Consider the following 57,671-nt stretch of genomic DNA (forward strand, 5'->3'; position numbering starts at 1 on the left):
GGGTTCGTTGGACAAGCTCGCCACGGGCTCCAGCGGAAACGGCTCCAAGGCCGGTGACTCGGTCACGAACATCGCTGGCTCCGAAGCCGGTGCCATCCTGGCCGTGGGCTCGCTCGCCGCGGGCAGCATCGGCCTCGGCCTGGCCATCTCCGGTGGCGTCAACCTGCCGCCGCTCCCGGCGATCAACGTCGGGGCGGTCTGCAACCTGCCGCAGGAGGCGATCGACTTCCTCAAGGACAACGGCTCCATGGAGCGGCACGAGTGCGAACCCGAGCAGCAGCTGCCTTCCTGATTCGGGTTCGCATTTCGGTCTGACCGACCGATGAACTGATCCGACTCCACGCGATCCCCCGCTGACCATATGGTCCGCGGGGGATCGCCGCATCTCGGGGCCGTCGCCCGTGTCGTAGGGGCCGATACCCTCGGGGCATGTCCATCCCCGACTTCGTCCTGAAGCTCCGTGAGCACGTGGGCACCGCCCCCCTGTGGCTCGCCGGGGCCACCGCCGTCATCCGCCATCCCGACCGTGAGCGGATCCTGCTCGTCCGACGCAGCGACAACGGATGGTGGACCCCCGTCACCGGCATCATCGACCCCGGTGAGCACCCGGCCCACACCGCAGTGCGCGAAGCGCGCGAAGAAGCTGCCGTGGACATCCGCGTCGACCGACTCGCCTCCCTCGGCGTCTCCCGAATGGTCACGTATGCCAACGGGGACCGGGCGCAGTACATCGACCACACCTTCGCCTGCACCTACCTCGGCGGCGAGCCGCACCCCGCGGACGGTGAGAACACCGACGCCCGCTGGTTCGCGATCGACGACCTGCCCGACATGAGCCCGCATATGCTCGCGCGCATAGAGGCGGGCCTGGCCGACGAGGAACGCACCCGCCTCGCGACCACCACCGAGGGCACGCGCGCAGAGGGCGCCCCCGTGGAGGACACCACCGCAGAAGGCGCAGCCGCCGGATAGGGGCCCTGTCGTAGGCCCAGCCTAGAATCGGGTCATGTCCGCCGACCGCCTGCGCGCCGAGGTCCCACCCGTGGTGACCGCGGTCGTGGGAATCGTGGTCGCACTGGTCAGCGGCGTGTTCGGCATCAGCGCCCACGGTCTGGCCGCCGGTGCAGCGGCGGGTCCGCCCACTCCGGGGCAGATCTTCATGGTCGCCGCCGCCAGCGCCGGTGTCGGCGTGGTCACCGCGGCCCTCGCCCGGCAGCGGTCACCGATCCTCACCTCGGCGGCCGGACTCGTCGCCGGTCAGGGGGTCGTCCACCTGGTGCTGGCCTCCGGGCACTCGCACGGCGCGGCCGGCCCGCTCGGCCACCATGCGACGAACCCGGCGGCCGTTCGTGCCGCGATGGACGGCGTCAGCCTCGACCCGGCGGCCTCGGCATCGACGTTGCTCACGCCGGCGATGCTCGGCGCCCACCTGGCCGCGATCGTCCTCACGCTCGCGCTGGTGGCGATCCTGACCGGGACGCTGTCCTGGCTGGCGGCCCGGGTGATGCCCACTCCCGTGACGGCTCACCTCGTCGTCGTCGCCCGACTCCTGGCCTCCTACGACGCCGACGCCCCGCGCGGACGGTACCTCCTGGCCCGCGGGGGAACCCGGGCGCCGCCCGTGGCCGTGTGATCCCACCTGTTCACGCACCGGCGCGCACCACGCGGCCGGACGATCACACACCACCAAGGACACACACCCATGCGTACCCACACCCGTGCCGCCTTCGCGGCGGCCACCGCCCTCGCGCTCGCCCTCACCGCCGCCTGCGGCTCCGACGACGCCGACACCGGTGACGCGGCCGCCGAGGCCGGCGCCGCCACCGCCCTGGTGACCTTCGACGACGGCTGGGCCAAAGCCACCGACACCGAGATGTCCGGCGTCTTCGGCACCATCCGCAATCCTGGTGACAGCGACCTGCACCTCACCGGCGTCGACGGCGACCTCGGCGGCAGCACCGAACTCCACGAGACCGTCCCCGGCGCGAGCGGCATGATGATGAAGGAACGCGAGGACGGCTTCGTCATCCCGGCCGGCGGCGAGCTCGTCCTCGAGCCCGGCGGCAACCACATCATGCTCATGGACCTCGACGAGCCCATCACGACCGGCCAGCAGATCACACTGACCCTCGAATTCGACGGCGCCGAACAGGACGTCACCGTCTTCGCCCGCGACTTCCAAGGTGGCGAGGAGGAGTACGTCGGCGGCGGGCACGCCGCTTCCGGCCACGAGGCGCACGGAGGCATGATTCACGATGGCTGACCAGGCCCGACGTGGTCTGATCCGGCGCGGCCTGCCCCGGCGGTCCGTGCTCACCGGCGGCGTCGCGGCCGTGGTGGGTGGCGGCGTCGTCGGGGGCGCCGCGGGTTACGCGGGGCGGGGTGTCGTCGACGACGACGAGGCGATCGCCGACTGGAAGACGGTCGCCGACTCGCGGGTCGTGGGGACCACCACGGAACCGTTCCACGGCCCGCGCCAGTCCGGCATCACCACGGCACCGCAATCTCACGCGGCGTTCGTGGCGTTCGACATCGTTCCGGGAGCGACGCGCACCGAGATCCAGGGCGTTCTGCGCGCCTGGTCCCAGGACGCCGCCCGCCTCACCCAGGGGCGGGGCGGCCTGGCCGATCTCGAGCCAGAGCTCGCCGAGGACCCGGCGCGTCTCACCGTGACGATCGGCCTCGGGCCCGGCTTCTTCGACGCCGCCGGGATGCCGGAGAAACGGCCGTCGTGGCTCGCGCAATTGCCCGCGTTCCCGCAGATCGACCAGCTAGAGGACCGGTGGTCGGAGGGCGACCTGCTCCTGCAGATCTGCGCTGACGACCCGCTGATCGTCTCGCACGCCGCCCGGATCCTCGCATCCGGCGTGCGGGGTGTCGCGCGGCAGCGGTGGGCGCAGCGGGGCTTTCGCAAGGCCGTCGGCACCGACCCCAGCGGGCGGACGCAACGCAACCTGTTCGGGCAGATCGACGGCACCGAGAACCCGCGGCCGGACGACGTGGACTTCGACCAGATCCTGTTCTCCGACGGCAGCGAACAGCGCTGGATGCGGGGCGGATCGTCGCTGGTGTTGCGGCGCATCCGCATGACCATGGACACCTGGGAGGAGATCGACCGCACGTCACGCGAACTCAGCGTGGGCCGGCGTCTCGCCACCGGCGCGCCGCTGACCGGCCGGAACGAACGCGATCCGGCCGACTTCGAGGCGATCGACGAGACCGGCCTGCCGGTGATCCCGCCCGAGTCGCACATGGCGCGGGCCCGCCAGCGGAACAGGGGCGAGGCCATGCTGCGGCGGCCGTACAACTACGACGACCCGCCGGAGGACGGCGAGATCAGCAACAGCGGTCTGCTGTTCACCGCCTATCAGGCCGACCCGGTACGCACGTACATCCCGGTCCAGCGGCGGCTCGCCGAGCAGGACGCGCTCAACACGTGGACCATCCCCATCGGCTCCGCCGTGTTCGCGCTCCCGCCCGGCGCGCCCGAGGGCGGTTACGTGGGGCAGACCCTGTTCGAGGGCTGATGCCCGCGTTCTCTCCGCAGCCGCCGCTGCCGATGGCGTCTCGCCCGCCCCGCGGTGTGTGCGAGACGCCATCCCGAGGAGCGGCTGCGGTGCTGGCCGCGGCGGACCGGATCGGGGCAGACTGGATCAGAGCGCCGCGGCGATCGCGGCCGCCATCGCCTGCTGGCCGAGGGCGGTGGGGTGGAACGGCGCCGCATTGTTCTCGGAGCCATCGGCGAACACGACCCACCGCTCGTCCGCCGGAGCACAGCCACTGCGGTCCGTGTCATCGACGGGCAGCACCGAGACGTGGCCGTTGCGGCGGGCCGCCTCGTCGACCGCGTCGTTGATCTCCTGGGTGATCTCGCGGGCCCACTCCAGGTTCTCGTCCCCGACGAACTGGGTGAACGCACAGCCGTCCGCGTCATCGGCGGGCATCAGGGGCAGGTACTGGGTCGCGATCACCGTCGCATCGGGCGAGCGCTCGGCGATCTCGGCGTAGATGTCGGCGACCGCGCCGTCTTCGCCGTACACGTCAGCGATGAGACCGCTCACCGTAGTGCCCAGCTCACTCTCGCAGTCGCGGGGGGAGCCCGGCAGGCCACCGGTGATGCACTGGACGATCAAACCGAAACCCACGTCGTTACCGCCGATGGACAGCGTCACGAGATCGGTGTCCTCGTCGAGGGCTTCGAGCTGGGGGGCGACGCCTGGGTGCTGCGCCTCGAACAAGTCCTCGGTCACGGCCCCGCCGCAGGTGACATCGGTGAGCTCGCCGACAGCCGGGTTCGCATCGAGCAGGCCGGGGTAGTTGCTCGCACTCCTGCCGCAGGGCGCCGCCACGCCTGACTGATCGCCGAAGGCAGCATACGAGTCACCGAGTGCGACGTACTCGGGGTAGGCGGGCTCGGCGAGAGAGCCCAGAGACCCGGCGACGCTGCCCGGGATCTCGTTGGTCGCGCCCAGCGAGCTGACGGCGATCGCCCCGTCGGGCTGAGCTGTGGACTGGGCGGCAGCGGCGGGCGTCGCGACGAGAACGGCGGCAGCGGAGAGGGCGAGGGACGTGGTGAGAGGGCCGCGTCGGCGGCGATGAGGAGTCGACATGATCTCAGTGTCTCCTCATCACCACCGTTCCGATCGGCGATCGACGCAACTGGACAGTTGTCCTCAAGCGTGACCACTCGGCCCCTCAGCCGTCAGCGAGCGCCGCCAGCACGCGGTCGGCGACGTGGGCGTGGCCGGCCGAGGTCGGATGGACCGGGACCGCGCCGGTCTCGAGCCCGGTGAAGTCGACCCAGCGGGTGTCGGGCGAGGTGCACATCGAGTGACCGGGCTCATCCGGGATCACGACGGTGACGCCGTTGCGCTCGGCGGCGGCGCGGACCACGCGGTTGATGCTGTCCTGGAACCCGCGGACCTTGGCCCGCTCCTCGGCGCTGATCGCCATGAACGGCGCGCACGACGGCGACTGCTGGATGACCGCGTCATCCTCCGGGACGGCCGCGAGATACCCGATCGTCACGACGCGGGCCCGAGGCGCGCGCCGAGCGATCTCGGCGTACACGCCGTCCAAACGCTCATCGAGGTGCTCGAGCGCCTCGGCGGCCTGCCGGTCGATCACGTCCGAGCAGCCGGTGGTGGGGTCGAAGCCCTTCGACAGGTTCCCGGTCGCGCCGTCGACGAGCGGCAGAAGCTCGGGCGCGGTGTTGGGACGCAGTGCGCAGGCGACGATCACCGCACCGAATCCCACGTCGTTGCCGCCGATCGTCATCGACACCAGATCGGTGTCGGAGTCGAGCGCGTCGAACTGCGGCGGGGCACCGGTCCGTCCGGCGGTCCGGAAGTCGTCGACCACTGCGCCCCCGCAGGTGGCGTTGACGAACGTACCCACGCCGAGCGCGCGGGCCACCACGGTCGGGTACGCGTCGGAGGTGCGCACGCACGCGACCGGGCCTGCACCCCACGCGCCCGGCGCGATCCGGCCCACGGCGGCGTAGGAGTCCCCGAGCGCCACGTAGTTCGACGGGCCGGTGCCGGGGCCGGCGTGAACCGACGGGCCCATCCCGGCCCCGCTGACCTGCCCGGCGATGTTCGCGCCGAGGGTCTGCACCGAGCCGCTGGCCACCTCGAGCGGCGCCGTCTCCGGGGTGATCGGCGCCGGGATCGTGGGAGCGGGCGCGGCCCCGGCGGGAGCCGCGAGCAGCGGGGACAACAGGACGGCGGCAGCCGCTGCGGCACCGGACATCAGACGGCGCGCGGAGCGGCGGGGAAAGGACGTGTGCACGCCCTCAGCGTCCCATGAACACGTGTCTAGTTGGGCGCCCTCCCGGCCCGCCACGAGGCGTGTCGTGGGGCCGGGAGGGCGCGGGGTCAAGCGAGTCGGTGCGTCAGCTCGCGGGCGGCTTGGCCGGCAGCCGCAGGACCTGCCCCGCGTAGGACAGTCCCGCCCCGAAGCCGATGCACAGCGCGATCTGACCCGGCTCGGCCTCTCCCTCCCGCAGCATGGTCTCCATCGCCAGCGGGATCGAGGCGGCGGAGGTGTTGCCGGTCTGCTCGATGTCGTTGGCGATCGCCACCGAGTCCGGCAGCCCGAGGTGCTTGGCCATGGCCGAGTTGATGCGGCCGTTGGCCTGGTGGGGGATGAACGCCTGGATCTGCTCGGCCGTCACGCCCGCCGCCTCCAACGTCTGTGCACACACCTTGGACACCTGCACGGCGGCCCAGCGGAAAACCTTGGAACCGTCCATGACCAGGAAGGGCTGGAGCACGGCCTCCTCGCGCGCTGCGGCGGCGGAGGCGTCGACCTCGTCGACGTACTGCTTGAAATCCTTGGTCTGGCGGATGGCGCTGCCCTGCTCTCCGTCGGACCCCCACACGACCGGGCTGATGTCGTTGGTCTCCGACGGGCCCACCACCACGGCGCCGGCACCGTCACCGAAGATGAAGGCCGTGTTGCGGTCGGAGAAGTCGATGCCGTCAGTCATCTTCTCCACGCCCACGACCACCACGTAGCGGGCGCCGCCGCCGCGGATCATGTTGGTGGCTACGGCCAGGCCGTAGCCGAAGCCCGCGCAGCCGGCGGTGAGGTCGAACGCCGCGATGCCGTTGCGCCCGAGGGCGGTGGCGACCTGTGGGGCCGCGTGCGGCACCTGGGTCCAGTTGGTGGACGTGCACACGATCAGGGCATCGATCAGGTCGGCGTCGATGCCGGCCGAGGTGACGGCCGCGCGGGCCGCCTCGATCGACATGGAGACGATGCCCTCGTCCGGACCGGCGACGTGGCGGTTGAGGATGCCGGAGCGCTCGTAGATCCACTCGGAGGTGGAGTCGATCTTCTCGCAGATCTCCTCGTTGCTCACCACACGCTCGGGGCGGTACGCCCCGATGCCGAGGAGGGTCGTGCCTGTGGCGCCCTCGCCGGTCGCGATGGTCACGGTCTCGTTGGAATCCGCCATTGGCGATCTCGCTCCTCGTCGGTGGACGGCGCCTCCCGGCGCTCGTGTCGTACTCCCCGTCACCCTACTGCGGGCACAGGGTAGATCGGCTCACCGTACCGCCGTGTTTCCACCGTCACCCCCGGCCGACCCGAGCCGACCCGCCGACGCGCGTAACCGCAGGTCCGCCGCTCGCGGATCAGTCCGCCAGCAGCCCTTCGAGCCATGCACGCCAGCGCGGTGCGTCCCAGGAGGGCGTGACGTCGACCGCCGCGGCACCCAGCGGGCGGCCGTCGCCGCCGGGCATGTCGACGTACTCGTAGACCCGCAACGCCAGGGCCGCCCGACCGGCCGCGTCCTCATGCGTCTCGCCCGCCGGGAAGGCGAACAGCTCGAGCATCCCGTCGACGGGGGCGGACAGGATGAGCGTGCGCGACGCCTCCGACTCGGTCGCGACGATGCCGCCGACCTCGCCCGAGCGCGCTACGACGCCGCTGTTCCCCGAGCCGCTCCCCGAGCCACCGGCCGGGTTGTGGCCGACCCCCGACGCAGGGGCGATCAGTCGCGACGTCACGCGGGCCCACAGTTCGGGCACCGTCTGCTGCACGGGATCGGTGGCCGCGTCCACGGTCACCACCCCGCCGGCCGGGCGATGGGTCAGCCGGTGGGCAAGCACGGTCAGCGCCTGCGCCCACCCGTCGACACTGCCCGACACGGACTGTCCCGCCAGTTCCCCGCCGGAGCCGAACCCGGACCGCAGGGTGAGCACGCTGCCGCCCTCGTCGTCGTCGACCACCTCACACGACGTCTCCCACGGCGGCACGGGCACGCCCTCGCCCATCCAGTCACGTTCCACGTAGGCGAAGACGCCCGGCGCGTCGGCGGTGGGCGGCGAGTACTCGGTGATCTCCCCGACGGTCGCGGTGAGCATGGCCTCGGCCGCGGCCTCCGGGCCGGTCGTGGGGTCGGGCGCGCCCGGGTCGGCGAACTGCACGATCCGCCCGCCGATCCGCGGCTCCATCGCGCACGAGACGAACCACGACGCGATGCCCTCCGCCGTGGCGACCGCGTCCCACACGACCTCCGGCGCGACCGGCAGCGGCACGCTGCACACCACGCGGGTGCTGCCGTCGTCCGTCCGGACCTCCGCCGCCACGTCGTACATGTCCCGCTCCCGCCCGTCGGTCGACCGCTCCACGCGCACAACGCTACCGCCGCATCCCGGGCCGTACCCTGGCGGGCGTGACCTCGACGAGCGGGACCGGAACGGCCGGACACGCCGGCCCCACCGGCGACACGGCCCGTGCCCCCGGCGACACGGCCCGTGTCCGCGGCGTCCGGGGGCCCATCGCCGCGACCGCCCTGCTCTTCGCCGCCAACGGCGCGATCTTCGGCGCGATCGTGCCCCGCCTGCCCGACCTCAAGAGCGCCCTCGACCTGGGCGCGGGGGAGTTCGGGCTGGCGATGGCCTGCTACCCGGCCGGGGCGCTGGTCGGCGGGCTGCTCACGCCCGCCCTCATGAGGCATCGCTCAGACGGGGCCGTCGCCGTGGCCATGATGGTCGGCGCGTCCGTGACCGCCGCGCTCGTGGGGTTCTCGCCCGTCGTGGCCGTGTTCGCGGCGCTGCTGTTGGCGTTCGGCGTGTGCGACGCCATCACCGACGTGTCCATGAATGCCCACGGCATCCGCGTGCAGCTGCGCCACGGCCGGTCTCTGATCAACCGGTTCCACGCGCTGTGGTCTCTCGGGGCGGTGCTCGGCGCCGCGGGCGGGTCGGTGGCCGCCGGCGCGGGGGCGTCGGTCCGGGTCCAGATGATCGGGGCCGCCGTGGTGTGCGCGCTGGCCGCCGCGGCCGCGTACCCGATGCGGCTGGGCCCCGCCGCCGCCGAGGACGAGCGGGGCCGTGACCTCGACGCGGTGCCGGGAGAAGCAGTACCCGATGACACCGCCCCGGCCGCCCGCCGCCTCCCCGGCGGCCGCGCGCTCCTGCTGTTGATCGCGCTCGGCCTGTTCGCGTGCTGTGCCGAGCTCGTCGAGGACTTCGCCCAGACCTGGTCGGCGCTCTACCTGCGTGAGACCACCATCGCCGGGGCGGGACTCGCCGGGCTCGGCTTCATCGCCGTGCAGGGCGCGCAGCTGGCCGGCCGCGTCAGCGGCGACGCGCTGGTCGAACGGTTCGGCGCCGCCCGACTCGCCCGCGCGGGCGGATTGTTCGTGATGGTGGGCGCGAGCGCCGCGTTCGTCGCGTCGTTCACGCTCGACGGGTCGACCCTTCTGGTGGTCCTGCTCGCCGGGTTCGTGCTGGCGGGGTGGGGAATCGCGACCGTCATCCCGGGCGCGATGGTCGGCGCCGACTCCGTGCCCGGCCTGGCCCCCGGTGCCGGGCTCGCGGTGCTCAACTGGGTGATGCGCCTCGGTTTCCTCGCCTCGCCGCCGCTCGTCGGGTTCATCGCCGAGGTCGCGGGCCTGCGCTGGACCGTGACGCCGATGATCGTCGGCGGCGTCCTCATCGTCGCCCTGGCCGGGCCGCTGCTCGGCCGTGCCGATCGCACGCCCGCCGGCCGCGAGTCCGCCGACCCCGATCTCGCAGACCGAGCCCCCGCGCACGAGAAGGAGACCATGACGTGAGCGCCGATGTGTTCGTCAAACGCGGCTCGGACCACGGGCCCGACTTCTTCCGCCACGAGGCCGCCGGACTGGCGTGGCTCGCCGCGGCCCCCGGCGGGCCCCGCGTCGTGGAGGTGACGGGGGTCGACGACGACGAGATCACCCTGGAGAAGATCCCCGCGGGTCGCGCCACGGCGGACGCGGCTCTGCGGTTCGGGCGGTCGCTCGCGGCGATGCACGACGCGGGCGCGGCCGCCTGGGGCGCACCCGCCGACGGCTGGGCGGGCCGGTGCTTCATCGGCAACCGTCCCCAGGAGTGCAGGCCAACCGACTCGTGGGGCGAGTTCTACGCCGAGCAGCGGGTCCGGCCGTTCGTGCGCATCGCGGTGGACCTGGGTGTCCTCGACGGTGCCGACCTGGCCGCGGTCGAGCGGGCCTGCGACCGCGTGGCCGCCGGCGAGCTCGACCACCCCGGCGACACTCCCGCCCGTATTCACGGCGACCTGTGGACGGGAACGTCCTGTGGACGGCCGGGGGCGGGGCCGGCGCGGCGGGCGACGGCGGCGTTGAGGCCGTGCTCATCGACCCCGCCGCGCACGGGGGCCACCGCGAGACCGACCTGGCGATGCTCGCCCTGTTCGGCGCGCCGCACCTCGATCACATCCTGCGTGGCTACGGCGAGGTCCGGCCGCTGCGGGAGGGCTGGCGGGAGCGGGTGCCGCTGCACCAGCTGCACCCGCTCGCCACCCACTCGGCCGGGCACGGCGCCGGCTACGCGGTCGCGTTGGCCGACGCCGCCCGGCGCGTGCTGGCGCTCTAGTCGCCCGGCGGCCGCCGTCAGGCTCCGGCGGGGCTGACCCGGAACACCGAGTCGCGACCGTCGCCGTCGGAGGTGGTCACCAGCAGTGAGCCGTCCGGCTCGGGGGCCAGGGACCGCAGCCGGCCGAACTCGCCCTCGAGCAGCACGGAGGCGTCGATCACCGAGCGGCCGTCGTCGCTCAGTCGGAGCAGCACCAGCTTCTGTGTCTTGAGGTTGGCCATCGCCAGCGCGCCGGCCCACTCGCCCCACTCGGGGCCGAGGAACTCGATGTCCGCGGGCGCCAGCGTCGGGGCGCCCGAGGACCAGACGGCCTCGATCGCGTCCGGGAACCTGGCGGTGTCGGTCATCGGCACGTTCTGGTCGTAGCGGCCGCCGACGTCGGGGTTCCAGCCGTAGTTCCCGCCGGGTTCGAGCAGGTTCACCTCGTCGTCGACGTCCGGGCCGTGCTCGGCGGAGTAGATCCGGCCGGTGTCGGGGTGGATCGCCAGACCCTGGATGTTGCGGTGGCCGATCGTGTGGACCACCGAGTCCCCCGTCGCGGGGTCGCCGTCCGGCGTGATGTGCAGGTTCTTGCCGGCCAGCGACTCGGGGTCCTGAGGGGCCGGGCCGGTGAAGGTGTCCCCGGTGCCGATGTAGATGGAACCGTCGGGGGCGGTGAGCAGGCGGCAGCCGCTGTGGAGGCCGGTCGCGCCGAGTGGGATCCCGGTGAGGGTGTCGCGGACCTTCGTCATGGCGGTCCAGTCCTCGTCGACGGCGAAGGTGGAGATCCGGTTGTCACGCTCGCCCCCGAGCGACCGCGACCAGCACACGTGGATCTCGCGGTTCTGAGCGAAGCCCGCGTCCACGGCCATGCCCATCAGACCGCTCTCGGACTGCCGGAACAGGCCCGGCAGGTCGATCCCGATCTCGCGCTGCTCCTCACCGGGGCGCTGCACGACCATCCGTCCGCCGCGCTCGCCGGTGAGGAGGGTCCCCTCCGGTGCGCGGACCACGTCCCACGGGATGGTCAGCCCGTCCATGACCGTCTCGGTCTCGACCGCCGGGCCCTCCACCACCGCGACGCCCTCGCCGGCGCCGATACCCGGGGTGGCGGGGAAGAGGCTGCCCGGCGGGATGAGGCTGGTGTCGATCGATCCGGACGAGCCGCCGGGCAGGCTGCTCTGCGCGCAGGCGGTGAGCGGTACGGCGACGGTGACCGCCGCCGCGGCGGCGAGCCCGGCGAGGGTGCGGGGGAAGGCGGGACTGGGCACGGCTGCTCCTGGGTCGGACGACTCGGGGAAGGGGTGAACCTCCGTCCGTCCGAACCTATTCGACCCCCGGCGCCGGCGGCACCGGAACGGCGGCGGGCCGGATTCGGAGCACCTCGTCACGGCCGCCGCCGTTCGAGGTGGTGGCCAGCAGCGTGCCGCCGGGCTCGGCGGTCAGGGAGCGGATGCGGCCGTGCTCGCCGGGGATGACGGCCCCGAGCTCGAGCACGCCGGTCCCGTCCTCGTCGAGCCTCATCAGCACGATCTGCTTGGTCTTGAGCATCGCGACCGCCAGCGCGCCGTCCCACTCGCCCCACGACGGATCGTCCAGGAACGCGATCCCGCTCGTCGCGAGCGTGGGATCGCCGGACGACCACGTCGCCTCGACCGCGTCGGGGAACTTCACCAGATCGGTCATGGGCGAGGCGTCGTCGTGGTCGCGCTCGTTGATCCCGGGCCGCAGCGGGTCCCACCCGTAGTTGCGGCCGGCCCGCAGCTGGTTGATCTCGTCGTCGCGGTGCGTGCCGTGCTCGGCCGAGAAGAGGCGTCCCGTCCCCGGCTGCAGGGCCAGGCCCTGGACGTTGCGGTGGCCGAAGGTGAAGATGCGTGGGTCCGCGTCCGGGATGCGGGCCGGGTCCTGGGTGGGGGAGCCGTCGCGGGTCACGTGCAGGACCTTGCCGCCGAGCGACCGCAGGTCCTGGGGGACCGCGCCGTGGAAGGTGTCACCGGTGCCGATGTAGAGCGTGCCGTCCGGGTGGGCGAGAATGCGGCACCCGGAGTGGTGGCCGATGTTCTGCCGGGCGATGCCGGGGACGATCACCTCGGGATCCTCGAGCGCCGACCAGTCGTCCGCCGCGCGCCAGGCGGTGACGCGGCTGTCACCGGGCGTGCCATCGGCGAAGTTCTCCGAGTGGCAGGTGTAGACCTCGCGGCTCTGGGCGAAGTCGGGCGCCAACGCCACACCCATCAGGCCGCTCTCGCCGCCGGTGAACAGGTCCCCGAAGTCGGCCGCGACGTCGGTGGTCGTCCCGTCGGGGTGGATCGCGACAACCCTGCCCGTCCCGCGCTCACCGGTCACCACCACGCCGTTCGGATCGCGGACCACGTCCCACGGGATGGTCAGGCCGCCGACCAGTGTCTCCACCTCGACCCCCGGCCCGGCGGGCAGGGGCTCGTCCGGATAGCGGTCCTCGGGTCGGGCGGCCGGCGCGCCCAACGAACCCGCGGACCCGGCGGACCCGACCGACCCGACCGACCCGGCTGAGCCCGACCCGGCCGAGCCCGACCCGGCCGAGCCCGATGAACCGGCGTCCAGCGACCCGGACAGTGAACCGGGCGCCGCACTCTGGGCGTTCGCGGTCAACGGAACCACCATCGCGGTGACGGCCGCGACCGTCACCGCACCGACGATCGATCCGGCATGCAGGCCGGCTCGAGCGCGGACGCGGGGACGCGAAGGGGACAAGCGGGACACGGGGCCTCCGGGGATAGGCAACGGGGTGACAGGAAACGGGTCACAGGAAACGGGTCGCGAGCAACGGGCCCCGGCGACGGATGTCACGAGGGCTCAGATGACGATATCCGACGCCTACGACACCCCCAGACGACAGGAGCGCCCCGCACGCCGCCTCTCGGGCGGTGCGTGCGGGACGCTCTCGTCGATGCGTGCGCCGCGGGGCCTAGAGTTCCTCGATCGTCGCCGTCGCGTGCACGGTCTCCAGCTTCTTGGGGTTGCGCACCGTCAACGACCAGGCCGGGTCACCGGCGCCGCCGCGGCGGGCATAGATACCCAGCTTGGCCGGCAGGATCACGGGCTTGCCGAACTCCACCGAGTAGCGGGCCCGCTCGGGGATCCCGCCCTCGACCGTGCCGAGTAGCGTGGCAGCCGTCCACATGCCGTGGGCGATGACGTTGGGGAAGCCGAACGCCTTCGCACCCACCTTGGACACGTGGATCGGGTTGCGGTCCCCGGAGACGGCCGCGTACTCCGCGATCTGCGCCTCGGACACCGACTTCACCAGGGTGGGGTCGCCGATCTCGGCCGCGGTCGGCGGCGCGGGCTTCGGCGGGCGTGGCGCGTCCTTCGGCGGGGTCAGGGAGGTCCTGCGCTTCGAGAGAAGGCCAGACCGCTGCACCCAGGCGGGCTCGTCGTCGTCGCCGGTCCTGATCTCGGTGACCACGTCCAACAGCAACCCCGCCGGATGCTCCCGCAGGTTCTCGGCGTGCGCGCGGATGTTGAGCTCGTCACCGACGCGCAGCGCGCGGCGCGATTCGATCTCGTTGGTCAGGTGCACCGAGCCCATGGCCGGCACCGGGTAGTCCGGGTCCAGCATGAGCTGCATGCTCAAGGGGAACGCCAGCGTGAACGGGTACGTCAGCGGCAGCTCGTCGGTCAGGCGCAGGCCGCACACGCGCGCGTAGGCGGCGAGGTTCGCCACGTCCACGCGCACGCCGGTGACCTCGACGCCCTTCGACGGCATCGACTTTCCGTCACGGGAGCCGCCGACGACAGGGAGGGCGCCGACCGCGGCCTTGCCGTACTGGCCGAGCAGGTTGGGGATTCCGGGGAGCCGGGTGTATTCCACGATCGATCACGCCCCCAGCAGCGACTGCCCGCACACGCGGATCACGTTGTCGGTGACCGCGGAGGAGGCGGGGTTGGCGAAGAAGGCGATGGTCTCGGCCACGTCGACCGGCAGGCCGCCCTGCTGCAGGGAGTTCATGCGGCGACCGGCCTCGCGGGTCGCGAACGGGATGGCGGCGGTCATCTGGGTCTCGATGAAGCCCGGCGCCACGGCGTTGACCGTGATGTTCTTGGAGGCCAGCTCCGCGGAGGCGCCGTTGACGAAGCCGATCACGCCGGCCTTGGAGGCGGCGTAGTTGGTCTGGCCGCGGTTGCCGGCGATGCCCGCGATGGAGGACACGCCCACCACGCGCGAGCCCTCGCCGAGGATGCCCTTCTCGGCGAGCTCGGCCGTGATCCGCTCGGGGGCGATGAGGTTGACGGCCATGACGGACTCCCAGCGCGCGGCGTCCATGCCGGCGAGGGTCTTGTCCCGGGTGATTCCGGCGTTGTGGACGAGGATGTCGAGGCGGCCGTCGTGACGCTCGGTGACGTGCTTGGCCAGCACCTCGGCGGCGTCGGCGGCGGTGACGTCGAGCGGCAGGGAGGTGCCGCCGACCTTGTTGGCGGTGGCCGAGAGCGACTCGCCCGCGGCGGGGATGTCACAGCAGATCACGTGTGCACCGTCGCGGGCGAGGACCGCCGCGATCTCCGCACCGATGCCGCGCGCGGCCCCGGTGACGACGGCGAGCTTGCCCTCGAGCGGTCGGTCCCACGACGACGGGGCGGTGGCGGAACCGGCGCCCACGCGGAACACCTGGGCGTCGACGTACGCCGACTTGGCCGACAGGACGAACCGCAGGGTCGACTCGAGCCCGGAGGCGCCCGCGTCGGCGTCGGGGGAGACGTACACGAGCTGGACGGTGGAGCCCCGCTTCATCTCCTTGCCGAGCGAGCGCGTGAAGCCCTCGAGCGCGCGCTGGGCGATGCGCTCCTCGACCGAGCCGGTCTCCTCGGGCGTCGTGCCCAGGACGACGATGCGGCCGCTGGCCATGACGCTGCGCACGACCGGGTTGAAGAACTCGTACAGCGCGACCAGGTCTTCGGGCCGCTTGAATGACGTGGCGTCAAAGACGAGGCCGGCGAACTTGTCCTCGGCGCCGGCGGCGGCCAGCTCGTAGTCCCCGGAGAGCATCTCGCGGACGGGCTCGACCAGGCGACCCTCCCCGCCGATGAGGACCGGACCGTGGAGGGCGGGCTGACCGGCCTCGTGACGGCGCAGCTGCTCCGGCTGCGGGAGGCCGACCTTGCCGGCGATGAATGACCCGGGGGCCGAGGTCACGAACTGCGAGTAGAGGTCGAGGTTGCCCTGCGCCATGGCGATCATCTCCTGGGAAAGGTGCGGTACTGCGGGTCGACAAGTAACTTACTGCTGAGTAACAATACTGCCAGGGCCGCGTTTCGGGCCACCGGACACCGAGAACAAACGGGAGTGACACACGTGACCACAAGCCCCCGCAAGGTCGCCATCGTCGGCGGCAACCGAATCCCCTTCGCCCGCTCGAACGGCAAGTACGCGGACGCCTCCAACCAGGACATGCTCACCGCGGCGATCGACGGGCTGGCCAGCCGCTACAACCTGCAGGGCAAGCGCCTCGGGTCCGTCGTCGCCGGCGCCGTGCTCAAGCACTCCCGCGACTTCAACCTCACCCGCGAGTCCGTCATCGGCTCCGTCCTCGACTCGTCGACCCCGGCCTACGACGTGCAGCAGGCCTGCGGTACCGGCCTGGCCGCCGCCATCCAGGTCGCCGACGCGATCGCGCTCGGCCGTATCGAGTCCGGCGTCGCCGGCGGCACCGACACCACCTCGGACGCCCCGTTGGCGGTCAACGACGACCTGCGCAAGACCCTCATCAAGCTCACCGCGGCCAAGAGCAACCTTGACCGCCTCAAGCTGCTCGGCGAGATCCGCCCGCAGAGCCTCGTGCCCGAGCAGCCGCAGAACGCCGAGCCGCGCACCGGGCTGTCCATGGGCGAGCACGCCGCGATCACCGCCCGCGAGTTCGGCGTCTCGCGCGCCGACCAGGACGCCCTGGCCGCGGCCAGCCACCGCAACCTCGCCGCCTCCTACGAGTCGGGTTTCCAGGACGACCTGGTCACCCCGTACCTGGGCGTGGCCCGCGACGACAACATGCGGCCCGACTCCTCCGAGGAGAAGCTGGGCAAGCTCAAGCCCGTCTTCGGCAAGCGTGACGCCGAGGCCCACGGCACCGAGGCCACCATGACGGCCGGCAACTCCACCCCGCTCACCGACGGCGCCTCCGCGGTGCTGCTGGCCAGCGAGGAGTGGGCGGCCGAGCACAAGCTGCCCGTCCGCGCCTACCTCGTGGACTCCGAGACCGCCTCCGTGGACTTCATCCACGGCAAGGAAGGGCGCAACCCGGACGGCCTGCTCATGGCCCCCACCTACGCCGTGCCGCGGCTGCTGGCCCGCAACGGCCTCACCCTGCAGGACTTCGACTACTACGAGATCCACGAGGCGTTCGCCTCGCAGGTCCTGGCCACCCTGGCCGCGTGGGAGTCCGAGGAGTACTGCACCGAGCGGTTGGGTCTGGACAAGGCGCTGGGCTCGATCGACCGGTCCAAGCTCAACGTCAACGGCTCCTCGCTGGCGGCCGGCCACCCGTTCGCCGCGACCGGCGGCCGCATTTTGTCCGCCACCGCCAAGCTGCTCGAGCAGAACGGCGGAGGCCGCGCCCTCATCTCCATCTGCGCGGCCGGCGGCCAGGGCGTCACGGCGATCGTCGAGCGCTGACCCGGTCCCGGAACGCCTGACCTGCAGCCCCCGCGCCCGGCGCGGGGGCTGCACTCATCGCACCGGTCCGTCATAGTGGTGTGCACAGTGCTTAGTGCGGGAGTCTGACGACCGGCACCCTGCCGGGGACCCCGCCCCGCTTCGTGAGGAGGCGCGACGAGTGGACGAGTCCACCAGCACCGACGGCGGCCCGGCCCGACCCGTCGCCATCGAGGGGTCCGTCCCCCGGCCGACCGCGTCCGAGCGGCGCAGCTACCGCGTGCACTCGCGCTGGCTGCACACGGGCGTGGGCGTGTTCATGGCGCTCTCAGTGCTGTACGGATTCGACCTGGTCAACAGCATCGGGCGCGTACCGCGCGGCACCGAGGTCGCCGGGATCGAGGTCGGGGGGATGACCACGGCCGACGCCGAGCGGCGCCTGGTCGAGGAGTTGGGGCCACGGGTCGACGACGAGGTGGATCTCCGCGCCGGGGCCGTGTCCACGACGCTGGACCCGCAGGCGGTCGGACTGTCGGTGGACTGGCAGGGCACGCTCGACCGGGCCGGTGAGCAGCCCCTCAACCCGATCACCCGGCTGATCAGCCTGGTGTGGTCCACCGACGTCGGCATCGCCAGCGTCATCCCGGACGCCCGGCTCACCGACTTCCTCGAACGGCTCGCGCTGCAGGCCGACTTCGAGCCCCGCGAGGGGGCCATCTGGTTCGACCGCGACCAGGTCCGGTCGGCCATCCCGCTCGACGGCCAGCGCCTGCAGATCGAGAACTCCCGCGACGCGGTGCTCGAGCACTGGCTCGACGACGACGGCGTGGACCTGCCCGTGGACTACACGCCCACTGAGACCGACGCCGAGCAGGTCCGCGCACTGATCCGGGACGTGGCCGAACCCGCCGCCACCCGCGACGTGACGCTGCTGGCCTCCCGGCTCCGTGAGGACGGGACCGAGCCGCCGGTCACGACCATCACCACCCGGCTGCCGGCCCCACCGCCGCCCGCCGGCCGGGAGCGTCCCGAGTCCGCCGAGCGGGAGATCGAGATGATCGACCCGGACGACCCCGACGCCGTGCCCGTGGTCTTCCCCCGCGATCGGATCGGCGAGTACCTGACCTTCGTCCGCGAGGGCGACGTGCTCGAGCCGCGCTTCGACGCCGACGCCGCCAAGGGGATCCTCGAGCCGCTCCTGGAGCCGACCGAACAGGAGGGCAGGGACGCCGGCTTCGAGTTCAGCGGGACCACCGCCACGGTCGTGCCCGCGGTCCAGGGACGGACGGTCGAGTGGGGTCCGCTGCTCGGTGCTCTCCCCGGCCAGCTCACGGACACCGCGGGCCCGCGCGTGCTGCCGGTCAGCTACGTGGGCCGCGATCCCGAGCTCACCACCGAGGAGGCGGAACGGGCCGGCATCCGCGAGCCGGTCGGCCAGTTCACGGTGGCCGTCGGCGCGAACGGGCGGGCCCAGTCGATGATCGCCTCGCTCGCCGGGCACTTCATCCCCGCGGGGGAGAGCTTCTCCATGGCGGAGATCGCAGGCACCGTCTCCGGGGACACCTCTGCCGACGCCGTGGCCACCGCCCTGTTCAACGCCGCGCTCGAGGCCGGCGCCCAGGACCCGGTGCGCACGTCCCGCGGCGCCGACGGCGAAGCGTTCCCCTCCGGGCGGGACGCCACGGCCTCGGCCGACGTGGGGTTCCGCAACGCACAGGGCACCGGGCTCGTGATCGACGCCTCCGGCAGCGGGAACTCGGTGACGGTCCGACTGTGGGGCACTCGCGAATACACCGTCCGTATCTCCACGGCGCCCCGCACCGACGTCCTGCGGGCGCCGACCCGGGTGGTGACCACCGCCGGCTGTACACCGAGCCCGGGCCGGGACGGCTACACGGCGCGGGTCACCCGCACCGTCCAGCGTGGCGGCACCACCGTCAGCACCGACACCGTGTCGTCCACCTACCCCCCGCAGGAGCGGGTCGAGTGCCGGGCCGAACAGCCCGACGCCGGGGCAGCAGACCCGCCACCGCCCTCGCCCTCGCCGCCCGGCCCCGGCCCGATCCGCATCCCGGGCCTGCCGGAGATCCGCATCCCCGGCCTGCCCGGCAACTGACCGCCGCCCGCCGGGCCGCCCGCACGCACGGCGCCGCCCGCACGCACGGCGCCGCCCGCACGCACGGCGCCGCCCGCACGCACGGCGCCGCCCGCACGAACAAAATCCGCTACCCTCCGCCCGGATCCGCTACTCCCACAGGGGTAGCGGATCCAGATTCCGGGTAGCGGATTTCGGTGGGGTGGCCCGGCCGGTGGGGGCCGGCCGGGCCGGTGCCCGACCGTCAGCGCTCGACGACGACCCGCTCGTTGGGCACGCAGTGCGTCATCGTCAGGCCCTCCACGTTGCGGGGGCCGTTCTTGCCGAGGTTGGCCATGCGATCGCGCTCCTCGTCGGTCAGCTGCTGCTTGGGCAGCGGTTCGAGGTGGCGGACGTCGTCGGCCGAGATGCCCAGACCGTCGCCGACCCGCTGGCCGAGCTCGTCCTCGCACAGGAACAGGTGCCAGACCATGCGCTCCTGCACCTCGCGCGTGGCCTGCCCGATGTTGTCGATGAAGTTCTTCACCAGGTCGTCGCGCTCCCAGTCCTCCATGAGGCGGAAGCGCTGGCCCGCCTGCACGTAGTCGTTGGTGCGGGGGTACTCACTGCGCGTGAGACGACCACGCAGTTCGGGACCCACCTCCTTCTCGCCGGTCGGCGCGGACTCGCGCAGGCCGTTCATCGTGGACGGCTCGTAGTTCACGTGCGGGTTCTGCCCCTGCAGGTCCACTCCGTAGGACATCTGGCCGCCGCGCTGATTGGTGGCGACCTTCGCGTTCTTGGCACTGTTGACCGGCAGTTGCAGGTAGTTGGCGCCGACGCGGTAACGCTGGGTGTCGCTGTAGGAGAACGTGCGGCCGACCAGCATCTTGTCGTCGGAGAACTCCAGGCCGTCGACCAGGACGCCGGTACCGAACGCGATCTGCTCGTTCTCGTTGTGGTGGTCGGTGACGTTGCGGTTGAGCGTCAGGGTGCCGACCAGCTTCGGCTCGAAGTCGTTCTCCGGCCACGTCTTGGTGTCGTCCAGCGGGTCGAAGTCCAGCTCGGGATGGTCGTCATCCGACATCATCTGCACGACCAGATCCCACTTGGGGTAGTCGCCGTTCTCGATGGCCTCGTACAGATCCTTTGAGGCGTGACCGGTGTCGTTCGCCTGGATGTTCGCCGCGTCCTCCTCGGTGAGGCTCTTGACGCCCTGGTGGGGCAGCCAGTGGTACTTCACCAGGTGGCTCTCGCCCTCGGCGTTGACCCAGCGGTAGGTGTTCACGCCGAAGCCCTGCATGTGCCGGTAGTCGGCCGGGATGCCGCGGGGGCTGAAGAGGTTGACCAGCATGTGCATCGACTCCGGCGACTGCGACATGAAGTCGTAGATCCGCGGGGTCCTGGCGGAACGTGATGGGGTCGGGCTTGAGGGAGTGGATGACGTCCGGGAACTTGATGGCGTCGCGGATGAAGAAGACGCCGAGGTTGTTGCCGACGAGGTCCCAGTTGCCGTCCTCCGTGTAGAACTTCACCGCGAAGCCGCGGGGGTCCCGCGCCACCTCGGAGGAGTCCCGGCCGCCGATCACCGTTGAGAAGCGGATGGCGACGTCGGTCTTCTTGCCCGCCTCCTGGAACAGCTTGGCCCTGGTGTACTTCGAGATGGGCTCGTCGCCCCACTTCCCGGTCGCCTCGAACTCGCCGTACGCGACGAAGCCGCGCGCGTGCACGACCCGCTCCGGGATCCGCTCGCGGTCGAAGTGGCTGATCTTCTCCAGGAACTGGTAGTTCTCCAGCGTCGCCGGGCCGCGGGCGCCGACGGTGCGGGTGTTCTGGTTGTCGTGGACCGGGTGTCCCTGGCGGGTGGTCAGAATGGGGTCGTCGTGCCTGCGCTCCTCGGACATCGATTCTCCTCGGGTAGAAGGCTTCGCCCGTCCGGTGGGGCTGGTCGTGGCCCCGACCCTAGGACTCGGGGCTTCCCGCTACCACCGCTCGCGCAAATACGAAATCCGCTACCCGGCCTCCGGATCCGCTACCCGTGGAGAGGGAGCGGATCAGGAGCCGGAGTAGCGGATTCGTCTAGCGGTCGGGGCGGGCCCGCCCGTCAGAGGTGAGTCAGAACGCGGCCTCGTCCAGCTCCATGAGCTCGTTGCCGAGCCCCGAGACGATTCCCCGGGTGGCGGTGAGGAGGGGCAGTTCGTTCGTCGCGAACCACCGGGCGGCGGCGATCTTGCCGTTGTAGAAGGCCTTGTCGTCGTCAGACGCGCCGTCCACCTTGCCCAGGGCGACCTCGGCGCCGACGAGCAGACGCCAACCCATCATGAGGTCACCGAACGCCATGAGCACGCGCACCGATGCGAGCCCGATCGTGTACAGGCGCTTCGGCTCGTCCTGGGAGCCCATGAGGTGCTCGAAGCACGTGCCGATCATGGCCTCGACGTCGGCCAGCGCGGTGGCCAGCAGCTCACGCTCGGCGGCCAGCTTCCCGCCGCACGCGTCGTTCTCGAGGAAGTGCTTGATCTGCGCGGAGATGTGACCGACCGCGGTCCCACGGTCCCGGGCGATCTTGCGGAAGAAGAAGTCCTGCGCCTGGATGGCCGTCGTGCCCTCGTAGAGGGAGTCGATCTTGGCGTCGCGAATGTACTGCTCGATGGGGTAGTCCTGCAGGAAGCCCGACCCACCGAAGGTCTGCAGCGACTCGGTCAGCAGCTCGTAGGCGCGCTCGGAACCGACGCCCTTGACGATCGGCAGGAGCAGGTCGTTGACACGGTGGGCCAGAGCAGCGTCCGCGCCCGACGCGCGCACGGCCGTCTCGGGGTCCTGGTGGGCGGCGGTGTACATGTACACCGCGCGCAGGCCCTCGGCGAACGCCTTCTGGCGGATGAGCGCCCGACGCACGTCCGGGTGATGGGTGATCGTCACGCGGGGCGCGGTCTTGTCGGCCATCTCGGTCATGTCGCCGCCCTGGACGCGCTCCTTGGCGAACTCCAGAGCGTTGAGGTACCCGGTCGACAGGGTCGAAATGGCCTTGGTGCCGACCATCATGCGAGCGTGCTCGATGACGTCGAACATCTGACGGATGCCCTGGTTCAGCTCGTCGCCGCCGACCATCCAGCCCTTGGCGGGCACACCGTGGCCACCGAAGGTGAGCTCACAGGTGGTCGAGGCCTTGATGCCCATCTTGTGCTCGACGCCCGTGACGAACACGCCGTTGCGCTCACCCAGCTCGCCGGACTCGAAGTCGAAGTGGAACTTCGGCACGAAGAACAGGGACAGGCCCTTGGTGCCCGGCCCGGCGCCCTCGGGGCGCGCCAGAACCAGGTGGAAGATGTTCTCGAACATATCGTCCGAGTCGGCCGAGGTGATGAACCGCTTGACGCCCTCGATGTGCCAGGAGCCGTCGTCCTGCTTGACGGCCTTGGTCCGGCCGGCGCCGACGTCCGAACCGGCGTCGGGCTCGGTGAGCACCATGGTGGCACCCCAGCCGCGCTCGGCGCAGGTGGCGGCCCACTTCTTCTGTTCCTCGGTACCGTTCTCGTAGAGGACGGCGGCGAAGGCCGGGCCGGCCGAGTACATGAACGCGGGGGCGTTGGCACCGAGCATCATCTCGCCGACGGCCCACACCATCGCGCGGGGAGCCGGCATGCCGCCGATCTCGTCGGGCAGACCCATCGACCAGTAGCCGGCGTCGAACCACGCCTTGAACGACTTCTTGAAGTCCTCGGGAATGGAGACCGAGTGGGTCCCCGGGTCGAACACCGGCGGGTTGCGGTCGGCGGAGGCGAAAGACTCGGCAACCGGGCCCTCGGCCAGAGCGGAGACCTCGTCGAGGATGCCCTTGGCGGTCTCGGTGTCCATGTCGCCGAACTCGCCGGCGTCGAGTGCCTCGTTCATGCCAAGGACCTCGAACATGTTGAACTCGAGATCCCGGACGTTGCTCTTGTAGTGACCCATTACGGTCTTCTCCGATCGGAGTGCGTGTCATGGAATTGGTCGCGCCCGAAGAGTCGGTGCTGCTCGCCCACGGGGCCACTGGAACCTACTCGTCGGTAACAACGCCGATGCTAATGCGTTGTCCGCGAACAGTCCAAGGTGAGGGAAGGCTCTGATTCCGCAGGCCGCGTCCCTCCGCGGGTTCCCGGGCGGGCTCTTCGGGGCGCCCACGGTGAGGGAGACGGTGGGGCAGAATCACCTCATGGCAGAGATCCAGCGGCGGGCGCCCTCCGCCGTCTCCGTGGTGGGGGCGGCGTTTCGTGTGGTCGAGTGGCAACTCGGGCTGGCCAGGGAGCTGATCCTCCTGCCCGCTCGGGTACTCGCGCTGCTCGACGACGTCGAGGTGGTGGTCGAGCGGATCCAGGACCTGCTCGACGAGGTGAACCGGACCGTGCGGGAGATCGACGGGATCGTCGCCTCCGCGACCAGCACTGTCGACGACGTCCGAACCACCGTCGCCAGGGCCGACCGGATGATCGACCAGGTGGCCGGCACGGTGACCGACGCGGAGGGGGTGGTGCGTCGGGTGGACGGCACCATCGATTCGGCGGAGGGGGTGGTGCGCCGGGTGGGCGGCACCATCGATTCGGCGGAGGGGGTGGTGCGTCGGGTGGACGGCACCATCGATTCGGCGGAGGGGGTGGTCTCCCGCGTCGGAGCGACCGTGGACACCGCGGACGAACTGGTCCTCGACGCGGGCACGCTCGTGGAGCGGGTCGTGCCGCTGCTCGACTTCGCGGACTCCGCGCTGGCTCCCGTCAAGCCGGTCGTCGAGGCGCTGCTCGTCGACGCCGAGTTCGACCCGGAGGTCGCCAAGCGCGTCGCGACGCGCCTCACCGAGGTGCTCGTGTGGGCGGACAAGACCGTCTCTCTGCTGGAGCCGATCGCCGGCGAGGTCCTCCAGTCGGTCGACCCGGAGGAGATCAAGGCGGTCGTGAAGTTCATCGACCACCTGCCAGCGCTCGGCGAGAGTCTGGAGACCGACATCATGCCGGTGCTCGCCTCGATGGACACGGTCGCCCCGGAGGTCCACCAGATCCTCGAGGTCGCGCAGCAGTGCCTCGAGGCGGTGGCCGGCATCCCGGGCTTCCAACTCCTGCGTCGCCGCGGGGGCGAGAACGGCAGGGCCGCGACATGACGCCGAGCCCCGGGCTCCCGCGGTACGGGGCCGTGAAGGGGCTCATCGGCTACCGCGCGCCGTCCGGTGGCGTCAGGACAACACTGCCCAGCACATCGCAGGTGGCCAGGGCCAGCTGAGTGTCCAGTCGCCGGTCTCCCGGGCGGCGCCCCAACGCGATCTCGGCCTTGGTCAGCCTGTACTTGACCGTGTTCCGGTGCAGGAGCAGTCGGGTCGCGGTGTCCGAGTAGTTCTCCGCCGAATCGAGAAAGACCCGGACGGTCTCGCGCTGGCGGGCCGCGTCCTCGGTGTCCGCGGCGAGACTGCCGAGCACCTCGCCGACCCACCGCCGGGTGGTGCTGAGGTCTTCAGCCAGTCGCGCGATCACCGGGATCCCGTCGTCAGCGTAGGAGACCACGGTCGCCTGGCCGGTCGTGGACGCCTGCGCCACCGTGGCGGCCTGCGCGGCCTGCGTCCGGGTTGTCCGAAAGCCCTCGACACCGGCCCCGGCCGCACCGAACGCCACCCGGGCGCCCCGCGTCGCCGCCAGCGGCACCACCGCCCGGGTGTCGACGGGGTCGCGTCGGCCCTCCATGCCGAACCACGCCTCGGCGGTGGCGCGCCCGGTGGTGATCATCAGCGGGCCCCGGCTCACGCCGAGAGCGCGGGCGAGCTGCCCCACCACGGTCGCCAGCAGCCGGGCCTGATCGGCGACGGTGCCGAAGTCGTCGATCCACACACGGCAACCGACGTGAACCTGGTCGAGTCGATAGCCCGTGACCCTCGCGAACTCGGCGGGGTCCACGTCGTCCCCGTCGACGACGCGGTTGACCAGGGAGTTGATGGACCGCTCCGCCTGATTGTGCGAGTACCGCACCTCCTCCTCGTGGGCGGCGATGACGGTCCGAGTGATCTCGTCGACGTACTGGTAGAGCCAGCCCGCCAGGTGGTGGTACAGCGGGAGCTTCTCGTGGTCGGCGCACTCGATCTCTTGCACTTGGTCGAACACGTGGGCCAGGAGCCGGTCGGACCCGACGTGGTAGGCGCGGCGGAGCGCGGCGCCTGACACGTTCCGCCGGGCGAGCATCACGGCGTAGCTCATCGCGTCCGGGAGCGGAGGCAGGTGGTGGGCCTCCTTGGTGTGGGACAACAGGTCGATGATCACCTGCACGTTGTTCACGACGCTGTCGTGCAGCGAAGCCCGCATCTCCTCCTCGGTGAGCTCGCCGATGGCCTCCTCGATGGCGGCGGTCATGCTCTCGGCGATGGCATCGGTCTCCGAGCTGAGCCGCAGTCCGATCTGGCGGGTCAGCTCGCGGAGACGTTCGGGATTCTGGGGCGTGGTGCTGAGCATGCTCTCCGGCGGGGCCGCACCCGTGTCCCGGGGCGGGGTCCTGCCTTGTCCTTCCTGCGAGATCACCGCCGGGACAGGTATGTCAGGGCGGAGCGGGCCGCGTTCCACCCGGCCATCCCGTGTGCGCCGGCACCGGGGGGAGTGGCCGCCGAGCAGAGGTAGACGCCCGGCACTCCGGTCGAATACGGATCGATGGCGACCCTCGGACGGAAGACCAGCTGCCGGGGGGCATTGGCACCCGTGACGATATCGCCGTCCACGTAGTTCGGGTTGTGATCTGCGATCTCGCGGGGCGAGCGCGTGTGAACGTAGTGGACGCGGTCCCGGAAGCCGGGGGCGAACCGCTCGATCTGATCGATGATCGTCTGCGTGGCGTCCCCCGTCCAGCCCGCGGGGACGTGGGCGTACGCGTCGACCGGGTGCACCCCGTCCCGGGCCCTGCCGGGGTCGGCGACCGACTGCTGGCCGACCAGGACGAACGGACGGTCGGGCATCTCCCCGCGAACGACCTGGCGCTCTGCGGCGGCGACCTCCGCGAACGTGCCGCCGACATGGACGGTGCCCGCGTGCCGCGACGGCTCGTGCGACCACGGGATGCCCCCCTCGACCGCGAACGCGACCTGGAACGCGGCCGGGCCGTGGCGGAAGCGGCGGTAGGCCCTGTCGACCCGCCGGGGCAGCACGCCGGCGAGTATCCGGGCTGCCGCCCCGGGGGAGGTGTCGAGCATGACGATGTCCGGCCCGCCGAGTTCCCTCAGGTCGCGGACGGTGGTGCCCGTCTCGATCCGCCCTCCTCGCGCGGTCAACATCGCCGCCATCGTCGCGGAGATCGTCGAGGAGCCACCGACGGCCACCGGCCAGCCGAAGCGGTGGGCGGCGGTGCCCAGTGCGATGCCGATCGCCGACGACATGAACGAGCCCAGGGGCCGGAAGGCGTGCGCGGCGACTCCCGCGAACAGCGCCCGTGCCTCGTCGGTGTGCCACCGGCGGGCCAGCAGCCCGGCCGGCATCGCCGCGTACGCGCCGAACCGGGCCAGCGAGACCGGATGGTCCGGAACGTGTAACAGCGGCCGGAGGAAGTCCTCGGTGATCCGGGGGAATCGCTCGGTGAGGGGGCCGTAGACGCGCTGGTAGGAGGGGCCGTCGGAACCGAGCCCGGCGGCGGTCCGGCCGACCGACTGCCAGACGGCAGCACCTCTGCTGCCGTCGAGGGGGTGCGAGTACTGGACCTCCGGCAGCGCCCATTCCAGTCCGTGCGCCACGAGGTCGAACTGCCGGCTGAACCCGGTGTCGAGGGCGAGCGGGTGGAACCCGGAACAGTGGTCGTGCAGCAGGCCCGGCGTGGTCATCTCTCCGGACCGCGTACCGCCGCCGACGGAGTCGGATGCTTCCAGGACGGTCACATCGACTCCGTCGGCGGCGAGTGTCAACGCGGCTGCCAGACCGTTGGGTCCGCTACCCACGATGATCGCTGTGGGCATGGAGTCAGCTCATCTCCACCGTGGACTTGTCGTGTCCGGTCGCGGGGCCGGGGGCGGAGAGGTCGCCCTCGGCACCAGGGGAGGACGGGACCGCAGCGGAGGCCCGCTTGTCGGCCGGCAGGTACTCGGGGTGACGCCAGGTCACCGTGTACGGGATGGGGCCGTCGGGCAGCCAGGGCTGCTGCTTGACCACATCACGGACGTCGTAGTGGCCGCGTTCGACGACTCCGAGGGAGGCGTCGATGACGCGGTATTCGATCGTCTTCTTGTGCAGCGGCTGGGACTCCGTCCACACGCTGATGAACTCGCCCGGGGCGAAGTTGCAGCGCTTCTGCACGGCAGCGATGGTCCGCTCGTCGAACAGGTGGCCGTCGCCGAACTGCCATCCCGAGAAGAAGGTGCACATGACCTCACCCTCGCGGAAGCGGTAGTTCTCCATACTGTCCAGGTGATCCGGGAAGATCGACATGTGGCCGCGACCCTGGGTGTTCATCATCCGGAACGCGGTCGTCTTCTGTAGGAACATCTCCGCCCCCGCCTCCCCGAACAGGCTCGAGAGCTGGTGCTTCGGCGAGGTCATCGAGGTGACGAACTCCGGGTTGTCCAGCTTGGCCTCGCAGCCGTTGTTGCGGAACGCCATGGTGGAGTTCGCCCAGTTCCCGGCGTACTGGCGCATTGAGATGAGGAACGAGATCTTGTCCGGCCGGAAGTTGCCCACCAGCGGCCCCGTGAGGGTGAGGACCGCGGCGGCCACCACGACCCAGACGCTGCTGGCGTCCCAGAGCGCGTAGCCGTCACCGTTGAAGAAGCCCAGGAACACGATCGGGGTGGCGAAGACGTAGAAGAGGTTCCACTCCTGCGGCATGGCCAGCGCGAACATCGAGTAGATGAAGACGTGGAAGCACATCATGAACGCCGCCGCCAGGACCGCGACGGTCCAGTTGGTGGTGAACAGGAGGATGAGCGGGACCACGAACTCGACGATCGTCCCCATGACGTGCGCGGCGAACCACGCGACCCTGGTGGGCATGAGGTCGTTGGGCGCGTCGCGGTACAGCGAGCGGCGGAGCGCCTTGGACTTCACCAACGGCCCGTTGGTGAGCATCGTTTGCACGGTGGGCGTGAAGTGCACGCCGATCTTCGACAGGAACGCCCCCCACCAGACGGCGAACATGGCGATCTTGGCCACGATGATCATGTCCACGCTGCCGCCGCCGTACAGGGTGAGCAGGCCGAAGCCGAGCAGGATGACCGAGTACTGCTCGGGACGTGAGGCCAGGAAGGTCACCCGGTCACGCAGGCCCAGGATCAACTGCAGCGCCACGTAGGTGATGAAGGGCCAGGCGGGGACGAGGCCCGCCTCGCTGTAGGCGGCCGCCGTCTGCTGCCCCGGCAGCACCAGGCCGAGAGCGAGGCTGGCCAGCATGCCGAAGTACAGCGCGACGTCGATGGCCCTGCGCTCGTCACCCTTGGTGAAGGGCACCTTGTCCGGCCAGGGCGGGAGCCGTAGGGTGCCGGTCCGCATCCAGTAGCGGTAGCCGGCGGTGTTGGGCTTGAACTTGAAGGCGAGCGGCCCCCACGACTCGTTGAAGCCGGTGGCGGACCACAGGACCACCCACAGCATCGCCTTCTGGTAGACGATGAGCTCGCCCCACCAGGCGCCCAGGTCGGTCAGTGGCAGACCGGGCGTCGACAGGCCGATGATGAGCCAGCCACCGATGAAGAAGAACAGGCCCTTGACGAGGTAGAGGGAGTGCATGATCTTCGGGGCGCCGAAGCCGTGGTCCACCCAGTGGTGGGCGAGCAGCTTCATCCGCTCCATGACGGGGATCGACTCGAACTTCTCCGGGTCGATGTCGGGTACGTCGGCTTGTAGGAATGCCACTGGTACTCCTTGTCGGTGGTGAGGGTGGCGGTGAGGGATCGGGTGGGGAGGGGTCTGGGGAAGGGGAGGGGCTCGGGAGGGAGCCGGAACAGGGACGCGGGAGGGGCCGTCAGGCCGCGAGCGACGCCCGGAGGCCGGGTTTGTCGATCTTTCCGACGGGGTTTTTGGGCAGTACGGGTGTGATCTCCACGTGCACGGGCACTTTGACCCGTGTGAGGTGCTGGCGGCAGTGCGCGACCACCGCCTCGGCGGTGAGGTCGGCGTCGGGGTAGGGCACCACGAACGCCACGGGGACCTCTCCCATCACGTCGTCGGGCTGACCGACCACGGCGACCTCGAGGACGCCCGGCAGGCTGCCGATCGCGTTCTCGATCTCCTTGGGATAGAGGTTCTCGCCGCCGCGGATGATCATGTCCTTGAGGCGGTCGACGATGGTCAGGTAGCCGTCCTCGTCGAGCCTGCCGACGTCGCCCGTGCGCACCCAGCCGTCGACGATGGTCTCGGCGGTGGCCTCCGGACGGTTGAGGTAGCCGGCCATCACGGTGGGTCCGGTGATGAGGACCTCGCCGGTCTGCCCGGTGGGGACGTCCTGCAGGTTGTCGTCGACGATCCGGATGCGCTGCCCGGGAAGGGCCGGTCCGACGGTGCCGGGTTTGCGTGGGCCGTCGATGGGGTTGACCGCGGAGGCGCAGGTGGCCTCGGTCAGGCCGTATCCCTCGAGGATGGGGGCGTCGAGGAACTCCTCGGCCGCAGCGAGGAGCTCACGGGTGGCCGGGGCGGCGCCGCAGACGGCGAACCGGAGGGATGACATGTCCGGCTGCCGCCCCTCGGCCTTGCTGAGAAGAAGGGCGTAGATGGTGGGCACGGCGGAGAAGTAGGTGGGCCGCAGGCGTTCGACCGTGTCGAAGAACCTGGTCGCATCGAACCCGCCGAGGATCGTGAGCTGCGCCCCGACCTGCAGGGGCGCCAGCAGACTGACCATCAGCGCGTTGACGTGGAACAACGGCAACACGAGCAGACAGTGGTCGTCCGCCGTCATCCTCATGGACTCGACCATCATCGCGGACATCGCCGTGGCGTTGTCGTGCGTCAGCATCACGCCCTTGGGGCGTCCGGTGGAGCCGCTGGTGTAGATGACCAGCGCGAGATCGTCGCCTGAGAGGTCGACCGGTTCGAGCGGCACGTCGTCCGTCGAGGCCTTTAGGTCATCAACGCTAATTGTCGGTCGGCCGCCTGAGGGTGCCCCGTGACCGGCGTTCACCACGAGCACGGCGCGGGCGTCCTCGATCTGGTGACCGGCCTCCTCGTGGGTGAAGTTGGGGTTGATCGGCGTGGCCGCCGCGCCGAGATACCAGGCGGCGAGAATCGAGATCACCAGTTCGCTCCGGTTGGGCAGCATCACGGCGACCACGTCGCCCCTGTTCACGCCCTGTTCGCGGAACTGGGCGGCGACGGCGGTCACCCTTTCGTCGAGCTCGCGGAACGACATCTCCGTGGCCTCGTCGCGTACGGCGGGGGCGTCTCCGAACCGATCCGCCAACACTCTCGGGAGGTATCCGGGCTTCACATCGACTCCTCATCACGGTTGGTGTGATCTCGGACACTACCCAGCCGGACCGGCGCCGATCATCGGTTGATGTGACGAAGTTCACGTGCCCGTTTGTGCATCGTGCACTATGTGGGCGTTTCCTGCCGGGTTCGGCGGTGTGCCCGGCGAGGGGGCGCGGGGACGACGACGCCGAATAGCGCCAAAATGACGATCGGGGCACCTCCGGTGAGGAGGTGCCCCGCGAACGACGCCCTTTCGGGCGGTTGAGCCGATGACGGGAATCGAACCCGCGCTGTCTGCTTGGGAAGCAGAAGTTCTACCATTGAACTACATCGGCGGTGCCTGCTCGAGGCGGATTTCAGACTAGCACGAGCCCTGCGTGGCGCAGGGCGCCCGGGTCACTTCTTCCGGGCGGCCTTCCGCTTGGCGCCGGGCGTCATGGGACGCTTGGGCTGGGCGAGGGAGGCGCGGGGGACGAACCCGAACGCCACGCCTCCGATCACGGCCACCGCGATCGCGCCGATGATCCACGGGGTGATGGACCCGCCGCTCGTGATCCCCATCATCACGATGAGCACGGCCACGCCGACGCACACCCACGACCACTGGGTCCAGCGCCAGATGTACTTCGAGGGCTCTTCCCTGATCTCGTCCATGGGCCCATTTCACCACGTCAGCTGCGGTCGGCGCATATCGGCGGCAGCTCGAGGGGGTCGCCGCGGTCGCGGCGGCCGCACCTTGTGGTAGGTCTCACGCCGATTCCGAGCAGATCCGGGAAGGAAGCGGCCCCGCCGGACGCTGAACTGGAGAGCGGTCCGTTTTGTGCGGACGGTCGCCCGGCGGACGGGCACCGTGTACTGGAGGTGCGTGATGGACGACCTGACAGGCCGGCCCGTCGCGGAACGCGTGCGGACGGTGCTCGCGCGGGGCGCGTCGGGAACCGTGGGGGCGGGGATGCTGCGGCGCCCGCTGCGGTCGGCGCGGGTCCGTGACGACGGCGTCGTGGTGCTCGTGGTCGACGTGGGCGGGGCGTCGCGCGAGGCGGGGGATGCCGCCCGCGTCGCCGCCGCCGGCGCCTCCGCGACCGTCGAGATCGTCGACACCGTCTGTACGGGCCGGTGTCGTGGCTCCGCGCCGCGTCCCTCGTTCTCCGTCGACGGTCGTCCCGCGCCGTGCGGGGGGCGTGGGCAGGGTCACGACGACGAGTGCGCGGTCGCCCGCGGCATCGTCACCCTCTCGGGGATCGTGACGGCCTCGTCGGCGGTACGGCGACGCAGAGTGGTCGCGGCGGACGGCGGCGGGCCGGACGGGAGCGGCGACGTCGGATCGGTCCGATTGAGCGAGTTGCAGCCGCTGGAGATCAGCTACGTCGAGGCGGACGGGGTGCACCTGGTGGCGCGGTCGGAGCTCGCCGCCGCCGGCGTCGACCCGATCGCGGTCGACGAGCAGGCGTGGTTGCGTCGGTTGGCCGACGACCCGGGCCTGGCCGCGCGCCTCGCGCAGCGCGCCGGACGGCAGGTCGCCGGTGCGAGACCATGCCTCGCGGGCATCGACAGCTACGGGATCGACGTGAGCATCGGTTCGCTGCAATCCGGGTTCCGCGAGCACTTCCGGGTGGAGTTCCCGCAGGTCTGTGCTGATTCGGATGACGTCCACAGGGTCCTCGCCGAGCTGGCACGGTGATCTGCCACACAAGAGTTTCCTGAAAACTCTTGCCTTTGAGGTAAGCCTTACCTAAGTTGATTGCTGCGGGTAGTCACGTCCCCGCACCCGCTTCCCGCTCCGGCACCGTCCCTGAGGCGCCGGAGCGGGGGACGGGAACCGCGACGACGAGAGGCGAAGGCATGCGATCACTGGTGGGACCCGTACCGGAGCCGGCCGAGCGGGCGAGCTCAGCGCTACGCCGGTGCCCGCGCGCCACCCTCACGTTCGGCTCCGCCACCCCGTCGGTCGCCCTCGTGCACCGGGGCCCCGCGACCGCCGACCTCAGCCTGGTGATCCCGATAGCCGACGCGGCATCCATCGGGTTCGGCGGGGTCACCGCCCGGCTCGAGGTGCTCGACGAGATCATCGGGGGAGTGGCCCAGGGTCGCTGCCGCCGCATCGTCGTCGTCGAGGGGCGCGTCGAACGGTCCGGGACGCGCGCCCAACGCATCACCGCCGCCGACATCGCGCGCGACCTCCCCGACTCAGCCCTCCTGGGCGTCGGATCCGACTCCGCCCTCGTCCGGCTCCGTGCCGACAAGATCGTCCTCACCGACGACGAGGGCGTCACCGACATCGCGCCCGACGACCTCGCCACCTCCGGCCCCGACCCGTTCACGGACCTCGAGGGCCACTGGCTCGATCACCTCAACGACCCCCGCTGCCAGGTCGTCCCGCGCATCGCGCTGCGAGTCTGCCGGTGTCTGCCCGCCGTGCGGCCCCTGCTCATCGGGATCGATCGCGCCGGCGTGGACATCGAGCTCGTCGACCGCGATGGTCGGATCCGCCGCGAGCGACTGCCGTTCGCGGAGGCGTGCACGGGCGTCGCCGAGCTCGGCACCCAGCTCCGTCTGCTCGCGGGGGGCGCCCGGTACCCTCAGGATCGTGCTGCTCTCCGACCGTGACCTCCGCGCCGAGCTCGCCGACGGGCGACTGGGCATCGACCCCCTCGACCCCGCGCTGATCCAGCCGTCGAGCATCGATGTCCGCCTCGACCGGCTGTTCCGTGTCTTCAACAACTCGCGCTACACCCACATCGACCCGGCGCTGCAGCAGGACGAGCTGACCGAACTGGTCGAGGTCGCCGACGGCGATCCCTTCGTCCTGCACCCCGGCGAGTTCGTCCTCGGCGCGACCCTCGAACGGCTCGCCCTGCCCGACGACCTCGCCGGCCGGCTCGAGGGCAAGTCCTCCCTCGGCCGCCTCGGTCTGCTCACCCATTCCACCGCCGGGTTCATCGACCCCGGCTTCGACGGACACATCACCCTCGAGCTGTCCAACGTCGCGAACCTGCCCATCACCCTGTGGCCGGGGATGAAGATCGGCCAGCTGTGCCTGTTCCGGCTCTCCAGCCCCGCCGAGACCCCCTACGGCAGCGCGAGCGTCGGTTCCAAATACCAGGGCCAGCGCGGACCGACGGCGTCGAAGGCGTACCTCAACTTCCGGTGAGCCGGAATGGCCGCGGCCATCCCACCGCCCGGGGCGTGCGACGCGCAGTGCACCGACGTCGTTCACCAGCGCGTTCCCACCGCGACGCCTTGACGGGGTAGAACGGCGCCATGCGTATGACCGTGTTCGGGACCGGGTACCTCGGCGCCACCCATGCCGCCTGCATGGCCGAGCTGGGCCATGAGGTGTTGGGGGTGGACGTCGACGAGGCGAAGATCGAGCGGCTGCGCCGGGGCGAGGTGCCGTTCTACGAGCCGGGTCTGCCGGAGATCCTGCTGCGGCATGTCGAGTCGGGTCGGTTGCGGTTCACCACCGACTACGCCGAGGCCGCCGAGTTCGCGGACCTGCACTTCATCGGGGTGGGCACGCCCCAGCGCAAGGGCGAGTTCGCCGCCGACACCACCTACGTCGAGGACGTGGTGACGCGGTTGGTGCCGCTGCTCACCTCGGATGCGGTGTTGGTGGGCAAGTCGACGGTGCCGGTGGGGACGGCGGCGCGGCTGCAGGGGGTCGCGGACTGGCACGTGGCCGACGGTGTGCAGGCGCGGGTGGTGTGGAACCCGGAGTTCCTGCGTGAGGGCTTCGCGGTGGCCGACACCCTGACGCCGGACCGGATCGTGATCGGGCTGCCCGGCGGGCCGGACGAGCAGGGGTTCGCGCGTGAACTGGTCGAGCGGGCTTACGCGCCGATCCTCGAGTCGGATCCGTGTCCGGTGATCGTGACGGATCTGGCGACCTCGGAGCTGGTCAAGGTGAGTGCGAACGCGTTCCTGGCGACCAAGATCAGCTTCATCAACGCGGTGTCGGAGGTGTGCGAGGCCGCCGGCGCGGACGTGACGGTGCTGGCGGATGCGATCGGTATGGATCCGCGGATCGGTCGGCGGTTCCTCAACGCCGGGCTCGGGTTCGGTGGGGGTTGTCTGCCCAAGGACATCCGGGCGTTCATGGCGCGTGCCGGGGAGCTGGGTGCGGACGAGGCGATGACGTTCCTGCGGGAGGTCGATTCGATCAACATGCGGCGCCGGGAGCGGATGGTCGACCTGGCGGTCGAGGCGTGCGGCGGGACGGTCATCGGCAAGACCGTCGCGGTGCTGGGGGCGGCGTTCAAGCCGAACTCCGACGACGTGCGTGACTCGCCGGCGCTGAACGTGGCGGGGATGCTCTCGCTCAAGGGCGCCAGCGCGGTGGTGTACGACCCGCAGGCGCTGGACAACGCCCGGGCCCTGTTCCCGACCCTCACCTACGCCGGGTCGGCGTTGGCGGCGTGCGAGGGCGCGGACGTGGTGCTGGTGGCCACCGAGTGGGCCGAGTTCGTCGAGCTGGACCCGGTCTCGGTCGCCGGGGTGGCGCGGGGCCGGATCCTGCTGGACGGGCGCAACTGCATGCCCGCTGACCGCTGGCGTGAGGCCGGCTGGACCTACCGCGCCCTCGGCCGCGGCGTCCCCTCGGTCGCCGACGCTCTGCCGCCCGTCGGGCTCGCGGTCGCGTCTGCGGGTTACTGGCGGTAGGACGCCAGGAAGTTGCCGATCCGCTCGATGGCCACGCCCAGGTCCCGCGCCGCGGGCAGGGTGACCACCCGGAAGTGGTCCGGTTTCGGCCAGTTGAAGCCGGTGCCCTGCGTGACGAGAATCCGCTCCCGCTCGAGCAGGTCGAGGGCGAAGAGCCGGTCGTCGTGGATCTCGTGCACGTCGGGATCCAACCTGGGGAAGGCGTAGAGCGCACCCATCGGCCGGACGCAGCTCACGCCGGGGATCGAGTTCAGCTTCTCCCACGCGATGCCGCGCTGCTCGTGCAGCCGCCCGCCCGGCTCGATGAGCTCGTTGATCGACTGGTAGCCGCCGAGCGCCACCTGGATGGCGTGCTGGGCGGGCACGTTCGGGCACAGTCGCGTCGAGGCCAGGAGTTCGAGCCCCTCGAGGAACCCCGCGGCGTGCGCCTTCGGCCCGGTGATGGCGACCCAGCCCGCCCGGTATCCCGCCACGCGGTACGTCTTGGACAGCCCGTTGAACGTCAGCACGAGCAGGTCGTGGGCCAGCGTCGCGATGGACGTGTGCTCGGCCTCGTCGTAGACGATCCGGTCGTAGATCTCGTCGGCCAGGATGAGCAGGCTGTGCTCCCGCGCGAGGTCGACGATCCCCTGCAGGACCTCCCGCGAGTAGACCGCGCCGGTCGGGTTGTTGGGGTTGATCACCACGATGGCCTTGGTGCGCGGGGTGATCTTGGAGGCGATGTCCTCCAGCGACGGGTTCCAGTCGTCGTCCTCGTCCGCGAGGTAGTGGACCGGTTTGCCGCCCGCGAGCGAGGTCATCGCGGTCCACAGTGGGTAGTCCGGCGCCGGGATGAGGACCTCGTCGCCGTCGTCGAGGAGTGCCTGCATCGTCATCGTGATGAGCTCGGAGACCCCGTTGCCGAGGTAGATGTCCTCGACGTCCAGGTGGGGGAAGTCAGGGACCAGCTCGTAGCGCGTGAAGATCGCACGGCGGGCCGAGAGGATTCCCTTGGACTCCGAGTAACCCTGCGCGTGGGGGAGCGCGGCGATCATGTCCCGCATGATCACGTCCGGCGCCTCGAACCCGAACGGCGCGGGGTTGCCGATGTTGAGTTTGAGGATGCGGTGCCCCTCCGCCTCGAGCTGGTTGGCCCGGGCGAGTACCGGCCCGCGGATCTCGTAGAGGACGTCCTTGAGCTTGGAGGACTGGTCGAGCGTGCGCGGCTGGCGGAGCGTGCGTCCCGTGGTCTCAGGAGTCATACCTGCTGATTGTGCCACTCGCCTCCCCCGCCCCGGCATCGCGTGCCCGAGCGGAGGAGGAGTCGGCGATCGCAGGCGGATCGCTGCGGTCAGATCCCGTATCGGAGGTCGACGATCGCCGGGATCTCCGAGTCCGGGAGGAGCTCGTCGGGGTGCTCGACGCGCAGAAAGTCCACACACTCGCGCTCGAGCGGACACAGCGAGTACGGCTGGGACTCGATCGACAGCCCGGTGGCCCGGCGGAGACGACGCACCTCACCGCGCACCGTCGTGGTGGCCGACGGATCCTCGTAGAGGGCCTCCGACAGCGCCCGCGCCGACCACGCCTCACGGGAGGCCAGCAGCGCCACGAGTTCGGCCCGCCGGGGTGTGAGCGGGATCGAGGTCCCGTCCGCCCGGATCACGGCCGGTTTCCACCCGAGCAGTCGGATCGCGGTGACAGGGTTGGGATGGTCGGCCGGGACGTGGCCGGGTGCGTGGGCGACGGCGTTGTCGTCGTCGTGCCCGGGGCCGGCGGCCGCGCCGGGGGATGACGGGAGCGCGGCGAGCAGGGACTCGGCGAGCCGGGCGCCGCAGCGCACCAGCGCGGCGGTCTCCACCGACGAGAACCGCAGCGGGTGGGACACGTCGAGGACCCCGATGACCCGCCCCCGCGGATCCCTGATCGGGCTCGCGGTGCACGTCCAGCCGTGGTGGGCGCGGACGAAATGCTCGCCCGCGGTGGCGTGGGTGAGGGCCCCGGTTTCGAGTGCCAGCGAGATGCCGTTGGCGCCGATGCCCTTCTCGGACCAGTCCGCGCCCTCCGCGAACGCGATCGAGTCCGCGCGGCGCAACGCCTGCGCGCTGCCCGCGCGCCACAACACGCGCCCCCGGGTGTCGGAGACGACGACGAGGTGGCGCCCGGCGGCCGAGGTGTCCGCCACCGATGCCACGACCTCCGCCGCGACCCGGTGCAGCGGCGTCATCTCGCGTGCGGTCGCGAGCTCGTCCCGCGACAGGACGCTGCGCGGGACCTGCTGGTCAGGGGAGATTCCCGCGTCCCAATTGCGTTGCCAGGCGCGCAACACCCGCGAGTCCAGATCGGACGTCTGACCGCCGGCCAGCGCTATCTCGTGGGCCTCGATCGTGCGGGCCGCGAAGGCGCCGGGGTCGGAGAACCGCAGCGCCGATTGCAACGACATTGCCACCCCCTGGGGAAGACAGTGTGATCTACGTCATGAAAACGCTACAGCAGAGCGAAGGAGTGGGTATGACCCAGACGACGGAAGCGCCGGCACAGCCCGACAACGCCGACCGCGCCGTGGAGACGTGGCTGGCGGAGTTCGGCGAGGCGTTGAGCGAGGCTGACACGGGCCGCGCGGCCGGGATGTTCGAGACCGAGGGGTGCTGGCGCGACTTTGTGTCCTTCACCTGGAACCTCCGGACCCTCGAGGGGCGTGAGGAGATCGGGGAGATGCTCGACTGCCAGCTCGCCGCGATCGCCCCCACCGGTTGGGAGCTCGCGGAGCCGGCCACCGAGTCGGGCGGCGTGATCGAGGCGTGGATCACTTTCGAGACCGCGGCGGGTCGCGGCTGGGGCCACCTGCGACTGCGCGACGGACGGGCCTGGACCCTGCTCACCACGCTGCAGGAGCTCACGGGGCACGAGGAGAAGAAGGGTCGCGATCGCGACAAGGGCGTCGAGCACGTCATCCGACGCGGACGCCGGACCTGGCTCGAGCAGCAGACCGAGCGGAAGGAATCACTCGGCTACACCGAGCAGCCCTACGCGGTGATCATCGGCGGCGGTCAGGGCGGGATCGGCCTCGCCGCCCGGCTCAAGCGGCTCGGCGTGCCCACGATCGTGATCGAGAAGAACGAGCGCGCCGGCGATTCATGGCGCAAGCGCTACAAGTCCCTGCACCTGCACGACCCGGTCTGGTACGACCACCTGCCCTACATCCCGTTCCCGGACGACTGGCCCGTGTTCCCCGCCAAGGACAAGGTGGGGGACTGGCTCGAGCACTACACCGCGATCATGGACCTCGACTACTGGTCCGGCACGCAGTGCCTGGGCGCCGAGTTCGACGAGACGACGGCGACGTGGCGCGTCCGCGTCGACCGCAGGGGCGAGAAGATCGAGCTCAGGCCGACCCAGCTGATCTTCGCGCTCGGGGTGTCCGGCTACCCCAACATCCCGCACTTCGACGGCGCCGAGGACTTCACCGGCGACCAGTGGCACTCGTCCGAGTTCACCGGCGAGGGCGACGTCGAGGGCAAGCGCGCCATCGTGATCGGCTCGAACAACTCGGCCCATGACATCTGCGCCGCCCTCTGGGATCACGGTGCGGACGTGACGATGATCCAGCGTTCGTCCACTCACATCTCCCGGAGCGAATCGCTGATGTCGCTCGCGCTCGGTCCCCTCTACTCGGAGGAGGCGCTCGAGGCCGGTGTGACCACCGAGAAGGCGGACTTGCTGTTCGCCTCCTGGCCCTACCGGCTGCTGCCGGACGCGCAGATCCCCGTCTACGACCAGATGGCGGAGAAGGACGCGGAGTTCTACGGCAAGCTCCGGGACGTCGGGTTCGATCTGGACTTCGGCGAGGACGGGTCGGGCCTGTTTCTGAAGTACCTCCGACGTGGCTCGGGGTACTACATCGACGTCGGTGCCAGCCAGCTCCTGATCGACGGAGAGGTGGCCCTCGAGCGCGGGCAGGTGACGCGGATCCTGCCGGACGGCGTCGAGCTCGACGGCGAGCGGGTGCTGCCCGCCGACCTGATCGTCTACGCCACCGGGTACGGCTCGATGAACCAGTGGCTCGTGGACCTGGTGTCCCAGGAGGTCGCGGACCAGGTCGGGAAGGTGTGGGGCTACGGCTCCGACACCACGCGCGATCCGGGCCCGTGGGAAGGGGAGCTGCGCAACATGTGGAAGCCGACCAACGTGGAGCAGCTGTGGATCCACGGCGGGAACCTGCACCAGTCGCGCCACTACTCCAAGTACCTCGCGCTACAGCTCAAGGCGCGGATGGAGGGCATCCCGACGCCGGTGTACCGGGTGCAGGAAGTGCATCACACCTGCTGACCGGCAGCTGGCCTCTTCCGCGCGAACCGAAATAGACCGCGGCCCGTGATCAGCTCTGTGATCACGGGCCGCGATGGCTTCCGGTGGGAATCAGCCCAGGGACAGGCCGTAGCCGCCGGACTTCTTCGCCTTGGGGATGGCACCGTCCTTGGCGGGCGCTGACGCCTCGGTCGCCTCGGCGGGGGCGGCCTGCGCCGCCGCCGACTCGCCGGCGGATGGCTCAGCGGCCGCGGCCTTGGCGCCGCCGGGGGCCGTGGCCCCGCCCGGAGCCTTCGCGCCGCCGGGCGCCTTCGCCTTGCCGCCGCCGGGCGCCTTCGCCTTGCCGCCGCCGAGCGTGAGCCCGCCCGACTTGGGAGCGCCGGCGCTCGCCTTGGGCGCACCCGAGGTGGCCGGCGCCGAACCCTGGGCCGCTTCGCGCGTCTCCTCTGTGCGCTCGGCGTCCTTCACCGCGGACTGCTCCTCGACCGCGGCATCGCCACCGGCCTTCGGGGCGCCCGGCGCCTTCGCGCCGCCCGGTGCCTTCGCGCCGCCCGGTGCCTTGCCGCCACCGAGCTTGAGGCCACCCGACTTCGGCGCACCCTTCGAGTCCGCGGCAGACGGCCCGGCCTCGGCGGCGCTGACCGTGCCCCCGGAACCGGCGGCCGCGACCTCCGCGCCCGCGCCCTCGTCGATGACGGCGTTGTCGGGGGCGGCCTCGGCGGTCCTCGTCTCGGCGGGAGCGGCAGCCGACGCCCGCTCGGCCTCCGCGGCGTCGCGCTCGGCCTGCTGCTCCGCGGTCGTCTTCTCCCGCTTGGGCTGCTCGAGCCACTGGGGCTCGCGGGGATCGGGCAGTCCGCCGTCACGGGAGATGGACTCCAGCAGCAGCTGGGAGACGTCCACGACCTCGACCTGACCCTCGAGCTCGGTGCCGTCGGTCTGGGCGGTGGCCCCGTCGGAGAGCATCACGCGGCAGAACGGGCAGCCGGTGGCGATCTTGGAGGGCGAGGTCGACAGCGCCTCGTCGACACGGTCGATGTTGATGCGCTTGCCGACCGTCTCCTCCATCCACATGCGCGCGCCACCGGCGCCACAGCACATGGACCGCTGGCCGTGCCGCGGCATCTCCTTGAGGGTCACGCCCGAGCCGTCCATGAGCTCACGCGGGGCCTCGTACACCTGGTTGTGGCGGCCGAGGTAGCACGGGTCGTGGTAGGTCACGTTGCCGTCGATCGGCGCGACCGGGATGAGGCGCTTCTCCCGCACGAGGCGGTTGAGCAGTTGGGTGTGGTGGACCACCTGGTACTCGCCGCCGAGCGGTCCGTACTCGTTCTTCAGCGTGTTGAGGCAGTGCGCACAGGTCACGACGACCTTGCGGTGCGAGGTGGGCACGCCGTCGAACGCGTTGTTCAGCGTCTCGATGTTCTGCTCGGCGAGCATCTGGAACAGGAACTCGTTGCCCGCGCGGCGGGCCGAGTCACCGTTACAGGTCTCGCCCTGACCGAGCACCGCGAACTTCACACCGGCGGTGTGCAGCAGGGTGGCGACGGCCTGCGTGGTCTTCTTGGCGCGGTCCTCGAAGGCGCCGGCGCAGCCGACCCAGAACAGGTACTCGGTGTCGCCGAAGTCCTCGACGTCCTTGCCGATAACCGGGATGTCGAAGTCGAGGGCGTTCATCCACTCGTCACGACCCGAGTTGTTCTGGCCCCAGGGGTTGCCCTTGTTCTCGAGGTTCTTGAACAGGCCGGCGAGCTCGGTCGGGAACTCCGACTCGATGAGCACCTGGTAGCGGCGCATGTCGATGAAGTGGTCGACGTGCTCGATGTCGACCGGGCACTGCTCGACGCAGGCGCCACAGGTGGTGCAGGACCACAGGGCCTCGGGGTCGATGATGCCTGCGGCCGTCGGGTCCTCGGAGACGTCGGCGGTGGTGTGGCCGACCAGGGGACGCTGGGCCTCGAGGCGGGCGGCCTCGGGGATCTTGGCCAGCTTGGCCTCGTCCGGGTTGCCGTCGGCGTCGACCAGGCCGGTCTCCTCGCCCATGGTGGTCTGACCACCGGCGAGCAGGTAGGGGGCTTTCGCCGTCGCGTGGTCGCGCAGCGACATGATCATGAGCTTCGGGCTCAGGGGCTTACCGGTGTTCCACGCGGGGCACTGTTCCTGGCAGCGACCACACTCGGTGCAGGTGGTGAAGTCCAGCCAGCCCTTCCACGAGAAGTCCTCGATCGCACCGGCGCCCAGCTTGGGCTCGAAGTCCTCGTCCTCTTCGGTGAGCTCCTCGACCTTCTCCATGGTCAGCGGGACGCCGTCCATGGTCATGGGCTTGAGGGCACCCAGCGCGGTGCGGCCGTCGGCCTCGCGCTTGAAGTAGATGTTGAAGAAGGCGGAGAAACGGTGCCAGGCGACGCCCCACGTGATGTTGCGGCCCACGACGTAGAGCCAGATCATGCCGGTGAGCAGCTTGACCAGCGCGAAGATCGAGACCATCAGCTCGTTCGCGGGCAGGATCGTCGAGAGCGGGCCGGAGACCCAGTCGGTGGCCCAGTGGAAGTCCTGGCCGTCGGCGCGGTAGAGCGCGAGCTTGCCGGCCTTGACGAAGATCATGCCCAGGCCCTCGAGGAGCACGACGGTCTCGACGAAGTAGGCGGCCTTGCGGTCGGAACCGACGAAGCGGTTGAGACCACGGCGCTGGTTGACCTGGCGGATGATGATGAGTGCGGTGATGCCGATGACGGTGCCCAGTCCCAGGATCTCGTCGATGACGTGATACCAGGACTGCTCGGACAGCCAGGGCCAGCCACCGCGGGGGTTGAACGTCTGGATGTAGGCCTCGAACCAGACGATCGCGCCCAGCATGAAGCCGACCATGACGAACCAGTGGAAGAAGCCCACCGAGCGCTTGCGCGCCATCCGGGTGTGGGCGCCCACCTCGACGAGGACGTTCTTGAGCCGGGGCAGGATCGGCCGGAAGCGGTCGAATCCGTCCTTCTGTCCCAGGAAGAGGCCGCGCACCATGCGGGTGACGCCGCCGATGAACGAGGCCCAGCAGAACAGACTGAGCAGGACGCCGATCGTCCCGAGTGTGATGGTCACGCCTGACATGGTTCGCGGCCTTTCGTCGCACTTCTCGACGCACGAGCACTCATAGACCCTGTGGGCGCCCGTCGACTGTGTCGAGGTCAAAGGTAAGCCACACGGGCCCCGTTCGCCGAGTTGAGGCTGCCCTAACCGGAGCAGACTCCACTCGGGACGGGGCCCGCGTGGTTCGTATAGATGGTCAGCTGGTGCACACAGGTGGTCAGCGGGTGCGCAGCGTCAACCCGGGGTGTGCGGCCAGGACGTCGTCGATCGGGACCGCCGACAGCCGCGGGGTGACCCCGGCGGCGCGGGCGACGGTGTCCGCGTTGGCGCACGTGCCGGTGTCGGCGACGTTGGACGCGCTCGAGATGCCCAGGGCGCGGTCGCCGGAGAAGACGACTCCGCCGCTGTCCCCGGGGAGGGCACACAGGTCGACGGTGAAGGCGCCTTCGATGGTGCGGGTGCCGGCGACGTCGATCTGAGCCCCGACCTGGGAGATGGTGCCGCAGGAGAAGCCGGTGCGGAACCCGGTCTTACAGGCCTTCTGCCCCACGACAGGCGCCGCCGTGCCGACGATCGCCTGCGTGCTGCCGTCGCCGGTGCCGACGAGGTTGGTGCGGAACCGGTCCGCGGCGTCCTCGTCGACCGCGATCAGCGCGGTGTCGACGCCCTCGCGCTGCGTACCGGTCATCGTGCCGAACTCCTCGCCGTCGGCCAGGGCCGCGCGGGTGCCGTCGGCGCCGGCGCAGTGGGCGGCGGTGACGACGACGGGCTTGCCGTCGAGCTCCCCGTTGAAACCGGTGGAGCACTCGAGGACGCCGTCCGGGACGCGCACCTGGTATGCGGTACCGCCCACGACCGGACCCGCGGGGGCGGGCACGGACTGGATGGCGCGGCGTCGGTCCTCCGGCACCGGGGTGGCCTGGGCGGGCACGGTCTCGTTCATGCCGTCGATGATCGAGCCGGTTCCGGGGGTCAGTCCGGCGAGGAGGTCGACGACCGTGCGGAGCGGACCCTCGGGGATGAGGCCGGCCTCGTTGAGGAGGCCGAGGCTGCCGAGCGATCCCGATCCGCCGGCCCCGCTGCCCGGCGCCGACTGGGCGTCGAGCCGCTCGCCGGTGGCGGCGCCCGTGCGGGTGGTGGCCGGCTCGAGTCCGTCGACGGTGGGCGTCCCCTCGGACTGCCCGCCGCCCTCGCTGCCGAACGGCGCGGTGTCCCAGCGGGGGTCGGGCGCCTCGATCATGTCGATCTCGGCGAGATCGCGGAGCCGGGCGTCGAGGTTGCCCAGCTCGGCCGCCTCGCCGCCACGAGTGGTGACGACGACGGCGTTGCGGGCGGGGTCGACGCGTATGGCGGTGACGAGCTCCTGCAGGTTCTCGGGCATGCCCTCGACGACCTTGCGCACCTGTCGTTCGCGCGCATCGAGCTCTGCTGTGGTGAGCGCCACGTCCTGCACGGTGAACCCGGCCTCTGTGGCCTCGGACCGGAGACGGTCACCTGCCGGACCGGCGACGACGCCGACCAGGCCGGTGCCCTCGTCGTCCAGCCACACGCCGCCGAACGCGTCGCGGAACTGCTGCTCCCAGTGGGGCCGGGCCTCGGCGAGGCGCTCGCCGATGCCGGCCTGGGCCAGGAACTGCTCAGGGGTGAGACCCAGGTCGCGCCGCAGCGCCTCGACGAGCGAGGTCAGCTGCGGTGCGAGGGCGTCGGCCAGGACGGGGAGCGCCTGTGCCGCGGTTGGCTGTGCGGCAGCGGGAGCGGGTGCGGGGGGCGTGGCGGAGGGTTCCGCGCCGGCGGGCGACGCGGTGACCACCAGCGCCGCGGCTGCGGCGACGGCGGCGAGTGTCGAGGTGATGCGCATGATGGCCTTCCGTGATGCACAGATGGACGACCGCTGGTCGACCGATCGCTGCTCGGGATGATGCCGGTGAGATTACGGATCTGTGATTAGTGAGTCCAGTGTGACACGTGTGATTAGTGAGAATCGCCTGGCGGTTTTCGGAAGGGGAGGGGAGTCGGAGGATCGCGGACCCTGCCGCTAGGCTGCCTCTTCGGCAACGACGCATGCGTCATCACCAAAGACTTATCGACCGGAGGTTCCATGTCCGACGCTGACGCCGCACTACATGACGCGCTGGAGACCGTGGTGCGACGTAATCCCGGACAGCACCTCTTCCGGCAGGCTGTCCACGAGGTGCTGGAGTCGCTCGCGCCCGTGGTCAAGCAGCACCCCGAGTACGTAGAGGGCGGGATCCTCAAGCGGATCATCGAGCCGGAGCGCGTGATCGCCTTCCGTGTCCCGTGGGTCGATGACAACGGGGTCGTCCAGGTCAACCGCGGTTTCCGTGTGCAGTTCAGCTCCGACCTCGGCCCGTACAAGGGCGGCCTGCGTTTCCACAGGTCCGTGGACGAGGACACCCTGAAGTTCCTCGGCTTCGAGCAGGTCTTCAAGAACGCCCTCACCGGCCTCGGCCTGGGCGGCGGCAAGGGTGGCTCCGACTTCGACCCGCACGACAAGAGCGACGCCGAGGTCATGCGCTTCTGTCAGTCGTTCATGGCCGAGCTCGCGCATCACATCGGCGCGGACCTCGACGTTCCCGCGGGCGACATCGGCGTCGGCGGCCGCGAGATCGGTTACCTGTACGGGCAGTACCGCAGGATCACCGGTCGCAACGAGGCGGGCGTTCTCACCGGCAAGGGTGTCGGGTACGGCGGGTCGTGGGCCCGCACCGAGGCGACCGGCTACGGGCTCGTCTACTTCGTGCGCGAGATGCTCCGCGACACCGAGTACAGCCTCGAGGGCTCGCGCGTGGTGGTCTCCGGTTCCGGCAACGTCGCGATCTATGCCGCCAAGAAGGCCGCCCAGCTCGGCGCGACCGTCGTGGCCTGCTCGGACAGCCAGGGCTACATCCTCGACGAGGACGGGCTGGACCTGGACCTGCTCTCCGACATCAAGGACGTGCGTCGCGCACGCCTCACGGCGTACGCCGAGGAGCGCGGCAACTGCACATACGTCGAGGGGCGGACGGTGTGGGAGGTCGAGTGCGACATCGCACTGCCCTGTGCCACCCAGAACGAGCTCGACGGCGACGCGGCCAGGCTGCTGGCGGACAACGGGTGCCGGGTGATCGCGGAGGGTGCCAACATGCCGTGCACCGAGGAGGCCGTGGAGGTCATCCACGAGCGGGGCATCCTGTTCGGGCCCGCCAAGGCCGCCAACGCGGGCGGTGTGGCCACCAGCGGTCTCGAGATGCGGCAGAACGCCGGGCGTCTGCAGTGGGATTTCGAGCGCGTGGACTCCGAGCTCGACCGGATCATGACCACCATCCACGCCACCGCGGCCGCGACCGCCGAGGAGTACGGCGCCCCGGGTGACCTCGTCGCCGGCGCCAACATCGCCGCGTTCCGCAAGGTTGCCGACGCCATGCTCGCCCAGGGCGTGATCTAGACCGGGGAGTGCGCCGGCGCAGGGGGCGATCGCCCGGTGCCGGCGGACGGTGCACCTCGTCGTCGTCGCTTCTTCTCTTCTCTTTTTCTTCTCTCCATGACCCGAGCGTTCCGGACGCCTCCGCCCACCGCGGGGTGCCGGGACGCTCTCGTCGTTGAGTCCGACCGACTCATCTTTTACTGTGAGTAGACTCACTCCGGGAATGGAACCCGCAGACCGCCGGTTGTACGGGGCGACAAACCTCAGCGCACCAGACTCAAGTCGGGTTGACTCCGCCGGTGGCCGGAAGGCAGGCTGGAGTCGGACGGCTCGGCCCTTGAGTCGGGTCCACTAAAGACGAGTTCACACTCGCGAAGCAGAGAAGGAGATCACCATGGGACGTGCAGTCGGTATCGACCTCGGCACCACCAACTCGTGCGTCGCCGTCCTCGAGGGCGGCGAGGCCAACGTCATCGCCAACGCCGAGGGGTCGCGCACGACCCCCTCGGTGGTCGCGTTCGCCAAGAACGGCGAGGTCCTCGTGGGTCAGCCCGCGAAGAACCAGGCCGTCACCAACGTCGACCGCACCATCCGCTCGGTCAAGCGCCACATCGGCACCGAGTGGAAGTCCAGCGACATCGACGGCAAGAACTACACCCCGCAGGAGATCAGCGCCCGCATTCTTCAGAAGCTCAAGCGGGACGCCGAGTCCTACCTCGGTGAGGACGTCACCGACGCCGTCATCACCGTGCCGGCCTACTTCAACGACGCCCAGCGTCAGGCCACCAAGGACGCCGGCCAGATCGCCGGTCTCAACGTCCTGCGCATCGTCAACGAGCCCACCGCGGCCGCCCTGGCCTACGGCCTCGACAAGGGTGACAAGGAGCAGACCATCCTGGTCTTCGACCTCGGTGGCGGTACCTTCGACGTCTCCCTGCTCGACATCGGCGACGGCGTCGTCGAGGTCCGCGCGACCTCCGGCGACAACCACCTCGGTGGCGACGACTGGGACCAGCGGATCGTCGACTGGCTGGTCGACAAGTTCAAGGCGCAGAACGGCATCGACCTGACCAAGGACAAGATGGCGCTCCAGCGTCTGCGTGAGGCCGCCGAGAAGGCCAAGATCGAACTGTCCTCGAGCCAGTCCACCTCGATCAACCTGCCGTACATCACTGTGGACGCGGACAAGAACCCGCTGTTCCTCGACGAGACTCTCTCGCGCGCCGAGTTCCAGCGCATCACGCAGGACCTGCTCGACCGCTGCCGCCAGCCGTTCCAGGCCGTCATCAAGGACGCCGGCATCTCGGTCTCGCAGATAGACCACGTCGTGCTCGTCGGCGGCTCGACCCGTATGCCGGCCGTGTCCGACCTGGTCAAGGAGCTCACCGGCGGCAAGGAGCCCAACAAGGGTGTCAACCCGGACGAGGTCGTCGCCGTGGGCGCCGCCCTCCAGGCCGGCGTGCTCCGCGGTGAGGTCAAGGACGTGCTCCTGCTCGACGTGACCCCGCTGTCGCTGGGCATCGAGACCAAGGGTGGCGTCATGACCAAGCTCATCGAGCGCAACACCACCATCCCGACCAAGCGGTCCGAGACCTTCACCACGGCCGACGACAACCAGCCGTCCGTGCAGATCCAGGTCTTCCAGGGTGAGCGCGAGATGGCCGCGCAGAACAAGCTGCTCGGCTCCTTCGAGCTCGCCGGCATCGCCCCGGCGCCGCGCGGCGTGCCGCAGATCGAGGTCACCTTCGACATCGACGCCAACGGCATCGTCCACGTCACCGCGAAGGACAAGGGCACCGGCAAGGAGAACACGATCATCATCCAGGAGGGCTCCGGCCTCTCCAAGGAGGAGATCGACCAGATGATCAAGGACGCCGAGGAGCACGCCGCCGAGGACGCCAAGCGTCGCGAGGAGGCGGACGCCCGCAACCAGGCGGAGTCCACGATCTACCAGACGGAGAAGTTCGTCTCGGAGAACGAGGACAAGATCCCGGCTGACAAGAAGGAGTCCCTCCAGGCCGCGATCGCCGACGCCAAGACCGCGCTCGAGGGCTCGGACGTCGACGCGATCAAGTCCGCGGTGGAGAAGGTCAACACCGAGGCCCAGGCCGTCGGACAGGCGATCTACGAGGCCTCCGCGGCCGAGGGTGCAGAGGCCGGCGACGCCACGACCGGTGACGCGGCCGACGACGACGTCGTCGACGCCGAGGTGGTCGACGAGGACGGGCCCGCCGGGCCGAATGCGGGTGAGTCCAAGTGACCCGCCCCGACAAGAGCGACGCCGCCGAGACCGCCGCGTGGGCCGGCGCTGACGACGAGGCGCAGCGCGCCGCGGAGACCGTGGAGGCCGAGGTCGTCGACGAGGGCGCCGCTCCCGCCGACGGCCCGGCCGCGGCAGACGGCGCCGCCCCTGCCGACGGCACCGCCGCCGACGCCACCGCCGCCGACGCGGACGGCGCCCAGGCCGATGACGGCGGGGACGACGATCCGACGTCGGCGCTGCAGGCGCAGCTCGACGAGCGGACCGCGGACCTGCAGCGGGTGTCGGCGGAGTTCGCCAACTACCGCCGCCGCGTCGAGCGCGACCGCCAGTCGATCATCGACACCGCCAAGGGATCGGTGCTCACCGAACTGCTGGGGATCGTCGACGACCTCGACCGGGCCCGTGAGCACGGTGACCTGGAGGAGGGGCCGCTCAAGGTCTTCGCCGACAAGGTCCACGCGCTGCTGGCCTCCCAGGGTGTCGAGGCCTTCGGCGAGGAGGGCGACGCGTTTGACCCCGCCATCCACGAGGCCGTGCAGGACGAGTCCGACGGTTCCGAGCCGGTCCTCGGCACGATCCTGCGCAAGGGCTACCGCCACGGTGAGCGGACCCTGCGGACGGCGATGGTGATCGTCCGCTGAGCCACCCGGCTCACACCCGGCGTGCGGGCGCGGACCGACCCCAGGTCTCCAGACCGTGCCCGCACGCCGACCCGGCCCCGGCCGCGCCGGGGAACCTGAGAGAATACGAGATCTGAGGAAAGGAGGCGTCTGGTGAGTCAGCGCGAATGGGTCGAGAAGGATTACTACGCCGAACTGGGCGTCTCCAAGACCGCCAGCCAGGACGACATCCGCAAGGCATACCGCAAGCTCGCCCGCGAGAATCACCCGGACTCCAACCCCGGCAACGCGGCCGCAGAGGACAAGTTCAAGCGGATCAGCGAGGCCAACGACGTCATCGGCGACCCCGCGAAGCGCAAGGAGTACGACGCGTTCCGTGCGCAGGTCTCCTCCGGCGGGTTCAGTGGTTTCACGCCCGGCGGCGGCAGCTACACCACCACGAGCGACTTCGACGTCAGTGACCTGTTCGGTGAGGGAGGGCCCGGTGGCGCCGGCGGATTCTCCGACCTCTTCGGCGGCCTGTTCAACCAGGCCCGAGCGGGCGGCGGCGCAGGCGGTCGGAGCCGAGCGCAGCGCCCGCGCAGCGGCCAGGACGTCGAGACCGCTCTGACCCTGTCGTTCCGCGAGGCCGCTCTCGGCGAGACGGTCCAGATCAAGCTGTCCTCGCCGTCACCGTGTCTGACCTGCCACGGTAGCGGCGCGCGACCCGGCACGAGCCCCAGGGTGTGCAGCACCTGCCACGGCGCGGGCGTCACCCAGCGCAACCAGGGGGCGTTCGGGTTCGCCGAGCCCTGCACCGACTGCGGCGGCACCGGATCCAAGATCGACGACCCGTGCCCCGAGTGCTCGGGCAGCGGCGTCACCAACCGCACCCGCACCATCAACGTCAAGGTCCCGGCCGGCGTCCAGGACGGTCAACGCATCCGGCTCTCCGGCCAGGGCGAGGCCGGTTTCCGCGGCGCCCCGTCCGGCGACCTCTACGTCACCGTCACCGTCCAGAAGGACGCGGTGTTCGACCGCGACGGCTCCGACCTGCTGGTGGACCTGCCCGTCTCCTACCCAGAACTGGTCCGCGGCGCTCAGGTGTCCGTGCCCACGCTCACCGGGCGGGTGACCGTGAAGATCCCCGCCGGGTCGCGCGCCGATCAGATCCTGCGCGTGCGCGGCCGGGGCATCGCGAGCAAGTCCGGAACCGGTGACCTCAAGGTCACCCTCCGGGTGGTCACGCCCCCCGCCGGGATGGCCGAAGCCGAACTGGCCGCCTACGACGACGCGTTGCGTGCGGCGGGCTTCGATCCCCGGTCGGGCTGGGCCGGGGCGACATGAGCCCCCGCCGGGACGTCGGGGAGCTGGGCCCCGACGACAGCGTCCTGGTGATCTCGGTGGCCGCCGAACTGTCCGGCCTGCACGCCCAGACCCTGCGCACCTACGACCGCCTGGGCATCGTCACACCCGAACGCACCAGCGGCGGCGGGCGACGACGCTACTCCCTGCGGGACGTGGCCATGCTCCGCGAGGTGCAGCGGCTGAGCCAGGAGGAGGGCGTCAACCTCGCCGGCATCAAACGCATCATGGAATTGACCAACCAGATCGACGCCCTGCGCAGCCGCGTGTCCGAGCTGGCCGAGGAGAACGCCGAACTCAGCCGACGCGCGGGCACCGGCGGCCGGGCCGGCGGCGAGCTGGTCCACGTGCCGCGCTCGACCTCGGTCGTCGTGTGGCGCCCGCGGCACCAGCGCGGGGACCGTGAGGAGTAACCCGGAGCAGCCAGTGAGGCAAGCCTAACCACATGCTAGTGTCTCCGGACTATCGACTCTGATCTCCGAGAGGCCACCCGTGAACCTGCGCGCCCGAACTTCTCGCACCCGATCCCTCGCGGCGGCTCTCGTGTCCGCCATGGCGGTCTCGATGTCCGCATGCGGACTGAACAGTGGCGATGACGCGGTCGTCGTCTACAACGCACAGCACGAGTCGCTCACCCGCGAGCTGGCGGACGCGTTCACCCGCGAGACGGGCATCGAGGTCGAGCTGCGCAACGGCAGCGACTTCGACCTCGGTAACCAGCTCGTCGCGGAGGGCGACGCCTCCCGCGCGGACGTGTATCTGACGGAGAACTCGCCGGCGATCTCGATGGTGTCCCGCGAGGGCCTGCTCGCACCGGTGGCTGACGAGACCGTCGGACAGGTTCCGCCGGAGTACCGGCCGTCCACCGGGGACTGGGTCGGAATCGCCGCCCGGTCGACCGTGTTCGTCTACAACACCTCGGCGGTCAACGAGGACGAGTTGCCGACCTCGTTCGCGGACCTGTCGAACCCCCGCTGGACGGGCCGTTGGGGGGCCGCACCGGCGGGAGCGGACTTCCAGGCGATCGTGTCGGCAGCCCTCGAGATGTCGGGCGAGCAGGAGACTCGTCGGTGGCTCGAGTCCCTCCGGCGTCCGGACGGAGGCTTCTCGACGTACAAGGGGAACAAGCCCGTCCTCGCTGCGGTGAACAACGGCGAGATCGACGGCGGGGTGATCTATCACTACTACGTCTTCGGTGATCGAGCCGGGACCGGCGAGTCCTCGCAGAACGTGGGGCAGCACTACTTCCGGAACGGCGGCCCGGAATCGTTCGTCTCCCTGTCCGGTGGCGGCGTGCTCGCGAACGCCCCCCGCGCCGAGGACGCACAGCGCTTCCTCGCCTTCATCACGTCTGCGGCGGGGCAGGGGATCATCCGGGATTCCTCGTTCGAGTACCCGGTGGCCTCTGGTGTCGGGGCGAACGAGGACCTGGTTCCCCTCGCCGAACTCGGCGCACCCGTCGTGGACCCGGCTGGACTGAACGGGCCGGCGGTGACCGACCTGTTGACCTCGGTCGGACTGGTCTGAATCCGTGGACGTGATCGCGCCGCCCCGTGTCGTCACGGGCATCCCGCATGACGCGTCCGAGTCCGCGGCGGCCCGGACGAGGCCACCCGGGCCGGTCCCGCCCCGGCATCGCCGCCCACCGCTGCCGTTGATGCTCGTCGTGGGGGCGGTGACGCTGCTCCTGCTCCTCCCGGTGGGATATGTCGCGTGGCTCGCGGCCGACATCGCTCCGTCGCGCCTGGCTGAGCTGGTGTTTCGCGAACGCGTGGCCCGCCTCTTCTGGTCGACCGTCGCGCTCGTCGTGGTGACCGTCCCCCTCGCGGTGGTGATCGGGGTCGCCGCGGCCTGGGTCGTCGAACGTACGGACCTCCCGGGCCGTCGTGTGTGGGGTGTGCTCCTGGCCGCTCCGCTCGCGGTGCCCGCGTTCGTCACCAGCTACGCGTGGCTCGGGGTGGACCCCTCGATCGGCGGCCTCGGAGGAGGCGTGCTCATAGCGGTCTCGGCCTATTTCCCGCTAGTCTACCTGCCAGCCGCTGCCACCCTGAGATGGATCGACCCGGCCGAGGAGGAAGTGGCGCGCTCACTGGGCCTGTCCGGCGCGGCGGTGGCCCTGCGGGTGGTGGTTCCCCAGCTCAGGCTGGCGGTGCTCGGGGGCGCGCTGCTGGTCGCGCTGCATCTGTTGGCCGAGTACGGCGCGTTCTCGATGATCCGGTTCGACACGTTCACCACCGCCATAGTCGAGCAGTACCAATCGACGTACGCCTCGGCGGCAGGGGGCGCCCTGGCCGGTGTCCTGGTGATCCTGTGTCTGATCCTCCTGTCGGCGGAGGCGGGCGCCCGTGGCCGCGCCCGCTACGCCCGGGTCGGCGCGGGGGCGGCGAGGCGCCGGAACCGGGTCCGACTCGGGTGGTGGACGCCCGTGGTGCTCGTGGCCTGCGCGGGGGTGGTCGGTGCCTCTCTGGGCGTGCCGCTCGTCGTGGTGATGCGGTGGCTGCTCGTGGGCGGGGCCGAGATCTGGGTCGACCAGGGGATCGGCGAGGCGCTCGTGCAGTCGGTCGGGTACGGGGTGTACGGCGCCGCCGGGTGCGTCCTCCTCGCTCTGCCCGTGGCGTGGATGACGGTACGGCACCCCGGTGCGTTCTCCCGTGTGGCCGATGCCGCGAACTACGTCGCCAGCTCGATACCCGGCATCGTCGTCGCGCTCGCGCTGACGACGGTCGTCATCCGTGTGCTGCCGCAGGTGTATCAGACGGTGGCCCTGGTGGTGACGGCCTACGTCGTCCTGTTCATCCCGCGCGCGCTCGTGACACTGCGGGCGGGGCTCGCCCAGGCGCCGGAGCGACTCGAGGAGGCCGCCCGGGCTCTCGGTCGGCCGCCGCTGAACGCAGTGGTCACGATCACCCTGCGGCGCGCCGCCCCCTCGATGCTCGTCGCGTTCGCGCTGGTCTTCCTGGCCGTCGTCAACGAGTTGACCGCGACCCTGTTGCTCTCGCCGGCGGGGACCGGCACCCTGGCGACCCGCTTCTGGAGCTTGAGCCTTGATCTGGACTACGCGGCGGCCGCGCCGTTCGCGGCGATCATGATCGTGATGTCGGCGCCCGTGACATACCTCCTCCTGAGGCAGGCGACGGCAGGTGGGCGATGACCACGCAGGGTAGCCCGGGGGATCTCGCGGTGCGCGGTGTGGCGAAGTCGTTCGGCGGACGTTCGGTTCTCCGCGATCTGGACCTCGACATCCCGGCAGGTGGATCGGTGGCGGTGGTGGGGCCGTCCGGATGCGGGAAGACGACCCTGTTGCGGGTGATCGCCGGATTCGAACACCCGGACAGCGGGTCCGTCCGGTTGGGGGGACGTGAACTCGTCGGGCGGCGGTCGGTCCCCGCCCACCGGCGCCGCATCGGCTATGTGCCCCAGGACGGTGCGCTCTTCCCGCACCTCACCGTGGGCGCGAACATTGGGTTCGGGCTGAAGCGGCGTGAACGGACCGCGGAGCGGGTGTCCGGACTGATGAGACGGGTGTCCCTCGACCCCGGTATGGCGTCGTTGCGACCCGACCAGTTGTCGGGAGGTCAGCAGCAGCGCGTGGCGGTGGCCCGGGCTCTGGCGCAGTCCCCGGACGTCGTGCTGCTCGACGAGTCCTTCTCCGCGCTCGACGCCGGCCTGCGGTCCGCGATCCGGACCGGGGTGGCGGAGGTCCTCCGGGCGGGCGGGGTGACCACTCTGCTGGTGACGCACGACCATGAAGAGGCACTGTCCTTCGCCGACCGTGTCGCCGTGATGCGGGAGGGTACATTCGTCCAGGTCGACCGACCCCGTGAGGTCTACCTGCGCCCCGCCGACGACGCGACGGCCGAGTTCTTCGGGGAGGTCGTCCATCTGTCGGGTCACAGCCGGGAGGGCATCGTCTCCACGGAGCTGGGCGGGGTCCGTGTCCAGGACCGCACGGTGAACGGGCTCGTCTCGCTGACGGTCCGGACCGAGCAGGTCGCCCTGGGGCCGGTGGGGTCCGGTGGGGTCGAGGGGGTGGTCCGTGACGCACGATTCCTCGGGTCGGCGGTGCGGTGTGAGGTCGAGGTGCGCGGTGAGCGCCGGATCGTCGCTCGGTGCCGGCCTCAGGACGCTCCCGAGATCGGCGACGAGGTGAGTCTCGCCGTGGTCGGGGTGGGCCGGGTGTCCGGGGCCCCATCGTGACGGCCACACCGACGGAGCGGCGCCCGTCGCCGATCGGGGTGGTCTCCACGTTCACGCGGCGAGCGGGCGCGGTCGCCGTGGTGGCGGACGGGAACGAGATCACCTACTCGGCGCTGTCGCAGATGTGCGCAGCGCGTGCGGCCGACTACCCGCAAGTCTCCAGCGGGCGCAGGCTGATCGGCCTGGTGGCGGCGAACACGCTCGCCTTCCTCGTGGATTACCTCGCCGCCCACGAGGCCGGCCACGTGGTGATGCTCCTGCCCCCGGAGGGGCCCGCCGCCGACGCGATCCTCGCCGCGTGGCCGCCGGATCTCGTGGCGGGGGATGGCGCCCCGGTGCCGCGCGGCGTGCACACCGCGTCGCCGCGGTACGACCTCCACGACGACCTCGCACTGCTGATGAGCACCTCGGGGTCGACCGGCACTCCCAAGCTGGTACGCCAGTCCCGCGCGGCGGTGCTGGCCAATGCGGCATCGATCGTCGAGTACCTGCGTATCCGGCCGACGGACCGGGCCATCACGACCCTGCCACCGCACTACTGCTACGGCTTGTCCGTGCTGCACAGTCACCTGCTCGCCGGCGCCGGGGTGATCCTCAACACCGACTCGGTCTCGAGGCCGGCGTTCTGGGAGCGCGCGGCAGCCCACGGGGCGACGACGTTCGCGGCGGTCCCCCACACCGTGGAGCTCCTGGAGCGCGTGGGCCTGGAGCGACTGGACGGTCTCACCCGCCTGCGCTATCTCACCCAGGCCGGCGGTCGGCTGGCCCCAGACGCGGTGCGTCGGGTGGCCTCGTATCTGGAGGCCCGGGGCGCCGAGCTCGTGGTGATGTACGGCCAGACCGAGGCCACGGCACGGATGGGATACCTGCCCGCCCACCTCGCGCGCACGCGCCCGGGGGCGGTCGGCATCGCGATCCCCGGCGGTGAGTTCCGCGTGGACCGTCCGCGCGGAGCCGGGTTCGACGAGCCCGGCGAGCTCGTCTACCGCGGACCCAATGTGATGATGGGGTACGCCACGACGCCCGCCGATCTCGGCCGGGGCCCCGAGCTCGAGGAGCTCCGGACGGGGGACCTCGCCCGGATCACCGAGGACGGCCTCGTGGAGATCGTCGGGCGGATGGGTCGCGAGACCAAGGTCTTCGGTCACCGCATCGACCTGGGACGGGTCGAATCGAACCTCGCCGGCCGGGGGTTCGACGTCTCCTGCGTCGGTGAGCCGGACCGGTTGGTGGTGGTCACCCGCGAGCGGTCGGACTCCTCGGCGGTTGCGGCTGCGGCCGCGGACGCGTCGGGGCTTCCCCCGTCGGCGGTGGACGTCCTCGTGTTGGCCGACTACCCCCGCACGGCCGCCGGCAAGGTCGACCAGGTGGCCCTGCGCGCGCTCGTCGCGCAGCGGTCCCGAGAGCCCGGCGGGTCCGAGACCGCCCCTCCGAGTGCGCTGGTGGCGGACGCTCTCGGGTTGGACGCGTGCCCTCCCGACGCGACGTTCGTGGACCTCGGGGGCGATTCTCTGACCTATGTGGTGCTCTCGGCGCGACTCGAGCAGCGCGTCCCCGGGCTACCGCGGGACTGGCATCTGCGTCCGCTCGCGGAACTCGACGGCATCACCGTCGCACGGATGCCGGCTCCGAGGTCGCGCCGGCGACCGTGGCGGTCGTGGGCGCGCATGGACACCTCGATCGTCCTCCGCGCGGTGTTCATCCTGACGATCGTCGGCGGGCACACGCGGGCGATGGAGGTCTACGGTGGCGCGCACGTCCTCATCGCGCTGGTCGGATACTCGCTGGCACGTTTCCGTCTGAACCCGGGGAGCGCGGGGGAGCGTGCCCGCGGCGTCCTCAGGACCGCGTCGAGGATCGCGCTGCCCGCCGTCGTGTGGCTGCTGATCGTCACCCCGTTCACCAGCCGCTACCACTGGTACTCGCCGCTGCTGGCGACGCACGTCCTGGGGCCACGGTCCTGGTCCGACGACCGGTGGTGGAATCCCTGGCAGATGTGGTTCGTCGAGGCCTCCGTCTACCTGCTGGTGCTCGTGGCCGCGGTCATGGCCGTGCCCGCGGTGAGTCGTCTCGACTCCCGCCTCCCCTTCGCCGTACCGGCTGCTCTGATCGCCCTCGGTCTGCTCGTGCGCTACGGCGTGGTCGACCTCGGTGGCGGTCCGCTCGTGTGGTACTCCGCGCCGGCGGTGCTCTGGTTGTTCGGGCTCGGGTGGGCCGTGGCGCGCGCCGAACACGCCGGTGTGGCCCGGGGGTCGCGCGGCGCGGCGGTGTGGGCGCGCCTGGCCTGCACGGCGGTGGCGGTGGTCTGCGTGCCGGGGTGGTTCGGGCATCCCGCCAGGGAACTGGTGATCATCGCGGGGATCCTCGCCCTGATCTGGATCCCCTCCGTCCGGTTGCCGCGGCCGGTGGCACGCATGGTAACGCCCCTCGCGGCGGCGTCGTTGTTCATCTATCTCACCCACTTCTTGGTGTACCCGCCGATCCGGGACGCAGGGCATCCGTGGTTGTCCTGGGCGGCGTCGCTCGCCGCGGGGCTGGCGGCGTGGTGGATGTGGGAGCGCGGGGCGACGGCCTGTCGCCGTCTCGGGCGAGGGGCACCGCGGGCCGCGGGTAGCGTCGGAGGTCACCGGTACCGTCGTGCTCGTGCCGCCAGCCCTTAGCCAGAGGAGGACCGCCGTGCGCATCGCCGCCGCCCAGATCCTGACCGGACGCGACCCGCAGGACAACCTCCGACTGGTCCGCGAGTCGGTGGCCGAGGCCGCGGCGCAGTCGGCTCGCATCGTGGTGTTCCCCGAAGCCACCATGCGCGCGTTCGGGGCCGGTCGACTCGACGAGATCGCCGAACCCCTCGAGGGCCCGTGGGCGAGTGCCGTGGCCGATTCCGCCCGTGAGCACGGTGTCCTCGTCGTCGTCGGTATGTTCACGCCCGGTCGGGGCGGCCGCGTCCGCAACACCCTCCTGGTCACGGGACCCACCGGCGGCGGCGAGGAGATCCACACGGGCTACGACAAGATCCACCTGTTCGACGCGTTCGGGTTCGCCGAGTCCGACACCGTCGAGCCCGGTGACGCGACGCGCGTGGTGACGGTCGACGGCGTGGGGGTCGGCCTGAGCGTCTGTTACGACATCCGGTTCCCCGGCCAGTACACCGCGCTCGCGTCCGCCGGCGCGCGCCTCACCCTGTGCAGCGCGTCATGGGGCGCCGGGCCGGGCAAGGTCGACCAGTGGCGGCTGCTCGCCCGGGCGCGCGCGCTCGACTCGACGACCTTCCTGCTCGCCGTGGGACAGGCCGACCCGGCCGTCGAGGGCGTCGAGGTCAAGCGCGGCGCACCCACCGGAGTCGGTCACTCGCTGCTCGTCGGGCCGGACGGGA

Annotated in this window: 43 protein-coding genes, 1 tRNA gene and 2 pseudogenes (1 of these 46 running past the window's edge); 25 read left to right on the plus strand and 21 right to left on the minus strand. The window is 70.9% G+C overall.

Going from position 1 to position 57,671, the window contains the following annotated elements; translation table 11 throughout:
- The 5 genes from DPA01S_RS16960 to DPA01S_RS05875 form a co-directional block, all read left to right on the plus strand.
- Window positions 1-292: hypothetical protein (locus DPA01S_RS16960; RefSeq protein ID WP_198150715.1), on the plus strand; the 292-nt coding region annotated here is incomplete at its 5' end.
- A 137-nt stretch (window positions 293-429) separates the two neighbouring features.
- On the plus strand, window positions 430-972 hold the full coding sequence (locus tag DPA01S_RS05860) for an NUDIX hydrolase (RefSeq protein WP_061914575.1): 543 nt from the start codon (window positions 430-432) through the stop codon (window positions 970-972).
- Window positions 973-1,006: 34 nt separating this feature from the next.
- Complete coding sequence (locus tag DPA01S_RS05865; protein ID WP_061914578.1) at window positions 1,007-1,633, plus strand: hypothetical protein; 627 nt, start codon at window positions 1,007-1,009, stop codon at window positions 1,631-1,633.
- Window positions 1,634-1,702: 69 nt separating this feature from the next.
- Window positions 1,703-2,263, plus strand: a complete 561-nt coding sequence (locus DPA01S_RS05870; protein ID WP_061914581.1) for a copper chaperone PCu(A)C — start codon at window positions 1,703-1,705, stop codon at window positions 2,261-2,263.
- Window positions 2,256-3,527, plus strand: coding sequence for a Dyp-type peroxidase (locus DPA01S_RS05875; RefSeq protein WP_061914584.1), 1,272 nt, complete (start codon window positions 2,256-2,258; stop codon window positions 3,525-3,527). The genes DPA01S_RS05870 and DPA01S_RS05875 overlap by 8 nt, the downstream gene beginning before the upstream one ends.
- Window positions 3,528-3,653: 126 nt before the next feature.
- Here DPA01S_RS05875 and DPA01S_RS05880 read toward each other — a convergent pair whose 3' ends face one another.
- From DPA01S_RS05880 to DPA01S_RS05895, 4 genes are all read right to left on the minus strand, one after another.
- Window positions 3,654-4,610 (minus strand): SGNH/GDSL hydrolase family protein, encoded by a 957-nt coding sequence (locus DPA01S_RS05880; protein ID WP_061229746.1) that lies wholly within the window; start codon window positions 4,608-4,610, stop codon window positions 3,654-3,656.
- Window positions 4,611-4,695: 85 nt separating this feature from the next.
- The gene (locus tag DPA01S_RS05885) at window positions 4,696-5,790 is read right to left on the minus strand and encodes an SGNH/GDSL hydrolase family protein (RefSeq protein WP_061229745.1); all 1,095 of its coding nucleotides are present in this window, start codon (window positions 5,788-5,790) and stop codon (window positions 4,696-4,698) included.
- Window positions 5,791-5,893: 103 nt separating this feature from the next.
- On the minus strand, window positions 5,894-6,961 hold the full coding sequence (locus tag DPA01S_RS05890; RefSeq protein WP_061914587.1) for a beta-ketoacyl-ACP synthase III: 1,068 nt from the start codon (window positions 6,959-6,961) through the stop codon (window positions 5,894-5,896).
- A gap of 178 nt (window positions 6,962-7,139) precedes the next feature.
- Entirely contained in the window at window positions 7,140-8,138 is a 999-nt protein-coding gene (locus DPA01S_RS05895) for an SRPBCC family protein (RefSeq protein WP_232303036.1), read from the minus strand.
- 44 nt (window positions 8,139-8,182) lie between these two features.
- On the opposite strand from DPA01S_RS05895, the gene DPA01S_RS05900 reads away from it, so the two are divergent.
- Both DPA01S_RS05900 and DPA01S_RS05905 read left to right on the plus strand, forming a co-directional pair.
- Window positions 8,183-9,568 carry an MFS transporter gene (locus DPA01S_RS05900; RefSeq protein ID WP_232303037.1) on the plus strand — a complete coding sequence of 462 codons (1,386 nt, stop codon included), beginning with the start codon at window positions 8,183-8,185 and terminating at the stop codon, window positions 9,566-9,568.
- Window positions 9,565-10,367: pseudogene (locus DPA01S_RS05905) on the plus strand (fructosamine kinase family protein). The gene DPA01S_RS05900 and the pseudogene DPA01S_RS05905 overlap by 4 nt, the downstream one beginning before the upstream one ends.
- 17 nt (window positions 10,368-10,384) lie before the next feature.
- Here the strand turns inward: DPA01S_RS05905 and DPA01S_RS05910 are convergent.
- The 4 genes from DPA01S_RS05910 to DPA01S_RS05925 all read right to left on the minus strand — a co-directional run bounded on the left by DPA01S_RS05910 (window position 10,385) and on the right by DPA01S_RS05925 (window position 15,555).
- Window positions 10,385-11,617 (minus strand): PQQ-dependent sugar dehydrogenase, encoded by a 1,233-nt coding sequence (locus DPA01S_RS05910; RefSeq protein WP_061914590.1) that lies wholly within the window; start codon window positions 11,615-11,617, stop codon window positions 10,385-10,387.
- A gap of 55 nt (window positions 11,618-11,672) precedes the next feature.
- Window positions 11,673-13,013: a PQQ-dependent sugar dehydrogenase gene (locus tag DPA01S_RS05915; protein ID WP_232303038.1), complete on the minus strand. Its 1,341-nt coding sequence runs from the start codon at window positions 13,011-13,013 to the stop codon at window positions 11,673-11,675.
- A gap of 280 nt (window positions 13,014-13,293) precedes the next feature.
- Entirely contained in the window at window positions 13,294-14,199 is a 906-nt protein-coding gene (locus tag DPA01S_RS05920) for a MaoC/PaaZ C-terminal domain-containing protein (RefSeq protein WP_061914593.1), read from the minus strand.
- Window positions 14,200-14,205: 6 nt separating this feature from the next.
- On the minus strand, window positions 14,206-15,555 hold the full coding sequence (locus tag DPA01S_RS05925; RefSeq protein ID WP_061914596.1) for a 3-oxoacyl-ACP reductase: 1,350 nt from the start codon (window positions 15,553-15,555) through the stop codon (window positions 14,206-14,208).
- A gap of 123 nt (window positions 15,556-15,678) precedes the next feature.
- Between DPA01S_RS05925 and DPA01S_RS05930 the strand changes: the two genes are divergently transcribed.
- Window positions 15,679-16,992, plus strand: a complete 1,314-nt coding sequence (locus DPA01S_RS05930; protein ID WP_061914599.1) for an acetyl-CoA C-acetyltransferase — start codon at window positions 15,679-15,681, stop codon at window positions 16,990-16,992.
- Window positions 16,993-17,152: 160 nt separating this feature from the next.
- Window positions 17,153-19,087, plus strand: a complete 1,935-nt coding sequence (locus DPA01S_RS17445; protein WP_061914602.1) for a VanW family protein — start codon at window positions 17,153-17,155, stop codon at window positions 19,085-19,087.
- Window positions 19,088-19,310: 223 nt separating this feature from the next.
- Here DPA01S_RS17445 and DPA01S_RS17555 read toward each other — a convergent pair whose 3' ends face one another.
- The 3 genes and pseudogenes from DPA01S_RS17555 to DPA01S_RS05945 all read right to left on the minus strand — a co-directional run bounded on the left by DPA01S_RS17555 (window position 19,311) and on the right by DPA01S_RS05945 (window position 22,999).
- Window positions 19,311-19,808 (minus strand): catalase-related domain-containing protein, encoded by a 498-nt coding sequence (locus tag DPA01S_RS17555; RefSeq protein ID WP_369691782.1) that lies wholly within the window; start codon window positions 19,806-19,808, stop codon window positions 19,311-19,313.
- A pseudogene (locus DPA01S_RS17560) lies at window positions 19,803-20,949 on the minus strand (catalase); the annotation flags it as partial. The pseudogene DPA01S_RS17560 and the gene DPA01S_RS17555, both read right to left, overlap by 6 nt.
- A 211-nt stretch (window positions 20,950-21,160) precedes the next feature.
- Window positions 21,161-22,999, minus strand: a complete 1,839-nt coding sequence (locus DPA01S_RS05945; RefSeq protein WP_061914605.1) for an acyl-CoA dehydrogenase — start codon at window positions 22,997-22,999, stop codon at window positions 21,161-21,163.
- Between the two features lie 241 nt (window positions 23,000-23,240).
- On the opposite strand from DPA01S_RS05945, the gene DPA01S_RS05950 reads away from it, so the two are divergent.
- Window positions 23,241-24,176 (plus strand): hypothetical protein, encoded by a 936-nt coding sequence (locus DPA01S_RS05950; RefSeq protein ID WP_061914608.1) that lies wholly within the window; start codon window positions 23,241-23,243, stop codon window positions 24,174-24,176.
- 49 nt (window positions 24,177-24,225) lie between these two features.
- Here DPA01S_RS05950 and DPA01S_RS05955 read toward each other — a convergent pair whose 3' ends face one another.
- From DPA01S_RS05955 to DPA01S_RS05980, 6 genes are all read right to left on the minus strand, one after another.
- Window positions 24,226-25,509, minus strand: a complete 1,284-nt coding sequence (locus DPA01S_RS05955; protein WP_061914611.1) for an RsbRD N-terminal domain-containing protein — start codon at window positions 25,507-25,509, stop codon at window positions 24,226-24,228.
- Window positions 25,510-25,571: 62 nt separating this feature from the next.
- Complete coding sequence (locus tag DPA01S_RS05960; RefSeq protein WP_061914614.1) at window positions 25,572-26,990, minus strand: phytoene desaturase family protein; 1,419 nt, start codon at window positions 26,988-26,990, stop codon at window positions 25,572-25,574.
- A 4-nt stretch (window positions 26,991-26,994) separates the two neighbouring features.
- Window positions 26,995-28,875 carry a DUF3556 domain-containing protein gene (locus DPA01S_RS05965; protein ID WP_083324412.1) on the minus strand — a complete coding sequence of 627 codons (1,881 nt, stop codon included), beginning with the start codon at window positions 28,873-28,875 and terminating at the stop codon, window positions 26,995-26,997.
- Window positions 28,876-28,984: 109 nt separating this feature from the next.
- Complete coding sequence (locus DPA01S_RS05970; protein ID WP_061914617.1) at window positions 28,985-30,442, minus strand: class I adenylate-forming enzyme family protein; 1,458 nt, start codon at window positions 30,440-30,442, stop codon at window positions 28,985-28,987.
- A 248-nt stretch (window positions 30,443-30,690) separates the two neighbouring features.
- Window positions 30,691-30,761: transfer RNA gene (locus DPA01S_RS05975), tRNA-Gly, on the minus strand.
- 61 nt (window positions 30,762-30,822) lie between these two features.
- Window positions 30,823-31,080: a hypothetical protein gene (locus DPA01S_RS05980; RefSeq protein WP_061914620.1), complete on the minus strand. Its 258-nt coding sequence runs from the start codon at window positions 31,078-31,080 to the stop codon at window positions 30,823-30,825.
- 214 nt (window positions 31,081-31,294) lie between these two features.
- Here DPA01S_RS05980 and DPA01S_RS05985 point away from each other — a divergent pair, with 214 nt between their 5' ends.
- The 4 genes from DPA01S_RS05985 to DPA01S_RS06000 all read left to right on the plus strand — a co-directional run bounded on the left by DPA01S_RS05985 (window position 31,295) and on the right by DPA01S_RS06000 (window position 35,085).
- Window positions 31,295-32,107, plus strand: coding sequence for a hypothetical protein (locus DPA01S_RS05985; RefSeq protein WP_061914623.1), 813 nt, complete (start codon window positions 31,295-31,297; stop codon window positions 32,105-32,107).
- Window positions 32,108-32,268: 161 nt separating this feature from the next.
- Window positions 32,269-33,033, plus strand: a complete 765-nt coding sequence (locus tag DPA01S_RS05990) for a hypothetical protein (RefSeq protein ID WP_061914626.1) — start codon at window positions 32,269-32,271, stop codon at window positions 33,031-33,033.
- Window positions 33,014-33,577, plus strand: coding sequence for a dCTP deaminase (dcd, locus tag DPA01S_RS05995; protein WP_007633742.1), 564 nt, complete (start codon window positions 33,014-33,016; stop codon window positions 33,575-33,577). The genes DPA01S_RS05990 and dcd overlap by 20 nt, the downstream gene beginning before the upstream one ends.
- Window positions 33,578-33,687: 110 nt before the next feature.
- Complete coding sequence (locus DPA01S_RS06000; RefSeq protein ID WP_061914629.1) at window positions 33,688-35,085, plus strand: UDP-glucose dehydrogenase family protein; 1,398 nt, start codon at window positions 33,688-33,690, stop codon at window positions 35,083-35,085.
- Here DPA01S_RS06000 and DPA01S_RS06005 read toward each other — a convergent pair.
- Window positions 35,073-36,326 (minus strand): pyridoxal phosphate-dependent aminotransferase, encoded by a 1,254-nt coding sequence (locus tag DPA01S_RS06005; protein WP_061228972.1) that lies wholly within the window; start codon window positions 36,324-36,326, stop codon window positions 35,073-35,075. The genes DPA01S_RS06000 and DPA01S_RS06005 overlap by 13 nt on opposite strands.
- Window positions 36,327-36,415: 89 nt before the next feature.
- Window positions 36,416-37,507 (minus strand): helix-turn-helix domain-containing protein, encoded by a 1,092-nt coding sequence (locus tag DPA01S_RS06010; protein WP_061914632.1) that lies wholly within the window; start codon window positions 37,505-37,507, stop codon window positions 36,416-36,418.
- Window positions 37,508-37,575: 68 nt separating this feature from the next.
- On the opposite strand from DPA01S_RS06010, the gene DPA01S_RS06015 reads away from it, so the two are divergent.
- The gene (locus DPA01S_RS06015) at window positions 37,576-39,393 is read left to right on the plus strand and encodes a flavin-containing monooxygenase (protein WP_061914635.1); all 1,818 of its coding nucleotides are present in this window, start codon (window positions 37,576-37,578) and stop codon (window positions 39,391-39,393) included.
- 90 nt (window positions 39,394-39,483) lie between these two features.
- Here DPA01S_RS06015 and DPA01S_RS06020 read toward each other — a convergent pair whose 3' ends face one another.
- A complete protein-coding gene (locus DPA01S_RS06020) occupies window positions 39,484-42,471 on the minus strand; it encodes a (Fe-S)-binding protein (RefSeq protein ID WP_061914639.1) in 2,988 nt (995 codons plus the stop codon).
- A 196-nt stretch (window positions 42,472-42,667) separates the two neighbouring features.
- Window positions 42,668-44,308, minus strand: a complete 1,641-nt coding sequence (locus DPA01S_RS17455; protein WP_061914642.1) for a S1 family peptidase — start codon at window positions 44,306-44,308, stop codon at window positions 42,668-42,670.
- A 240-nt stretch (window positions 44,309-44,548) separates the two neighbouring features.
- Between DPA01S_RS17455 and gdhA the strand changes: the two genes are divergently transcribed.
- From gdhA to DPA01S_RS06075, 10 genes are all read left to right on the plus strand, one after another.
- Complete coding sequence (gene gdhA, locus DPA01S_RS06030; protein ID WP_061914645.1) at window positions 44,549-45,895, plus strand: NADP-specific glutamate dehydrogenase; 1,347 nt, start codon at window positions 44,549-44,551, stop codon at window positions 45,893-45,895.
- Window positions 45,896-46,268: 373 nt separating this feature from the next.
- On the plus strand, window positions 46,269-48,134 hold the full coding sequence (dnaK, locus tag DPA01S_RS06035) for a molecular chaperone DnaK (RefSeq protein ID WP_061228966.1): 1,866 nt from the start codon (window positions 46,269-46,271) through the stop codon (window positions 48,132-48,134).
- Complete coding sequence (gene grpE, locus DPA01S_RS06040) at window positions 48,131-48,778, plus strand: nucleotide exchange factor GrpE (RefSeq protein WP_061914648.1); 648 nt, start codon at window positions 48,131-48,133, stop codon at window positions 48,776-48,778. Before dnaK ends, grpE begins: the two co-directional genes overlap by 4 nt.
- 132 nt (window positions 48,779-48,910) lie before the next feature.
- Window positions 48,911-50,083, plus strand: coding sequence for a molecular chaperone DnaJ (gene dnaJ / locus DPA01S_RS06045; protein ID WP_061914651.1), 1,173 nt, complete (start codon window positions 48,911-48,913; stop codon window positions 50,081-50,083).
- Window positions 50,080-50,514: a heat shock protein transcriptional repressor HspR gene (locus tag DPA01S_RS06050; protein WP_061914654.1), complete on the plus strand. Its 435-nt coding sequence runs from the start codon at window positions 50,080-50,082 to the stop codon at window positions 50,512-50,514. Before dnaJ ends, DPA01S_RS06050 begins: the two co-directional genes overlap by 4 nt.
- 139 nt (window positions 50,515-50,653) lie before the next feature.
- Window positions 50,654-51,628: an iron ABC transporter substrate-binding protein gene (locus tag DPA01S_RS06055; RefSeq protein WP_061914657.1), complete on the plus strand. Its 975-nt coding sequence runs from the start codon at window positions 50,654-50,656 to the stop codon at window positions 51,626-51,628.
- A 130-nt stretch (window positions 51,629-51,758) separates the two neighbouring features.
- Window positions 51,759-53,252 carry an ABC transporter permease gene (locus tag DPA01S_RS06060; protein ID WP_061914743.1) on the plus strand — a complete coding sequence of 498 codons (1,494 nt, stop codon included), beginning with the start codon at window positions 51,759-51,761 and terminating at the stop codon, window positions 53,250-53,252.
- On the plus strand, window positions 53,249-54,298 hold the full coding sequence (locus tag DPA01S_RS06065) for an ABC transporter ATP-binding protein (RefSeq protein ID WP_061914660.1): 1,050 nt from the start codon (window positions 53,249-53,251) through the stop codon (window positions 54,296-54,298). Before DPA01S_RS06060 ends, DPA01S_RS06065 begins: the two co-directional genes overlap by 4 nt.
- Complete coding sequence (locus DPA01S_RS06070; RefSeq protein WP_061914663.1) at window positions 54,295-56,958, plus strand: AMP-binding protein; 2,664 nt, start codon at window positions 54,295-54,297, stop codon at window positions 56,956-56,958. The genes DPA01S_RS06065 and DPA01S_RS06070 overlap by 4 nt, the downstream gene beginning before the upstream one ends.
- A gap of 16 nt (window positions 56,959-56,974) precedes the next feature.
- Window positions 56,975-57,671: the 5' portion of a carbon-nitrogen hydrolase family protein gene (locus tag DPA01S_RS06075; RefSeq protein WP_061914666.1), read on the plus strand. Its footprint extends 143 nt past the window's final position; the window shows 697 of its 840 coding nt (coding positions 1-697); it begins with the start codon at window positions 56,975-56,977; its stop codon lies beyond the right edge, outside the window.

Source organism: Dietzia papillomatosis NBRC 105045 (genome assembly GCF_001570845.1).
Taxonomy (GTDB): Bacteria; Actinomycetota; Actinomycetes; order Mycobacteriales; family Mycobacteriaceae; genus Dietzia; species Dietzia cinnamea.

What these genes read in the sequence shown, in the direction of transcription:
- DPA01S_RS06020 (WP_061914639.1), bottom strand. Translation starts at nt 42,471, where the DNA reads ATGTCAGGCGTGACCATCACACTCGGGACGATCGGCGTCCTGCTCAGT.
- DPA01S_RS05865 (WP_061914578.1), top strand. Translation starts at nt 1,007, where the DNA reads ATGTCCGCCGACCGCCTGCGCGCCGAGGTCCCACCCGTGGTGACCGCG.
- DPA01S_RS05950 (WP_061914608.1), top strand. Translation starts at nt 23,241, where the DNA reads ATGGCAGAGATCCAGCGGCGGGCGCCCTCCGCCGTCTCCGTGGTGGGG.
- DPA01S_RS05870 (WP_061914581.1), top strand. Translation starts at nt 1,703, where the DNA reads ATGCGTACCCACACCCGTGCCGCCTTCGCGGCGGCCACCGCCCTCGCG.
- DPA01S_RS05890 (WP_061914587.1), bottom strand. Translation starts at nt 6,961, where the DNA reads ATGGCGGATTCCAACGAGACCGTGACCATCGCGACCGGCGAGGGCGCC.
- DPA01S_RS05945 (WP_061914605.1), bottom strand. Translation starts at nt 22,999, where the DNA reads ATGGGTCACTACAAGAGCAACGTCCGGGATCTCGAGTTCAACATGTTC.
- DPA01S_RS05860 (WP_061914575.1), top strand. Translation starts at nt 430, where the DNA reads ATGTCCATCCCCGACTTCGTCCTGAAGCTCCGTGAGCACGTGGGCACC.
- DPA01S_RS05955 (WP_061914611.1), bottom strand. Translation starts at nt 25,509, where the DNA reads ATGCTCAGCACCACGCCCCAGAATCCCGAACGTCTCCGCGAGCTGACC.
- DPA01S_RS06065 (WP_061914660.1), top strand. Translation starts at nt 53,249, where the DNA reads ATGACCACGCAGGGTAGCCCGGGGGATCTCGCGGTGCGCGGTGTGGCG.
- DPA01S_RS06055 (WP_061914657.1), top strand. Translation starts at nt 50,654, where the DNA reads ATGGCGGTCTCGATGTCCGCATGCGGACTGAACAGTGGCGATGACGCG.
- DPA01S_RS06060 (WP_061914743.1), top strand. Translation starts at nt 51,759, where the DNA reads ATGCTCGTCGTGGGGGCGGTGACGCTGCTCCTGCTCCTCCCGGTGGGA.
- DPA01S_RS17455 (WP_061914642.1), bottom strand. Translation starts at nt 44,308, where the DNA reads ATGCGCATCACCTCGACACTCGCCGCCGTCGCCGCAGCCGCGGCGCTG.
- DPA01S_RS05985 (WP_061914623.1), top strand. Translation starts at nt 31,295, where the DNA reads ATGGACGACCTGACAGGCCGGCCCGTCGCGGAACGCGTGCGGACGGTG.
- DPA01S_RS17555 (WP_369691782.1), bottom strand. Translation starts at nt 19,808, where the DNA reads ATGTCCTACGGAGTGGACCTGCAGGGGCAGAACCCGCACGTGAACTAC.
- DPA01S_RS05925 (WP_061914596.1), bottom strand. Translation starts at nt 15,555, where the DNA reads ATGGCGCAGGGCAACCTCGACCTCTACTCGCAGTTCGTGACCTCGGCC.
- DPA01S_RS05990 (WP_061914626.1), top strand. Translation starts at nt 32,269, where the DNA reads ATGCGATCACTGGTGGGACCCGTACCGGAGCCGGCCGAGCGGGCGAGC.
- gdhA (WP_061914645.1), top strand. Translation starts at nt 44,549, where the DNA reads ATGTCCGACGCTGACGCCGCACTACATGACGCGCTGGAGACCGTGGTG.
- DPA01S_RS05880 (WP_061229746.1), bottom strand. Translation starts at nt 4,610, where the DNA reads ATGTCGACTCCTCATCGCCGCCGACGCGGCCCTCTCACCACGTCCCTC.
- DPA01S_RS06010 (WP_061914632.1), bottom strand. Translation starts at nt 37,507, where the DNA reads ATGTCGTTGCAATCGGCGCTGCGGTTCTCCGACCCCGGCGCCTTCGCG.
- DPA01S_RS05980 (WP_061914620.1), bottom strand. Translation starts at nt 31,080, where the DNA reads ATGGACGAGATCAGGGAAGAGCCCTCGAAGTACATCTGGCGCTGGACC.
- DPA01S_RS06000 (WP_061914629.1), top strand. Translation starts at nt 33,688, where the DNA reads ATGCGTATGACCGTGTTCGGGACCGGGTACCTCGGCGCCACCCATGCC.
- DPA01S_RS06005 (WP_061228972.1), bottom strand. Translation starts at nt 36,326, where the DNA reads ATGACTCCTGAGACCACGGGACGCACGCTCCGCCAGCCGCGCACGCTC.
- dnaK (WP_061228966.1), top strand. Translation starts at nt 46,269, where the DNA reads ATGGGACGTGCAGTCGGTATCGACCTCGGCACCACCAACTCGTGCGTC.
- DPA01S_RS06015 (WP_061914635.1), top strand. Translation starts at nt 37,576, where the DNA reads ATGACCCAGACGACGGAAGCGCCGGCACAGCCCGACAACGCCGACCGC.
- DPA01S_RS05960 (WP_061914614.1), bottom strand. Translation starts at nt 26,990, where the DNA reads ATGCCCACAGCGATCATCGTGGGTAGCGGACCCAACGGTCTGGCAGCC.
- DPA01S_RS06050 (WP_061914654.1), top strand. Translation starts at nt 50,080, where the DNA reads ATGAGCCCCCGCCGGGACGTCGGGGAGCTGGGCCCCGACGACAGCGTC.
- DPA01S_RS05875 (WP_061914584.1), top strand. Translation starts at nt 2,256, where the DNA reads ATGGCTGACCAGGCCCGACGTGGTCTGATCCGGCGCGGCCTGCCCCGG.